Origin of the sequence: Atopomonas hussainii (assembly GCF_900109735.1) — a bacterium.
Taxonomy (GTDB): Bacteria; Pseudomonadota; Gammaproteobacteria; order Pseudomonadales; family Pseudomonadaceae; genus Atopomonas; species Atopomonas hussainii.
This window is the reverse complement of the sequence record NZ_FOAS01000009.1, coordinates 1-56,472: the sequence shown is the minus strand read 5'-3', so window position 1 is coordinate 56,472 and position 56,472 is coordinate 1. Positions and strand designations below refer to the sequence as shown.

54 protein-coding genes (1 of these 54 only partly in view) are annotated in these 56,472 nt (G+C 60.3%); 29 read left to right on the top strand and 25 right to left on the bottom strand.

Translation table 11 applies throughout. The features are described 5' to 3' along the window. The 3 genes from BMX80_RS10080 to BMX80_RS10070 form a co-directional block, all read left to right on the top strand. A protein-coding gene (locus BMX80_RS10080; protein ID WP_074867910.1) for an FG-GAP-like repeat-containing protein crosses the window boundary here: on the top strand, positions 1-714 show its 3' end. 6,090 nt of this gene lie to the left of the window's left edge; 714 of the gene's 6,804 nt are visible here — the last part of the coding sequence; the start codon falls outside the window, past its left edge; its stop codon occupies positions 712-714. A 483-nt stretch (positions 715-1,197) separates the two neighbouring features. After that, positions 1,198-1,524 (top strand): hypothetical protein, encoded by a 327-nt coding sequence (locus BMX80_RS10075; protein ID WP_074867907.1) that lies wholly within the window; start codon positions 1,198-1,200, stop codon positions 1,522-1,524. A gap of 128 nt (positions 1,525-1,652) precedes the next feature. Beyond that, a complete protein-coding gene (locus BMX80_RS10070; RefSeq protein ID WP_074867904.1) occupies positions 1,653-1,964 on the top strand; it encodes a hypothetical protein in 312 nt (103 codons plus the stop codon). A 9-nt stretch (positions 1,965-1,973) separates the two neighbouring features. Here the strand turns inward: BMX80_RS10070 and BMX80_RS10065 are convergent, their stop codons facing one another. Continuing rightward, positions 1,974-2,810 (bottom strand): alpha/beta hydrolase family protein, encoded by an 837-nt coding sequence (locus BMX80_RS10065; RefSeq protein WP_074867901.1) that lies wholly within the window; start codon positions 2,808-2,810, stop codon positions 1,974-1,976. Between the two features lie 122 nt (positions 2,811-2,932). Between BMX80_RS10065 and BMX80_RS10060 the strand changes: the two genes are divergently transcribed. Next, entirely contained in the window at positions 2,933-3,925 is a 993-nt protein-coding gene (locus tag BMX80_RS10060; protein WP_074867900.1) for a GlxA family transcriptional regulator, read from the top strand. Here the strand turns inward: BMX80_RS10060 and BMX80_RS10055 are convergent. Next, entirely contained in the window at positions 3,899-4,801 is a 903-nt protein-coding gene (locus BMX80_RS10055) for a LysR family transcriptional regulator (protein ID WP_074867896.1), read from the bottom strand. The two genes, BMX80_RS10060 and BMX80_RS10055, sit on opposite strands and share 27 nt — an antisense overlap. A gap of 101 nt (positions 4,802-4,902) precedes the next feature. Between BMX80_RS10055 and BMX80_RS10050 the strand changes: the two genes are divergently transcribed. Continuing rightward, positions 4,903-5,415, top strand: a complete 513-nt coding sequence (locus BMX80_RS10050) for a lactoylglutathione lyase family protein (protein WP_074867892.1) — start codon at positions 4,903-4,905, stop codon at positions 5,413-5,415. Positions 5,416-5,488: 73 nt separating this feature from the next. Next, positions 5,489-5,965 carry a hypothetical protein gene (locus BMX80_RS10045; RefSeq protein WP_074867889.1) on the top strand — a complete coding sequence of 159 codons (477 nt, stop codon included), beginning with the start codon at positions 5,489-5,491 and terminating at the stop codon, positions 5,963-5,965. Between the two features lie 21 nt (positions 5,966-5,986). Here the strand turns inward: BMX80_RS10045 and BMX80_RS10040 are convergent, their stop codons facing one another. Continuing rightward, entirely contained in the window at positions 5,987-7,276 is a 1,290-nt protein-coding gene (locus tag BMX80_RS10040; protein ID WP_175474900.1) for a DsbA family protein, read from the bottom strand. A gap of 161 nt (positions 7,277-7,437) precedes the next feature. Between BMX80_RS10040 and BMX80_RS10035 the strand changes: the two genes are divergently transcribed. Together BMX80_RS10035 and bamE are read left to right on the top strand one after the other, a co-directional pair. After that, positions 7,438-8,046 (top strand): DUF924 family protein, encoded by a 609-nt coding sequence (locus tag BMX80_RS10035; RefSeq protein ID WP_074867886.1) that lies wholly within the window; start codon positions 7,438-7,440, stop codon positions 8,044-8,046. 13 nt (positions 8,047-8,059) lie between these two features. Further along, positions 8,060-8,314: an outer membrane protein assembly factor BamE domain-containing protein gene (gene bamE, locus BMX80_RS10030; RefSeq protein ID WP_071872194.1), complete on the top strand. Its 255-nt coding sequence runs from the start codon at positions 8,060-8,062 to the stop codon at positions 8,312-8,314. Between the two features lie 14 nt (positions 8,315-8,328). On the opposite strand, the gene BMX80_RS10025 is transcribed toward bamE, so the two are convergent. Next, a complete protein-coding gene (locus BMX80_RS10025; protein ID WP_074867883.1) occupies positions 8,329-9,066 on the bottom strand; it encodes a substrate-binding periplasmic protein in 738 nt (245 codons plus the stop codon). Between the two features lie 39 nt (positions 9,067-9,105). Continuing rightward, positions 9,106-9,546, bottom strand: a complete 441-nt coding sequence (locus BMX80_RS10020) for a hypothetical protein (protein WP_074867880.1) — start codon at positions 9,544-9,546, stop codon at positions 9,106-9,108. A gap of 100 nt (positions 9,547-9,646) precedes the next feature. On the opposite strand from BMX80_RS10020, the gene pip reads away from it, so the two are divergent. Beyond that, a complete protein-coding gene (gene pip, locus BMX80_RS10015; RefSeq protein WP_074867875.1) occupies positions 9,647-10,618 on the top strand; it encodes a prolyl aminopeptidase in 972 nt (323 codons plus the stop codon). Further along, positions 10,615-11,052 carry a D-aminoacyl-tRNA deacylase gene (dtd, locus tag BMX80_RS10010; RefSeq protein ID WP_074867872.1) on the top strand — a complete coding sequence of 146 codons (438 nt, stop codon included), beginning with the start codon at positions 10,615-10,617 and terminating at the stop codon, positions 11,050-11,052. Before pip ends, dtd begins: the two co-directional genes overlap by 4 nt. Positions 11,053-11,079: 27 nt before the next feature. Here dtd and BMX80_RS10005 read toward each other — a convergent pair whose 3' ends face one another. Then, positions 11,080-11,523 carry a hypothetical protein gene (locus BMX80_RS10005; RefSeq protein WP_139214086.1) on the bottom strand — a complete coding sequence of 148 codons (444 nt, stop codon included), beginning with the start codon at positions 11,521-11,523 and terminating at the stop codon, positions 11,080-11,082. Between the two features lie 122 nt (positions 11,524-11,645). Between BMX80_RS10005 and BMX80_RS10000 the strand changes: the two genes are divergently transcribed. Then, complete coding sequence (locus BMX80_RS10000) at positions 11,646-12,062, top strand: hypothetical protein (protein WP_074867866.1); 417 nt, start codon at positions 11,646-11,648, stop codon at positions 12,060-12,062. Here BMX80_RS10000 and BMX80_RS09995 read toward each other — a convergent pair. After that, a complete protein-coding gene (locus BMX80_RS09995; RefSeq protein WP_083394297.1) occupies positions 12,028-13,803 on the bottom strand; it encodes a sensor domain-containing diguanylate cyclase in 1,776 nt (591 codons plus the stop codon). The two genes, BMX80_RS10000 and BMX80_RS09995, sit on opposite strands and share 35 nt — an antisense overlap. A gap of 189 nt (positions 13,804-13,992) precedes the next feature. Between BMX80_RS09995 and BMX80_RS09990 the strand changes: the two genes are divergently transcribed. After that, positions 13,993-14,487 carry a disulfide bond formation protein B gene (locus tag BMX80_RS09990; RefSeq protein WP_074867860.1) on the top strand — a complete coding sequence of 165 codons (495 nt, stop codon included), beginning with the start codon at positions 13,993-13,995 and terminating at the stop codon, positions 14,485-14,487. 167 nt (positions 14,488-14,654) lie between these two features. Continuing rightward, the gene (locus BMX80_RS09985) at positions 14,655-15,122 is read left to right on the top strand and encodes an Rsd/AlgQ family anti-sigma factor (RefSeq protein WP_074867857.1); all 468 of its coding nucleotides are present in this window, start codon (positions 14,655-14,657) and stop codon (positions 15,120-15,122) included. A gap of 71 nt (positions 15,123-15,193) precedes the next feature. On the opposite strand, the gene BMX80_RS09980 is transcribed toward BMX80_RS09985, so the two are convergent. Continuing rightward, entirely contained in the window at positions 15,194-15,841 is a 648-nt protein-coding gene (locus BMX80_RS09980; protein ID WP_074868203.1) for an FKBP-type peptidyl-prolyl cis-trans isomerase, read from the bottom strand. 113 nt (positions 15,842-15,954) lie between these two features. On the opposite strand from BMX80_RS09980, the gene BMX80_RS17850 reads away from it, so the two are divergent. Further along, positions 15,955-16,719: an AlgP family protein gene (locus tag BMX80_RS17850; protein ID WP_175474899.1), complete on the top strand. Its 765-nt coding sequence runs from the start codon at positions 15,955-15,957 to the stop codon at positions 16,717-16,719. 55 nt (positions 16,720-16,774) lie between these two features. Here the strand turns inward: BMX80_RS17850 and BMX80_RS09970 are convergent, their stop codons facing one another. Both BMX80_RS09970 and BMX80_RS09965 read right to left on the bottom strand, forming a co-directional pair. Further along, positions 16,775-18,688, bottom strand: a complete 1,914-nt coding sequence (locus BMX80_RS09970) for an N-acyl-D-amino-acid deacylase family protein (RefSeq protein WP_074867854.1) — start codon at positions 18,686-18,688, stop codon at positions 16,775-16,777. Positions 18,689-18,813: 125 nt separating this feature from the next. Then, the gene (locus BMX80_RS09965) at positions 18,814-19,473 is read right to left on the bottom strand and encodes a TetR/AcrR family transcriptional regulator (protein ID WP_074867852.1); all 660 of its coding nucleotides are present in this window, start codon (positions 19,471-19,473) and stop codon (positions 18,814-18,816) included. Between the two features lie 112 nt (positions 19,474-19,585). Here BMX80_RS09965 and BMX80_RS09960 point away from each other — a divergent pair, with 112 nt between their 5' ends. Continuing rightward, the gene (locus BMX80_RS09960) at positions 19,586-20,491 is read left to right on the top strand and encodes an alpha/beta fold hydrolase (RefSeq protein WP_235821633.1); all 906 of its coding nucleotides are present in this window, start codon (positions 19,586-19,588) and stop codon (positions 20,489-20,491) included. On the opposite strand, the gene BMX80_RS09955 is transcribed toward BMX80_RS09960, so the two are convergent. After that, positions 20,462-20,893: a TIGR02444 family protein gene (locus BMX80_RS09955; protein ID WP_074867849.1), complete on the bottom strand. Its 432-nt coding sequence runs from the start codon at positions 20,891-20,893 to the stop codon at positions 20,462-20,464. The two genes, BMX80_RS09960 and BMX80_RS09955, sit on opposite strands and share 30 nt — an antisense overlap. 36 nt (positions 20,894-20,929) lie before the next feature. On the opposite strand from BMX80_RS09955, the gene BMX80_RS09950 reads away from it, so the two are divergent. Further along, entirely contained in the window at positions 20,930-22,837 is a 1,908-nt protein-coding gene (locus BMX80_RS09950) for an ATP-binding cassette domain-containing protein (RefSeq protein WP_074867846.1), read from the top strand. A 97-nt stretch (positions 22,838-22,934) separates the two neighbouring features. On the opposite strand, the gene BMX80_RS09945 is transcribed toward BMX80_RS09950, so the two are convergent. Then, on the bottom strand, positions 22,935-24,713 hold the full coding sequence (locus BMX80_RS09945) for an acyl-CoA dehydrogenase C-terminal domain-containing protein (RefSeq protein ID WP_074867844.1): 1,779 nt from the start codon (positions 24,711-24,713) through the stop codon (positions 22,935-22,937). 295 nt (positions 24,714-25,008) lie between these two features. On the opposite strand from BMX80_RS09945, the gene BMX80_RS09940 reads away from it, so the two are divergent. The 3 genes from BMX80_RS09940 (at position 25,009) to BMX80_RS09930 (ending at position 27,134) form a co-directional block, all read left to right on the top strand. Beyond that, on the top strand, positions 25,009-25,551 hold the full coding sequence (locus BMX80_RS09940; protein ID WP_074867841.1) for an isochorismatase family protein: 543 nt from the start codon (positions 25,009-25,011) through the stop codon (positions 25,549-25,551). Positions 25,552-25,686: 135 nt separating this feature from the next. After that, complete coding sequence (locus tag BMX80_RS09935; protein ID WP_071872177.1) at positions 25,687-26,439, top strand: TerC family protein; 753 nt, start codon at positions 25,687-25,689, stop codon at positions 26,437-26,439. A gap of 65 nt (positions 26,440-26,504) precedes the next feature. Continuing rightward, positions 26,505-27,134 (top strand): LysE family transporter, encoded by a 630-nt coding sequence (locus BMX80_RS09930; RefSeq protein WP_074867838.1) that lies wholly within the window; start codon positions 26,505-26,507, stop codon positions 27,132-27,134. 21 nt (positions 27,135-27,155) lie between these two features. Here the strand turns inward: BMX80_RS09930 and BMX80_RS09925 are convergent, their stop codons facing one another. The 5 genes from BMX80_RS09925 to BMX80_RS09905 all read right to left on the bottom strand — a co-directional run bounded on the left by BMX80_RS09925 (position 27,156) and on the right by BMX80_RS09905 (position 33,250). Continuing rightward, positions 27,156-29,309 carry a putative bifunctional diguanylate cyclase/phosphodiesterase gene (locus BMX80_RS09925; protein WP_074867835.1) on the bottom strand — a complete coding sequence of 718 codons (2,154 nt, stop codon included), beginning with the start codon at positions 29,307-29,309 and terminating at the stop codon, positions 27,156-27,158. 132 nt (positions 29,310-29,441) lie between these two features. After that, entirely contained in the window at positions 29,442-31,214 is a 1,773-nt protein-coding gene (locus BMX80_RS09920) for a sensor domain-containing diguanylate cyclase (protein WP_074867832.1), read from the bottom strand. A gap of 18 nt (positions 31,215-31,232) precedes the next feature. Continuing rightward, positions 31,233-31,703, bottom strand: a complete 471-nt coding sequence (locus BMX80_RS09915) for a thioesterase family protein (protein ID WP_071872173.1) — start codon at positions 31,701-31,703, stop codon at positions 31,233-31,235. 23 nt (positions 31,704-31,726) lie between these two features. Beyond that, positions 31,727-32,380 carry an isoprenoid biosynthesis glyoxalase ElbB gene (gene elbB, locus BMX80_RS09910; RefSeq protein WP_074867829.1) on the bottom strand — a complete coding sequence of 218 codons (654 nt, stop codon included), beginning with the start codon at positions 32,378-32,380 and terminating at the stop codon, positions 31,727-31,729. 3 nt (positions 32,381-32,383) lie between these two features. Continuing rightward, on the bottom strand, positions 32,384-33,250 hold the full coding sequence (locus BMX80_RS09905; protein ID WP_074867827.1) for a dienelactone hydrolase family protein: 867 nt from the start codon (positions 33,248-33,250) through the stop codon (positions 32,384-32,386). Positions 33,251-33,379: 129 nt separating this feature from the next. Here BMX80_RS09905 and BMX80_RS09900 point away from each other — a divergent pair, with 129 nt between their 5' ends. Next, positions 33,380-34,618: a sterol desaturase family protein gene (locus tag BMX80_RS09900; RefSeq protein ID WP_074867825.1), complete on the top strand. Its 1,239-nt coding sequence runs from the start codon at positions 33,380-33,382 to the stop codon at positions 34,616-34,618. On the opposite strand, the gene BMX80_RS09895 is transcribed toward BMX80_RS09900, so the two are convergent. Genes BMX80_RS09895 through BMX80_RS09875 form a run of 5 tightly spaced genes read right to left on the bottom strand, consistent with a single transcriptional unit; the run spans position 34,615 to position 39,333 of the window. Then, positions 34,615-35,085, bottom strand: a complete 471-nt coding sequence (locus tag BMX80_RS09895) for a MerR family transcriptional regulator (protein WP_175474898.1) — start codon at positions 35,083-35,085, stop codon at positions 34,615-34,617. The genes BMX80_RS09900 and BMX80_RS09895 overlap by 4 nt on opposite strands. Further along, positions 35,075-35,491 carry a group I truncated hemoglobin gene (locus tag BMX80_RS09890; RefSeq protein WP_074867823.1) on the bottom strand — a complete coding sequence of 139 codons (417 nt, stop codon included), beginning with the start codon at positions 35,489-35,491 and terminating at the stop codon, positions 35,075-35,077. Before BMX80_RS09890 ends, BMX80_RS09895 begins: the two co-directional genes overlap by 11 nt. 2 nt (positions 35,492-35,493) lie before the next feature. After that, positions 35,494-36,348 carry a DUF3034 family protein gene (locus tag BMX80_RS09885; protein ID WP_074867820.1) on the bottom strand — a complete coding sequence of 285 codons (855 nt, stop codon included), beginning with the start codon at positions 36,346-36,348 and terminating at the stop codon, positions 35,494-35,496. 11 nt (positions 36,349-36,359) lie between these two features. Next, positions 36,360-38,696 carry a putative bifunctional diguanylate cyclase/phosphodiesterase gene (locus BMX80_RS09880; RefSeq protein ID WP_074867816.1) on the bottom strand — a complete coding sequence of 779 codons (2,337 nt, stop codon included), beginning with the start codon at positions 38,694-38,696 and terminating at the stop codon, positions 36,360-36,362. Further along, a complete protein-coding gene (locus BMX80_RS09875) occupies positions 38,686-39,333 on the bottom strand; it encodes a methylamine utilization protein (RefSeq protein ID WP_074867813.1) in 648 nt (215 codons plus the stop codon). The genes BMX80_RS09880 and BMX80_RS09875 overlap by 11 nt, the downstream gene beginning before the upstream one ends. Positions 39,334-39,476: 143 nt before the next feature. Here BMX80_RS09875 and BMX80_RS09870 point away from each other — a divergent pair, with 143 nt between their 5' ends. From BMX80_RS09870 to BMX80_RS09830, 9 genes are all read left to right on the top strand, one after another. Continuing rightward, entirely contained in the window at positions 39,477-40,709 is a 1,233-nt protein-coding gene (locus tag BMX80_RS09870; protein ID WP_074867810.1) for an NADH:flavin oxidoreductase/NADH oxidase family protein, read from the top strand. 102 nt (positions 40,710-40,811) lie between these two features. Further along, on the top strand, positions 40,812-41,690 hold the full coding sequence (locus tag BMX80_RS09865; RefSeq protein WP_074867807.1) for a carbohydrate kinase family protein: 879 nt from the start codon (positions 40,812-40,814) through the stop codon (positions 41,688-41,690). A 206-nt stretch (positions 41,691-41,896) separates the two neighbouring features. Further along, entirely contained in the window at positions 41,897-43,198 is a 1,302-nt protein-coding gene (locus BMX80_RS09860; RefSeq protein ID WP_074867805.1) for an OmpP1/FadL family transporter, read from the top strand. 17 nt (positions 43,199-43,215) lie between these two features. Then, entirely contained in the window at positions 43,216-46,011 is a 2,796-nt protein-coding gene (locus BMX80_RS09855; protein WP_074867802.1) for a DUF1254 domain-containing protein, read from the top strand. Positions 46,012-46,025: 14 nt separating this feature from the next. Beyond that, entirely contained in the window at positions 46,026-47,654 is a 1,629-nt protein-coding gene (locus BMX80_RS09850) for a hypothetical protein (RefSeq protein ID WP_074867800.1), read from the top strand. A 136-nt stretch (positions 47,655-47,790) separates the two neighbouring features. Further along, positions 47,791-48,381 carry a transcriptional regulator BetI gene (gene betI, locus BMX80_RS09845; RefSeq protein WP_074867797.1) on the top strand — a complete coding sequence of 197 codons (591 nt, stop codon included), beginning with the start codon at positions 47,791-47,793 and terminating at the stop codon, positions 48,379-48,381. Continuing rightward, positions 48,381-49,856: a betaine-aldehyde dehydrogenase gene (betB, locus tag BMX80_RS09840; RefSeq protein ID WP_074867795.1), complete on the top strand. Its 1,476-nt coding sequence runs from the start codon at positions 48,381-48,383 to the stop codon at positions 49,854-49,856. Before betI ends, betB begins: the two co-directional genes overlap by 1 nt. A gap of 9 nt (positions 49,857-49,865) precedes the next feature. Next, positions 49,866-51,527, top strand: coding sequence for a choline dehydrogenase (locus tag BMX80_RS09835; protein ID WP_074867792.1), 1,662 nt, complete (start codon positions 49,866-49,868; stop codon positions 51,525-51,527). 132 nt (positions 51,528-51,659) lie between these two features. Continuing rightward, on the top strand, positions 51,660-52,601 hold the full coding sequence (locus tag BMX80_RS09830; protein WP_074867789.1) for a choline ABC transporter substrate-binding protein: 942 nt from the start codon (positions 51,660-51,662) through the stop codon (positions 52,599-52,601). Here the strand turns inward: BMX80_RS09830 and aguA are convergent. The 3 genes from aguA to BMX80_RS09815 form a co-directional block, all read right to left on the bottom strand. Next, positions 52,579-53,787: an agmatine deiminase gene (aguA, locus tag BMX80_RS09825; protein ID WP_083394294.1), complete on the bottom strand. Its 1,209-nt coding sequence runs from the start codon at positions 53,785-53,787 to the stop codon at positions 52,579-52,581. The genes BMX80_RS09830 and aguA overlap by 23 nt on opposite strands. Positions 53,788-53,852: 65 nt before the next feature. Continuing rightward, positions 53,853-54,734 (bottom strand): N-carbamoylputrescine amidase, encoded by an 882-nt coding sequence (gene aguB / locus BMX80_RS09820; protein WP_074867786.1) that lies wholly within the window; start codon positions 54,732-54,734, stop codon positions 53,853-53,855. 929 nt (positions 54,735-55,663) lie between these two features. Next, positions 55,664-56,116 (bottom strand): hypothetical protein, encoded by a 453-nt coding sequence (locus tag BMX80_RS09815; protein WP_139214080.1) that lies wholly within the window; start codon positions 56,114-56,116, stop codon positions 55,664-55,666. Positions 56,117-56,472: the final 356 nt, after the last annotated feature.

Genomic DNA, 56,472 nt, shown 5'->3' with positions numbered 1-56,472 from the left:
AATATACCGTTTACTGACATTCCTTTAGGCTATGAACTGAATGATTTGCCCGAAAAAAACCTCATGCAAAAGCCAAACTTCTTATTAAATGGACTTTCAGGGCAACAGCTACCAGCACATAGAGACTATGGTCTGACAGACCTAGAGGCACTGCACAACATTGAAAGATACATGGATCTCAAGAGCTATTACTCGACCGGAAAAAACTTTGACGCCAAAGGAGTTGCATTAAGAGGCGCAGCAGTAGCGGGCGGCACTGGACAGATTGCACTAGGAATACAGACTTGCGCTGGAGTTATAACCTGCTCCATTGGAGGCGCAATCACTTTGAAAGGCCTTGACAATGTTATAGCAGCCTTCAGAGGAAAAGATACTTATGCTCAAAAAGGACTAGAGCAAGGGCTCACTTGGATGTCCGCCCAAAACATGGGCCAGCTTACTACTGAGGAGATCAAGAGATATTCTATTTTGACCAATGCGGCGCTAGACCTTTCAACCTCAGCGTACGGGGTTAGCAGAATGGTCCCGCTAAAGTCAGATATCTCCATAAGCAGTAGGCATTACTTTCAGGAGCCGAATATAAGGCGATCGCTCTTTGTAAGAGATCCCATGCTTTTTGAAAGAGCATGGAGACAAACTTCTTCTGGCTTATTAGTGACGGAGGGCATATTGTCAACCACGACAGTCATTGATGCTTATGGGAGAGCTAGGTAAGTGGAGGCATTAGCAATTTTGTTGCTTGGGTTTTTATTTGCGCGAATTTTGAATATAGTTAGAAAAAATGTGCGGAATGATTTTGGTTTTTTCATCCATTTCTCTTTAGCTATATTTTTTGGCGTTTTTTTATACTTACTTTCCGATAGCGACTGGGCTGGCAATAAGAACATCAATTGGATTGCCTTTTGGATTGCCATTTGTTACTTATCCGCCTCATATGGCCGCTCAAATTAGCCATGTAGGGCATGGTCATTTGACCTGCGCGGATTTTGTTCTCGCAACGCAGGGCGTGATTGATGGGGTGCACAACGTGACTATTGCGGGGGGCGCACCCCCTGCTCGGCGGGTTACGCCTTTGGCTAACCCGCCCTACAGATTCTGTAATGCGGTGATCATTAGCCTGCGAGGGGCATTGGAGCCGCGCAAAACTAAACAGCTGGCCCCTTAAGGGCGAGCCAAACTATCTACAAAGGAATGACAATGCGAAATTCATGGCGTGTTTTAACCTTAGCGGCGTTATTGGTTTCTGCCTGGGCGCAGGCTGACGAAACCACCAAGCCCCAAGAAATTACCCGTATTCAATACAGTGCAGCCAACAAAACGCTTTACTTTGCTTCAACCACTGGCTGGGGGGCGCCAAGCTGCCCGAATGCCACGTATGCCTATGCCCATGAGGCCAGCACCCCGGGCTTAGCTACCCTGACAAGTTTAGGTATGCAAGCCAAGGCAAGCGGCAGCATGGTGACATTTACTGGCACCTGCGATAACGCCGAACACATGAAAATTGATTACATCATTATTAATTAATGATCTTGCAGCAAGGGCACGCTCGCACGCATCAATGGTGTTTGCGGGCCACTTACACTAGGCAGCATGTTGAGTGAGGCAAGCTCGCAACACGTGCAATATTATTCTGATATTTATGAGGGGCAATTATGCGCTTTAACTCTTATTTAGCCTCACTGTTGCTAGTGGCGCCTTTGTACGGCATGGCGGCAGAAACGCAATACAAAACAATTGAAGCCATCCAATACGACACATCGGGCACGCTATATATCCGCAATGAATCGGGCTGGGGAGCAGCCGGTTGCGCTAATGCAATTTATGCCTACCTGCCCGCCAATACTAATGTGCAGTCGTTAGCCATGCAGGCCTTGGCCACCAAAGCCAAAGTAGCTTTTCGTGGCAGCTGCCTGAATGCCGAATATTTTTTAATTAATTACATTATGGTGAAAGCCCCCGAATAACCGGGAGGCTTACCACGCCAACACCCGCCTTTCACGCAAATGCTCACCCAAAAAGTTCAGCACCCGCGCGGCGTATTCTTCCGGCTCTGCCGCGTAGGCATGGGTGTGTTCGGCATTCGGCACCTGCCAGAACTGCACGGCGGTGCTGGCGCTTAGGGCTTGGTGCAGCAGTTGGCCGTCGCGTACCGGGGTGAACTGATCGGCTTCGCCGTAAATCATCAGCACTGGCGGTTGGCCGACCAAGCGGCTGGCGGCGTGCACTGGGCGCATGCGGCGTTCCCCGGCGGGGTAAACCAGTTTGGAGAGCTGAATGCCCAGCTTAGGCACCGGGTAGCGCGACCAGAAGTGCAGCAGGGTCGGGAAGGCAGCCTCCAGCACAACGGCTTGGAACGGGTGCCCCGGCTCGGCCAGTGCGCAAGTGGTCATCGCCGCGCCCATCGAGGCGCCGACCACGGCAATCGGCAAATCGGGGTAACGCGCTTGCAGAGCTTGCCCGGCAGCGAGCACGTCCAGCGGGTAGTCCATGGTGGTCGAGGTGCTTTCGCCAAAGCCGTTCAAGTCAAACAGCATCACGTGGTAGCCCGCTTGACGCAGTAACTCGGCGTGGCCGTATTTCAGCCAAAAACCTTTGGCCGCCACGCCCATGGGGTGGGCCATCAGCACCGCGCCTTTGGCCGGCTCGGGGCTGCTGCTTTCGGCCACCAGCGCCGACAAGGTAGCGCCAGAGCGGCTGGCCACGGCCAAGCGTTGCCACTGGCTTTGCTCCACCCCCTCGGGCCAGCGCCAAGGCTTCATAAAGCGACCAAAGAACGGTTTTTTAAACGCACGGTAGAAGGCCAATTTCATGCTGTGTGGCTCCTTAAACATCAGTAGCCGCTAGCTTGGGCGATTGACCTTGGCGCCTCTACGGCGAAAAATGACTTGTTACATGCGATTTTTACGCATGCCTTTTCACCGCAGGTGCCCTTATGAAGATGGCCATTTTGATGAGTGATGGCTGCGCGTCGATCAGCGTATCCGCCGCGCTAGAGGCCTTTAACATGGCCAATGCGCTGTATTGCCACAGCCGCCAGCTGGATGAGCCCTTGTTCGAGTTGTTCACCGCCAGCCCCGATGGCAACGCTGTGCCCTGCACCGGCGGCCTGCAACTGGTGCCGCAATACAGCTTGGCCGATTTGCCGCCAGCGGACTTAGTCATGGTGCCGGGCTATATGTTCAACGTGCTGCGCGTGCTGCCCACGTTGGACAACCTATATGACTGGCTGCGCCGCGTGCACGCGCAAGGCAGCGCCTTGGCCAGCTTGTGCACCGGCGCGTTTATCAATGCCGAGGCGGGCTTGCTGGATGGACGCCAAGCCACCACGCACTGGGCCTTTGCTGGGCAGTTTGCGCGGCGCTACCCCAAGGTGCAGCTGCATGCCGAGCGCACCCTCACCGAAGATGGCCATGTGTATTGCTCCGGCGGGGCGAACAGCGGCGGCGACTTGTTGCTGCACCTGATCCGCAAATACGGCTCGCCGCAGTTAGCTGCCGACTGCGGCAAGCACCTGCTGATCGACGGCACCCAGCAGACCCAGTTGCCCTACGCCAGCGCCAGCTTTAAAAAGCAGCACGGCGATGGCGATATTCTTAATGTGCAGCTGTGGCTAGAGCGCCACCTGCACGAGAGCATCGTGATCGAACAGCTCGCCGAGCAGTTCAATATCGGCCAGCGGCACCTTATCCGCCGCTTTAAAGACGCCACCGGGCACACGCCGATTCATTACCTGCAAAACCTACGCTTGGAGCGTGCGCGCCTGCTGCTGGAAAGCAGCGACAGCGCCTTTGACCAGATCACCCTGCAAGTGGGCTATGACGACCACAACTCGTTCCGCCGCCTGTTTAAGCAGCGCGTGGGCCTCACGCCCAGCGAATACCGCAAGAAATTCCAGTGCTTAATGCCCCTCGGCGCGCTGCAATAAGCGCTGAATAATCGCCAACACCTCGCTAAAGCGCGCCGGCAGCTCGCGGCCGCGTCGCTTGAGCAAATACAAGGGCTCGCTCACTGGCTGAGGCGCGGGCCAAACCTGCAATTGCTCGCGCTCGGCAAAGGCCTGCACCGCACTGTGCGGCAACACGGTAAAGCCCAAGCCTTGCGCCACGGGCAGCAAGATCTGCTGCAACTGGTTGATATAGCCGCGCTCGGGCACATCTTTCGGCGCCAAGTTACGCAGCGCTTGGGCGCCGCACTGGGCCAGATACAGGGCTAAGTAGTGTTCCGCGTCAGGGTGTCGAATCAGGCCCAAGCTGAGCAAGTCGGCAGCGATATCGCCGGTAAGTTCGGCACCCGCCGGCAGGATCAAACTCAGCGGCTCGCAGCCCACGGCGCTGCAATCCAGCTCGGGGCTCTCGGCGGCTTGGGTGACTAAACCGAGATCGATGTTGCCCGCAAGCACCGCGCGGGTAATCGCCGCCTTGGGCGCTACTTCCAGCTGCATCACCAAGCTAGGATATTTGGCCTGCAAGGCCAGCAGCGCCGGGTACAAGGTCAGCGCCAGCGCGCCGGAACAGGCCAAGCGGCACACGCCAGCGGTGGGGTCATCGCGGCTTAATTGCTCCAGCAAGTGCGCTTCATCGGCAGCCTGCTGCAGCGCGTACTGATACACCAAGCGGCCTTGCTCGGTGAGGCTAAAACGTTTGCCCTCACGCTTGAGCAGCGCATGCCCGCAGGTCTCTTCGAGCTTTTTCACCTGCTGGGTCACGCCCGGCTGGGTCATGTGCAGACGCTCGGCGGTTTGGGTGAAATGGCCGGTGTCGACCAAGGTTTTAAAGGTGTACAGCCACTGGGGGTTAAGCATGCCCACAACCAACAAATAATTATCAAAAAGATAATAAATGATAATTTTTTATTAGCCAGACACCTCTCTAAGCTAGGCCTCGTTAATCACCGGAGGCCCTTATGAGCACCTACCCACGCAGTTTTTCCCATATCGGTATTTCCGTACCGGACCTTGAAGCCGCAGTGAAGTTTTACACCGAAGTGCTCGGCTGGTACCTGATCATGCCGCCCACCGAGATCACTGAAGACGACTCCGCCATCGGCGAAATGTGCACCGACGTGTTCGGCGCAGGCTGGGAGCGCTTCCGCATCGCGCACCTGTCCACTGGCGACCGCATCGGCGTTGAGCTGTTCGAATTCAAGAACCAAGAAAACCCCGAAGATAACTTCGAGTACTGGAAAACCGGCATCTTCCACTTCTGCGTTCAAGACCCGAACGTCGAAGAACTAGCAGAGAAAATCGTCGCTGCCGGCGGCAAAAAGCGCATGAAGGCGCCGCGCTACTACTACCCCGGCGAGAAGCCCTACCGGATGATTTATATGGAAGATCCGTTCGGCAATATTTTGGAAATTTACAGCCACAGTTATGAGCTGCATTACGCCAGCGGTGCTTACAACGCGGCGCACAGCTAAACAGCACGCGCCGCTTGGCCTTGGCTGGGTTAGTTGCGGATAATGCACCGTCACCGCCTCAAGGATGAGCCTAATGTTGTTGCGTTGTTTGCTGTTGTGCGTGCTGGGAGCAGGCAGTTCTGCCAGCCTAGCCGCTTCCGTCACCCAAGCCATGGCCGAGGCGTTGCTTAAACAAGAGCAGCGCTACAGCGAAGCGCGCGATATTAATCAGCTGCTCACCTTGTACTCGCCCAGTTTTATGGCGTTTGGCGAGCCCGGCGAAGTGGTGAATTTTCAAGGGATACGCGCCATGGCCACGTGGGCGTTTATGAACTGCAAGGCGGTGCTCTTGCGGCCTACGCTGGAGTCTTTTACCCCGGCCAGCGACGATGTTCACGCGCACATACGCATCAAGGTGCTCAGCAAATGCTTAGTCGAGATCGCTGACATCCGCCGAGTGCTTATCCAAGAGGCTTCTTGGGAATACTTTCTCGAGCCCTACCAAAATGGTGCGCGCTACCTTCGCGCCCATCTGCTGGAATATAACGAAAAGGTCGTGGGCGCCTTCTGAGCAGCTGACCGCCGCCGCAACCTAATAAGGCTTAAGCCGCCAACGCTTACGCAGCGCCTGCTCCAAAATACCCAGCCGGTCTTGGCCCCAGAAGCGTAAATCGCCGTAGCGAAAGCTCGGCACGCCCCATAGGCCGGCGTCATTCAGGGCAGTGAGGTTGTCTTGCGCCCAGCTGCGCCAGTCGTTGTTACCCAGCAGCGGCTGGGCTTCGGTCCAGTTGAGGCCAGCGCGTTCGACCATCTTTTTTAAGTCGCGGGGTTGGTCGGCGTGCAGGCCTTGGCTGTTCACGCCGTGGCTAACGCTGAGCAAATAAGCCAAGCCTTTGCCCTGCCCTTCGGCCCAGGCGTACAGCTGGTAGCAAGCCTCTACCCCGGCACCCAGTGGATCGGCCACTTTGCCGTAGGCGATGCCGAGCTTGCGCGCCTCGCGTTTGGTGTCGTGGAAGATGTACCACTTCTTGCTCGCTGGCACCGGCAGGCCGCGCATCAGCATGGGCAGTACCGGGCGCACTTTGAGCGGCAAGTGATAGTGCTCGGCCAACTGCACGGCGCGCAGTAAGCCTAAGTGCGAATAGGGGCTGCGGATGGAGAAGAACACTTCAAGCTCAGTGTCTTCCGGCGCTTGCTCGGGCGCCGGCAGGGTACAGAAGTCGCGCCAGGTGCGCTCAAACTGCGGCGCGGTTTGGCACAGTGCGCGCCCTTCACGCAGCAAACGGTGCTCTAGGTGATCGAGGCGGTCCAGTCCCCAATACCACTGCCCGGCGTAATACAGCATGGCGCTGGCGTAATGCTTGTGGCGTTTGCGGCGCGCCTCATTGGCCGCTAACGAGGCCTGCCAATCGGCCAGTTGCCACACCCGCGTGGCGGCGGCGCCTTGCCAGGCACGGCGGAATAACTCAGCCACGTGCGCCACGCTGTCGGCCTGCTGTTCGGCCAACAGCAAGTCGCGGGTGTAGCCTGCGCGCCGCGCGGTGCTCCAGCTGGGCAAATCCTGCGGCCAGCTGAGTTGATAGAGACGCGCCAAGTGCTCGGCATCGTGGCAAGCATTGGGGTACCACTGTGCAGGGGCGGGATAATGCTCGGCCTCGCGATTGAGCACCGTGTAAATCCGCCACTTAACCGCAAAGCGTGCCTGCAAGCGCGGCAACACTTGCGCGAGCAGATAGCTGTAGGGGTCATCAATCGCCAGATACACCTCGACGGTGGCCGGCTGACGCAACAGATGCTGTTTGAGATCGGCCCATTGCTCGCGCGATTGGCTCAACCATGGGCTAGCCAAACCGGCGGCAAGGTAGGGCATTAAGGCTTTCATCGCGTCCTCCGCCACGCTCCGCGAGGTTGACGCTCGGTACGCAACAGGGTGTGCGTGGCCGAACGCCATAGCGCTGGCGTGCTTTATGGTTTTCTCGCGCCGGTGGGCAAGCCGGCGGGTTTTCTTTACCCTGCAGCTAACCGATCACGGAGGCAAGCCTAATGTGGCAACCCCGCGCGCTGCTGGAGTGGTGGTTTGGCCCACCCGGCAGCCTAAAAGCGCAAATCGATGCCCGCCACGGCCTATGGTTTGGCAAGCGCGATGCGCAGGATGATGACGCCCGCCAACGCTTTGGCCACGACGTTGCACGCGCCTTAGCCGGTGAGTTGGATGCGCACGTGAGCAGCGCCGAGCACTGGCTGGCCTTGCTGCTATTGCTCGACCAACTGCCGCGCATGCTGTTTCGTGACAGCGGCCAAGCCTTTAGCGGCGATGCCTTGGCGCAGCGCTGGGTAGCCCACGGCTTAGCGCAAGGCTGGCAAGAGTCGCTTAACCCGCTACAGCGGGTGTTTGTCTATTTAGTGCTGGAGCATCACGAGCACTTGCCCAGCCAAACGCAGGCGGTGCAGGTGTTTAACGATTTGCTGCACGAGGTTGAGCGCTGCGAACCCGCTGCCGCGCCAGACTTTGCGAATTTTTTGCACTACGCCGAGCTCCATCGCGATGTGATTGCCCGCTTTGGCCGCTATCCGCACCGCAATGCGCTGCTCGGCCGACCGTCCACCCCGGAAGAGCTGGCCTTTTTGCGCCAGCCCGGTTCATCGTTCTGATTAAGGAGTTTCTATGCGCTCATCCCTGCTGGCCTTCGGCGGCCTTGCTGCCCTCACCTTACTCACCGCCTGTAGCAAGGTGAATCAAGCCAACTACGACCAACTCAAAGTCGGCATGAGCAAAGCCGAGGTGCAACAACTGCTGGGTGATGGCCAGTGCGAAGGTGCCATGGGCGCAACCAGCTGCACGTGGGGCGACGACAAGCGCGGCATTAGCGTGCAGTTTGTTGCCGATAAAGTGCTGCTGTTTTCTGGGCACGGCCTGTAAGCAACGTCACCCCGCTAAGGTAGCGTGCTGGGCATGCCCCATTTGCGTTTGAGCTGCGCCACCTGCGCCGCATGTTCGATCAGGTATTGGTCAAACTCGGCAATCACATCCGGGCGCTGAATGCTCGACAAACGATAATGCCCCTGCAGATACGGCAAATGCTGATCAAGATGCAGGGGCTGTTTGAGCAGTTTGGCGTCGTGCCGTAACTGGTAATTAATGCTCAGCGCATTAAAGAAAATCCCGTCGACGCGGCCCTTCGCCAGCAAGCGGTAGAGCTGCTCCAAGCTGCTGGCACGGACTAAGGTGTAGCGCTCTGCGGCGTAGAGAAAGTCGACCGAACTAAAGCCGCGAATCACCCCCACCCGAAAAGGTTTGCCCGGCGTGTGCTGATGGGCCTCTGGCGACAAACGCATGATCCCATCCAGATACGCCAAAACCGGCGCACTGTAAGCAATCTGCAATTGCGTGCGCTGCTGCTCTTCCCAGAGTGGCGAGTCGGGAAACTTTAAATCGATGCGCCCGGCAAAAAACTCTTGGTACAAACGTGCCACCGGCCAAGGCCTGATCTGCAACTCATGCCCGCTGCGCTGGGCAAAATCACGCAGCAAATCATTGGCAAAGCCTTGGTACTCACCGCGCGCATCAAGGCGATAGACCGGCGCCATGTTGAGTGCCTCGACCCCGACCAACAAGGTGTCGGCATTGGCCCACAGCGGCCAACACAGTAAGCCCACTAAGCAACGCCGCATGCTCGCCCCTCGCTGGTGATATTGAGAGTTTAGCTGCTGTTACTCCCACGTCAGGCGTGCCAACTGCCAACGGTCGCCTTCACGCCACCATTCCAAGCGCACCGCATAACTGCTCGCGGCGTTAGGCAACAGTTGCGCGGCGCCGGCGAGGGTGACTTGCGCGGTGGTTTCGCCACGCTCGGCACTCAGCACGCGATTTTGCACGCCCAAAGGCAACACATGCACGTTGTTGTGGCGCAAGAACAGCAGCGTCATGGTGCGTTTGGCCCAGTCGCGGTCGTACTCACTGCCTTGCGCGTGAAACTGCGCATGCAGCTGATCCATCACCTTGCTGGTGCGTTTGTTGTCGAGGTTATCCGCCAGCAGGCGCGCCTCTTCTTCTAATTGGGCCAGCGGATCGGGTTTGCTACAGCCCGTCATGCTTAATGCCAGCACACTCAAGCACAGCACCACCCAGCGACGTAAAGCTACCTTGTGCATACAAATGCCTTTCTTTCATTGCTCACGACAGTATGATCGCAGGATAGCCCGCCGCGGCGAGCAGCCGCTCGCCATTGTGCATTTGTCGCAGGAGCGCCCCATGCAAGCTCTCTACCCAGAGATTAAACCCTACGCCCGCCATACCCTTGCGGTGGAAGCCCCGCACGAGCTGTATGTGGATGAAAGCGGCATGCCCGAAGGCCTGCCGGTGGTGTTTATTCATGGCGGCCCGGGCGGTGGTTGCGATGCCTTAAGCCGACGCTTTTTCGACCCCACGCTGTACCGCATCGTCACCTTCGACCAGCGCGGCTGCGGCCGTTCTACCCCGCACGCCAGCCTAGAGAACAACACCACCGCGCACTTAGTCGCGGACATGGAGAAAATCCGCGAGCACTTAGGCATCGAGCAGTGGGTGTTGTTTGGCGGCAGCTGGGGCTCCACCTTGGCGCTGGCCTATGCGCAAGCGCACCCCGAGCGCGTGCTGGGCTTAGTGCTGCGCGGCATCTTTTTGTGCCGTCCGCAAGATTTGCAGTGGTTCTATCAAGAAGGCGCCAGCCATGTGTTCCCCGATTATTGGGAGGACTACATCGCGCCGATTCCCGCCGCCGAGCGTGGCGAGCTGATCCCCGCCTTCTACAAACGCTTAACCGGCGACGATCAAATTGCCCAGATGCACGCGGCCAAAGCCTGGTCGGTGTGGGAAGGCCGTACCGCCACCCTGCGCCCTAACCCGAATGTGGTCGAGCGCTTTGGCGACCCGCGCCGCGCCTTGGCCATGGCGCGTATCGAGTGCCACTACTTTATGCACCAGATCTTCCTCGAAGAAGGCCAGCTGCTGCGCGATATGCACAAGATCTCGCACCTGCCGGGGGTGATCGTGCATGGCCGTTACGACATGGTCTGCCCGCTGGATAACGCGTGGGACTTGCACAAGCGCTGGCCCAACAGCGAGCTGGTGATCGTGCGCGATGCCGGCCACGCTGCCGGTGAGCCGGGGATTGCCGATGCGCTGGTGCGCGCCACCAACCAAATGGCCCGCCGCCTGCTCGACCTGCCGCAGAACGTCGAATGAAGGGACTGATTCAACGGGTACGCCACGCCCGCGTAGAAGTGGCAGGCGAGATTGTCGGCGCCATCGACCAAGGCTTACTGGTATTAGTCGGGGTGGAAAAGCACGACGACCACGCCAGCGCCGACAAGCTACTGCACAAACTGCTCAACTACCGCGTGTTTAGCGATGCCGACGGCAAGATGAACCTGTCGCTAACCGACATCCAAGGCGGGCTGTTGCTGGTGTCGCAGTTCACCTTGGCTGCCGACACGCAAAAAGGCCTGCGTCCGAGTTTCTCTAGCGCCGCGCCACCGGCACAGGGCGAAGCGCTCTACGACTACCTGCGCGAACAGGCCCAAGCACGCCACCCACAGGTCGCCTGCGGGCGCTTTGGCGCCGACATGCAAGTGCATTTACTCAATGACGGGCCGGTGACGTTTTTGCTGGAAAGCTAACCCGCCAGCAAACCAGCGACGCTCACATTAACGAACCTGCTGCACCCCTTCGCCATACAGGCTCAGGCGGCCATTCACCCAGTTAAGGGCCGGGCGAAAATCGCCGGCGAAATTACAGCAACTGGTGCCCCAGCTCTGTGGGTCTTCTAAGCGCTGCAGCAGCAAACGCAAGCGTGGATCGGTATGGCGACTAAACAGATACGCCGTAGCGCAGTGCCGCACACAAAAGGTTTCGCTATACAGAGCGGTCGCCACGCTAAACACCTCGGGGGCCACTAAGCTTACTTGGCGAAAATCGACTATTTCAGCCCACGGTGCTACGTCCAGCGCTTGCACTCGTTGGTGATAATCGGCAAAGAAGTCACGCAAGCCTTGTGTCGTCATCGTGCCCCAATAACGGGCAAACAACACACGGCCAGCTACAGAGACATCAAAGCCAGCGTCGTAATCAAACAGGCTTTCTCTTTTCATAATTAAAAAATTAGCCCAAGCCACAGACAGCAGCAAACCAGCCACCGCACCATTGGTCTGCTAGGCGCCTGCGCCGCGCTGCCGGTATGCTGGGCGCAAAATAAAAACGCGGGAGACTCACGATGCGGCTGTTATTTCCTTGGCGTGTTTGGCTGTGGCTGGGCGGGGCTGCCAATATCGGCGGCGTGCTGCTGTTTAGCCAAGGCCTGCAAAGCGAGACATTAGGCGCTGTACAGCCGGGGGTGCTGAGTGTCTGGGGCTTGCTGGCGATCATGCTGTGGGGCATGGCGTATCTGGCCGCCAGTGTCAGCGCCACGCCTAATCGCACCTTGCTGGGCGTGTTCGCGCTGGAAAAGCTCTTGTATGTCGGCGCGTGGCTTAGCCTCGTCATCAGCCTGCCGGACTGGCTGGGGCTGTGGGCCAGCGACCCGCTGGCGACGCTGTTTCTGGCAATTTACGGCCTCAACGATCTGTTGTTTGCCGTGGTGTTTGCGCTGCTGGCCATCAAGGCGCAACCGCCGCTGACGCCGCACCCATAACCCGATTGCGCCCCGCCGCTTTGGCCGCATACAAGTGCTGGTCGGCGGCGGCAATCACCGCGCTAGGTTCACCACCGGCCACGCAGACATAACCAATGCTCACCGTCACCGGCAGGCGCTGGCCGTCGACACAAAAGGCCAATTGCTCGACCGCTTGCCGCGTCGCCTGCAACAGCGCTTGCGCGCCGCTGTCTGGGGTGGCCGGCAAAATCATCGCGAACTCTTCTCCGCCATAGCGTGCCAGTACGTCTTCCGGGCGGCGCAGCTGTTCGGCCAAACACTGCGCCACGCTGCGCAGACAATCATCGCCCACCAGATGCCCGTGGTTATCGTTAAAGGGCTTGAAGTGGTCGATATCGATCAGCGCTAAGGTCAGCGTGCTGTTCTCCCGCGCGGCGCGCTGCAGCTCGCGGCTTAGGGTGTCATCAAAAAAGCGCCGGTTGAATTGCCCGGTGAGCGGGTCGCGGATGGCCTTTTCATTCAACGCTTGATGCGCCTGCTGCAGCTCACGCAAGGCTTGGTTAAGGCGCTGGGTTTTACGCGCCACTTCAGCTTGCAGATGCTCATTGGCCTGACTTTTTACCTGCAGCAGTTCTTCGGCCATCTCGGCGCGCTGGCGGCGTAAATCACTCAGGCGCAAGCCCAGCAAAAACGACAGCAACAGGGCTTCGGTGGACAGGCCAAACAGCTGCGCGTAACTGGTCAGTTGATTGATCGGCAGTACGCCCATCAAGGCCAAGTTGAACAACAAGGTGCCGGCAATCAGCAGCGCCCAACTGGCGCCGTACAGCCACAGGTAACGGTGATGCTCGGTACGCACCTGATAAAACGCCACCAGCGGCATCAGCGTGCCAACGCTGGCCAAGGGCAGCGCCAGCCACATCACCCACGGCCCCAGCGGGGTTAGCAAAGCGGCAATAAACACCGCGAACAAGGCCATCAGCGCGCGATAAAAACGCCACAAGCGCGGCGCCAAACGCGGCACACTCAGCAGCACGGCCGAGAAGACATTCACCAACAGAAAGCTCAGCCCGGCACTTAAGATAAACCCGCTACTGGAGCTCAACGGCCCCAACCACGGCTCGTGCAAGCCAAAGCGAATCGCCTCGAAGGTGTAGGCCGCCAGCTGAAACAGCACATACCAAAGGTACAAGGTGACTTGCGTGCTGACCCACAAAAACAAGTTGTACAACACCACCGCCACACCAATGCCAAAAAACAGCCCTAGCCATGCGTGCTGAGTAGCGCGACTGTCTTGCAAGGCCTGTTCGGTGAGCAAGCGCAGCGGCAAGACGGCAATCTGTGGATAGTGCACACGCAGCAGCAAAACGCCTTGGCCGGTTTCTGCCGGCAAGGCAAACACCGGGTAGCGCCAGCCAGATTCAAGGCTGAGCGCCGTGACGTGGCCTGAACTGGCCTGCCAAAAGGCCGCAATGTCGCCCATCTGCGGCCACTCGCTGACCACACGCCATGGCCGCGAGGCATCGAGCTGCAGGGGAATCCGCAGCCACAGGGCTTGGGTTTGATTAACCAGACTGATCGAGGGTTTAGTCCACGCCTGCCAGGCTGCCTCATCGAGCGCGTCGAGGCCGGCTTGCGGCGCTAACCATTGATGCTGCAATTGCGCCGGCAGGTGCCATTCACTCGGACCGTGACGCAAATCGAGGACGAACGACTGCGCTTGCGCACTTAACGCAAGGCACAGCAATAACGCGTTGATTATTATTTTTATGCTCGGCATGTACGACGTGTCTCATGTCCGCTGCAAAGCAGATTAGCAGACTCACCCGCGCAGCCGCCCAACCTTGGTAGGGTGACGGCCAACGGTACTCGTCTGGTCAAGCGCACCAATCGTCCCTATGCTGGCGGCCAAGTCTTGTCAGGTGCGGCTCGATTGCCTAACGTTCGCGCCTTGTCTCAAGGAGCTACCATGCCGCTGTTCGCCCCTCGCCCGCTGTTTCTGCTGATGTTCCTCGCCTGCTTGGCCATTGTTGGCGGCGCGCTGTACATGGAACATGTGCTCGGTCAAGAACCCTGCCCGCTGTGCATTATTCAACGCATCGAAGTGATCGCCATGGGCTTGGTTTGCCTGCTGGCCGCAGTGCATAACCCCGCAGGTGTCGGTCGCCGCGTGTATGCCGGCCTCGCACTGTTTATCGCTGCCGCAGGGGTAGCCACCGCCGGGCGCCAGGTCTACCTCACCACGCTGCCCGCCGACCAAGTGCCGGCGTGCTTGCCGCCTTTGGATTACATGCTTGAAGCCTTCCCGCTGTGGGAAATCCTCAGCAAGATGCTCAGCGGCACCGCCGACTGCGCCAAAGTCGACTGGACACTGCTGGGTTTGAGCATTCCAGAATTAAGCTTGTTGGCCTTCTGCGGTCTGGCCTTAGTTGCCCTCATGCAACTGCTGCGCCGCGTCGCTTGAGCACAATCAAACAGGCGTATGAAAAATGCCCGTAGCCCTGGTTGCTGGCGGCTGGCCACTGGCATACCCTGATCTTCCGGCCATGACAACGCCATTTCCCGGAACTTCTCCGAAGTTTCCTCACCCGCCAAGGCACTGGCCACAATAACAACACCGGGGAGGTGCTTATGTTAGAGAGTTGTCGTAATGCCCAAGAACGCTGGGGCGGCGTTCACCAACTGATCGACCGCTGGCTTAACGAGCGCCATCAGTTGATTGAGGCGTATTCGGTGCTCACTGATCAGACCCACGATCAGGAAAAAGTCACCCCACTGCAGTTCTGCCAAATTCTGCTCGACTACGTGTCGGCTGGGCACTTTGAGGTGTATGAGCAACTGATCCAAGAAGCCGAGTCGTTTAACGACACCCGCGCCTTGGAGCTGGCCAAGCAGATTTATCCGCGCATTGAGTCGATCACTAACCAAGCGCTGAAATTTAACGACAGCATCGATAACGGCGACCTGCGCGAGCACGGTTTAAGCACCGCGCTGGCGATTTTGGGCCAGCAGCTGCACGAACGTTTTGAGCTAGAAGACTGCCTGATCGAAGTGCTGCACAACGCGCACCGCGAACAAGCCATGGCCGCGCAAGCCTAAGAGCTAACACCGGACTATCCGGCACAACGCCTCAAGCCCTTACGGTGCTTGAGGCGTTTTGTTTTGCGCCGCTACTGGGCACTTTCCAGCAGCAGATCGAACACTAAGGGCGCATAGGGCGGAATCACATCGCCAGCGCCCTCGGCGCCATACGCCGCCGCTGACGGCACGAGAATTTCCCAGTGCGAGCCTTCCGGCATCGCGGCCAGCGCCGTGCGCCAGCCGGGGATCAGCGAATTCAAGCTAAAACGCACCGCTTCGGCGCTTTCATCAAACACACTGCCATCGGCAAGCAAGCCCTTGTAACGCACGCTCACCGTGGCATCGGCCTTGGGCTTAGCGCCGCGACCTTGGCTGAGCTCACGCACCACCACACCGCCATCGAGCACTTTGGCGTTGGGGTATTTGGCTTTGTATTCAGCAATAAACGCCGCTTCCTTACGCTTTAAGCGTTCGCTGGCGGCGCTGCTATCGCCTTGTGCGGCCTCTTGCTCGGCGAGCAAGCGTTCGATGGTGGCAGGCTCAAGCGCCAGCGGTGCGCCTTGATAGGCGGCACGCAAACCGGCGGCCAAGTCATCCAACGCCAAGCCCGGCACTTCATCGCGCAAGCGCTCGCCCAGCTTAACCCCTAGGCTGTAAGCCAACGGGTCTTGCGGCGTTTCAGCCGCCACCGGCAGGCTAAAACTGAATAACAGGGCGCAGGCAACAGGCACACGCATGATCATCCCCTTGATCTATGGCAATGGCCTTGATGCTAACCGAAATAGACACTGGTCGCCGCCGCTGTGCGTGCCTATAGTGGGCCCAGACCCAGCCGCCAGGAGGCCCTGTCATGTCAAAGAAAAAGCTTCGCGTCACCACCCCGCTGCACCTGCTCTCTGACTTGTCCACCAGTTTGATTTCGCACCTTGCGCACGCCTGCACCGCCGCGCAAAAAGAAGCCGAAAGCCTGCTGGTGACGCTGGAAAAGCAGCGCACGAAAGCGCAAGAAAAACGCGCCAAAGCGCATGCCAAGCTGGAAGAAGCCCTCGCCGCCGGCAAGAGCAAAGCGCGCAGCAAGGCGGAAGAAAAACTCAAAGACATCGACGGCCTGCTCGCCAACCTGCAAGAGCGTCTGCAAGACACCCGTAATTACCTCAACCAACTGCAAGGTGACACACAAAAAACCCTGCAGCTGGCCGAAGGCATTGCTGCCGTGGGCGACCAAGCCAAAGCGGAAATTGAAGCGGCGCAGGCAGCCCCTAAAGCAGCGCCGGCAAAACCCGCCGCCAAGGTAGCCGCGGTAAAACCGCTACCGGCGAAAAAGCCTGCGGCAGCTAAGCCCTCTGCGGCAAAAAAGCCAGCCGCCAAGAAGCCAGCTGCCAAGCCCGCTGCGAAGAAACCCGCGGCTAAACCAGCAGCCGCCAAGCCAGCCACCCCGGCTGCGGCAGCAAAACCCGCTGCGGCGAAAAAGCCGGCGGCGCGTAAACCGGCAGCGAAGAAACCAGCCGCTGCCAAGCCAAGCACTGCTGCAACCACAGCCGCTAAAACCGCCGAGGCTAAGCCCGCCGCCCCCGCTGCTGCAGCTAGCCCGGCGCCAGCCGCTAAGCCCGAGTAATACCCACCGCGAGGCGTTGTAACGTCGACGCCTCGCGGTTTCTTACCGGCAAACGTTACGCCACCTGGCGGGCATCCGACGCCAGCGCAGCAGCGTTGGCATGCTGTGGATACAGCAGCGTACCTAGCTTCTGTTGGCCCCAGGCGGCGCTAAACGCATCGTTCTGCCACGCGATCTGCCCGCCCACCATCACCAACGGCACCACACCGTCGGAGCGGTTAACCAGCTGATCGTGCTGGAACGCCTCACGATACACGCGCTGCACATTGGCTTCGCCGTCATAACGGGCCAGCGCTTGCGGGTCGAGCAGAATCAGATCCGCCCGCGCGCCGATATCTAATGTGCCGCCTTCCACACCCAGCACTTCGGCGGCATCGCGGGTCAGGCGTTTGACCATATAGGCCACATCCGCCTCGCCGCCTTCGGCCGCCAGTTTCAGCGCGCGCAAGTTGCAGTCGTAGAAGGCCATGTTGGTCAGGTGTGCGCCGCTGTCGTTAAAGCCCGGCAGCAGCAGAGGGTCCATCAGCAGTTCGCGCACGGTGTGCAAATCCCGATTGGCAGAAACCGTGTACCAGCTCAGCTCTGTGTCGAAGCTGCGCAGCATTTGCAGAACAAAATCGGCCTCATCGCCAACCCAGAAGAACTCCTCACGGCACAGGCGCGCTTCTTCCTCATCCTGCGCCGCTGCCTCACCGGTCTTCACTGCCGTCACCCGGGCAAACACCTCAGCAAAAGTTAGCTTTTGCCACGGCGCATAGGGGCAGACGTCGATGGTCATGTCGGCCAGCTCGCGGTTGAAGGCGTAATCCTCCAAGCGCCATTTACGCTTGATAGCCGCCACGCTAAAGCCCTGCTTACCCTTGAGCCACATGGCGCGGAAGGCGCGGATAAATTCCGGGTTGGCGAGTATCTGCTGGCGGGCGGTGCGATCTTCAAGATCGGTTTCGTTTAAGCGGCGCAGCTCGGGGATTTCCTCGGCCAGCGGCGTCATCGCGCCATCGGCCCAGGTTTTAAAGGGCGCGGCGAGCGCTTGCAGGTAGAAGCGCCCATCCAGCCAGCGTGAGTTCAGCACCCGCGCCATTAAGCGACCGAGGCGGATAATTTTGCGGTTGTTGTGCACATCCAGCGCCGCGACCACAGTGGTTTTCAGCGGTTTGCCGTGCAGTCGGCCACTGGTGAGCAGAAAGGTTTTTAGCGTGCCGAGCACGCTGTCTTTCGGCGGCGTGGCCTGCCACAGCGCGCCTTGCTCGCGCACCACATCAGTCAGCGCTTTGATCTCGGCATAGCGGGCAAACTGAGTGGGGATGGTCTTAGCGCAGTTGGGCTGATTGGCCAAGTAATGAAACGGCAGCGCATCGGTGGAAAACCCGGCATAGCCCATGGCGAGGCCGTCTTTAAGCAGCTGCTGCATTTGGCTGACTTCTGCCGCGCTGGGGTCGCGACTGATGCTGGAGTTAAAGCCCATCACCTCGACGCGCAGCATCGAGTGCGGGTATAGCGCCACCACATTGGGGCCCAAATTGAGCCGGTCTAAGTGCTGCAAGTACTCACGCGGCGTGTGCCAATCCACTTTATCGGCACACTGACGCAGCACCGCTTTGGGAATGTTTTCGACCCGCGCGTAACAATCGACAATCGGATCGGCACCGTCTTTACGCTGATTGCCAAACGCCAAGCCCAGCGAGCAGTTGGCGATCACCACTGTGGTGGTGCCGTGGCGCAGCGATTCGGGCAGGCCGGGCGCTACCTCCAACTCCAAGTCATAGTGGGTGTGAATGTCATACAAGCCGGGCATAGCCCACTGCCCGCTGGCATCAATCACTTGCTTGGCGTGCTCGGCAGACAGCCCGGCGCCACGCGCGACGATGAACCCATCGGCGATGGCGATATCTTCCACGCGCGGCGGCTCGCCGGGGTTAAACACAGTAGCGTTTTGGATCAGGGTGTCGAATTGCTCGGGGTTACGCATGATGAGGCCTCGGGTTTTATGGTGTTATCGCGACGGCTTTCTGCGTTCGGAATGAAATGGCTGCACAGCTCAATCACTGCGTTGCGCGGTGCTCACAACCTCGCCTACCAGACGGTATGTCTCGGTTACTGCGCTCCGGGCGCCTTGTGCTTGAGCTGTTCGCCTATTTCATCGCTACTTTTTAAAGTTTCAAAATAGGCACTGAGCATCTGCGCGCCGGTCTCGACGACCTCGGCCTTGCTCAGCGCCTGTGGGTGAAACACATGGCGATGCACGATGCCTTCGGCCATGGCGAATAAACAAAACGCCACCGCCTCGGGGTTTGCGCAACCAAAGGCATGCACCAGCTGACGGGCGCGCTCGAGCAGAATCGCCTCACCTTTGTGCATTTCTTCATTCAGCGCGGCATCCACGCTGCGGCGGTATTCGAGCACTTCGTGCAGGCGGCTATCGCGGGCGTGAAAGTCGTAAATCCAGCTCAATACCTGCTGAAAAAACGCTGCGATATCCACGTGCCCGCTGCGCTGATCCACCTGTTCTATACCCGGCAGGCGCACGTTGGCGTGCACCTCGGCAAAGCGCTCGCGGGCCACCAGCAAGAGCATTTCGTCTTTGTTGTTGAAGTACTGATAGAAGGTGCCCGTGGCCACCCCGGCGCGCTCGGCAATCGACTTAGCCGTGGTGGCGTCGAAGCCTTTATCGACGAATTCCAACAACGCGGCGTCGAGCAAATCGCGGCGCTTTTTCAGCGCGCGGGTTTGCGTGGGTAAGGCTTTTAAGCTCACTAAAGGCACCAGTGATAAGGCAAGAGTTGCTCAAATATCAGCCAAACTTGAACTTGACGTCAAGTTTGGCTCGCCGCAGGATGGCGACAAACAAAAACACGGAGTTCGTCCGGTGAGTACAGCCCCTGAGATTGCCTTACCCCCAGCGCTGGCCGATTGGCAACAGCGCGGGCGCTTTACCCAGTTGCTCGGTCACGAGATGTTTTTCATCGACGAAGGCAGCGCCGAGCAGCCGGTGATTCTGCTGATTCACGGCTTTCCTACTTCCAGTTTCGACTGGCAGCCGATCTGGGCCACCCTGCGCCAGCAGTATCGTGTGGTCGCGCTGGATATGCTCGGCTTTGGTTTCTCCGACAAACCCAATCGCCGCCAGTACAGCATCCATCAGCAGGCAGATTTTTTTGAGGCACTGATAAACCAGCTACAACTCAGTGAGTTCGACGTGCTGGCCCACGACTACGGCGACACCGTGGCGCAAGAGCTACTCGCCCGCCAGCTGGATGGCACAGGCGCAGGAAACTGGCGCTCCTGCTGCTTTCTAAACGGCGGCCTATTCCCCGAGACGCACCAGGCGCTGCTCACGCAAAAGCTGCTGCTCAGCCCACTGGGGCCGCTGGTCAATCGCCTGTTTGGCCGCGAAAAATTCGACAGCACCTTTAGCAAAGTGTTTGGCGCGGCGACCAAGCCCACCAGCACTCAGCTGGACGAATTTTGGGCACTGATTAACTACAAAGACGGCAAGCACCTGTTCCACAACCTGATCACCTACATGAACGACCGCAAGCAGCACCGCGAGCGTTGGGTGCAGGCCTTGCAGCAGTCGCCGGTGCCGCTGGCGCTGATCAATGGCTCGGTCGATCCGGTGTCTGGCGCGCACATGGTGGCGCGTTATCAAGCACTGAATTGCCGACTGGATTACCTCAAAGAACTACCGCAGATCGGCCACTACCCGCAGGTGGAAGACCCGCAAGGCGTGAGTGCAGCCTATCTAGAGTTTCTCGCGCAGCAGCGCGACTAAGGCGCTCGATGCACCCAGCGCACTGAGCCACGGCGCTGGAGCCGTGGTTGGCGGCCAGTCGCTGGTGAGCGCCGCCAGTTGCTCTAGTAGCAGCCGCTCGCTGGCCAGCTCTAAGGCTTTGAGTTGTTCGCGCAGGCCGTTCTGCTCGGCTGTTTGCGCTGCCCACGTTTTGCTCTGCACACGCAGGCTGCGCAGCGGTGCTTGCCACTGGCTTTGCCACGCGGCGGCGTGTTGCTGCAGTAGCGCTAAGCGCTCGGGCTGCAAGGCCACCTGCCGCTGCTCAAGGTAGGCGCAGCAGAGCAGTAGGCACACGTCGCCGCCGCTCTCTTGCCAAGCTAAACAGGCCTCTTCAATGCCCGCTTGGGCGTACAAGTGCGTGGCGAATGCCCACAGATCACGCATAATTCACCCCCTTTTTGTGTTTGACCGCGCCAGCCCATGATCCGACTCGACTCGCTGACCCTGCAACGCGGCGCCCTGCGCCTGCTGGAGGACGCCAATTTAACCCTACACCCCGGCCAGAAAGCCGGTTTAGTGGGGGCCAACGGCGCGGGCAAATCAACCCTGTTTGCCTTGCTGCGTGGCGAGCTGGGCGCCGATTCCGGCAGCTGCGAGCTACCGGCCAGCTGGCGCATTGCGCACATGCTGCAAGAAGTCGAAGCACTGGATCGCCTCGCCGTGGACTACGTGCTCGACGGCGACCGTCACCTGCGCAGCATTCAGCAGCAGCTAGAGCAAGCCGAGGCCAACCACGATAACGCCGCCTTGGCGCGCCTGCACGCCGAGTTTGAACACGCCGACGGCTACACCGCCGACAGCCGCGCACGCCGCTTGCTGGCAGGCCTGGGTTTTAGCGAAGCAGAAATGCAGCGCCCGGTGGCGAGTTTCTCCGGTGGCTGGCGGATGCGTTTGAACTTGGCGCAAACCCTGATGTGCCCGTCAGATTTGCTGCTGCTCGACGAACCCACCAACCACCTCGACCTCGATGCCATCCTCTGGCTCGAAGACTGGCTCAAGCGCTATCCCGGCACCTTGCTGCTGATCTCCCACGACCGCGACTTTTTAGATGCGGTGGTCGATCACATCATCCATATCGAGCGGCAGACCTTAACCCTCTACCGCGGCGGCTACTCGGCCTTCGAGCGCACCCGTGGCGAGCGTTTGGCGCAGCAGCAGGTGATGTTCGAGAAGCAGCAAGCGCAGCGCGCGCACTTAGAAAAGTACATCGCCCGCTTCCGCGCTCAAGCCACCAAAGCACGGCAGGCGCAGAGCCGCATCAAGATGCTGGAGCGCTTGGAAGACCTCGCCCCAGCGCATGCCGACTCGCCGTTTGAGTTCAGCTTCCGCGAGGCGCTGAAGGTGTCCAGCACCTTGCTTGACCTGCAAGAAGCCAACCTCGGCCACGGCGACACGACCATTTTGCAGCAGGTGAAATTGCAGCTCGCCCCCGGCGATCGCTACGGCTTACTCGGCCCGAATGGCGCGGGAAAATCGACGCTGATCAAAACCCTCGCCGGCAGCCTGCCGCTGTTAAGCGGCACGCGGCAAAGCGGCGAGCACTTGGCGATTGGCTATTTTGCCCAGCACCAGTTGGACAGCCTCGACCCTAAAGCCAGCGCCCTGCTGCACCTGCAACGCATCGCCCCGGATGAACGCGAGCAAACTCTGCGCGACTTCTTAGGCGGCTTCGATTTCCGTGGTGAGCGGGTGGAAACCCCCGTCGCGCCGTTCTCCGGCGGCGAGAAAGCCCGTTTGGCGCTGGCCTTGATTGCTTGGCAACGGCCAAACCTGCTGCTACTCGACGAACCGACCAACCACCTCGACCTAGAAATGCGCCACGCGCTGACCATGGCCCTGCAAGCCTTTGAGGGCGCGGTGCTGGTGGTGTCGCACGACCGCCATCTGCTGAAAAGCTGCACCGACCAATTCCTCCTAGTCGCCGAAGGCCGCGTGCAGCCCTTTGATGGCGACCTCGACGACTACAGCCGCTGGCTGGCCGATTACCGCAGCGCACAGCTGGCACCCGCCGGCCTCAGCAGCGAAGCGCCGAAGGTCGACCGCAAAGCGCAACGGCAAGCCGCCGCCGCGCTACGCCAGCAACTCGCGCCGCACAAAAAAGCCTGCGACAAGCTGGAGCAACAGCTGGAAAAAGCCCAAGCCAAGCTCAGCGACGTGGAAGAGCAACTCGGCGATGCCGGCGTTTACGAGGCGGCGCGCAAAGACGAGCTGAAAACCCTGCTCAACCAACAGGCCGAACTAAAAAGCCAAGTGGCTGAATTAGAAGAAAGCTGGATGCTCGCGCTGGAAGAACTCGAAGCGCTGGAAGCGCAGCTGCAAGGCGAATAAAAAAACCGGCAGCTTAAAGGGGGGAGCGGCTGCCGGCGTGCGCAGAGGGCTTATCAAGTCAGCTCGATGCCGCGAGCTGACTCAAAACGCATTGCGTTTAGACAGCAAACTCCTCCTCACTGAAGGCCATCAAGGTGTCCTTGCCTGCTTTCACCTCGGCCAGCAAGCCATCAGTTTCGGTCAGTACGCGGGCCATAAAGAAGTCGGCTGATTTCACTTTGGCGTTGTAGAAGGTGGTTTCACTGCTGCCCGCCGCCAGGGCGTTTTGCGCCACTAAGGCCATGCGCGACCACAGCCACGCCAGCGTGGTGAGGGCAAACAAGCGCAGGTAGGGCACCGATGCCGCACCGGCTTGCTCGGGGTCTTTCATGCCTTCGCTGGCCAGCCACATCGTGGCTTCTTGCAGCTGCTTGAGCGCTTTGCCCACCGCTGCGGTGTGCGGCGCATCGGCGTTAGCTTTTAACCAGCCTTCGAGCATCACAAAGAAACTGCGCACCGCTCGGCCGCCACCCAAGGCCAATTTACGACCGACCAAATCGAGCGCCTGAATGCCGTTGGTGCCTTCATAGATGCGCGTGATACGGCAGTCGCGCACCAGCTGCTCAATGCCCCAATCTTCGGTAAAGCCCGAGCCACCTAGCACTTGTAAGCCTTCGTTGGCGCAGGTGAAGCCTTCGTCGGTTAAGAAGGCCTTGACCACTGGGGTGAGCAGCTGCACCAGATCATCAGCTTGCTGACGTACCGCCGGGTCTTCGTGATCGTGCGCCACATCCAAGTGCAGGCCGGTGAAATAGGCCAGCGCTCGGCAGCCTTCGATGACCACCTTCTGGCGCAGCAACATGCGGCGCACATCGGGGTGCACGATGATCGGGTCGGCCGGCTTGTCCGCCGCCTTCGGGCCAGACAGCGAGCGGCTTTGCAGGCGCTCTTTGGCAAAGCCGAGGCTCACCTGATACGCCGTTTCGGCAATGCCCAAACCTTGCATGCCAACCATCAAGCGCGCCGAGTTCATCATGGTGAACATGCACTTGAGGCCTTTGTTGGCTTCGCCAATTAGCCAACCTTTGGCGCCTTCAAAGTTCATCACGCAGGTCGCCGAGCCCTTGATGCCCATCTTGTGCTCAAGGCCGCCGCAGAAGGCCGGGTTGCGACTGCCGTCATCGAGGAACTTAGGCACTAAAAACAGCGAGATACCTTTCACGCTGTCCGGCGCGTCGGGCAGCTTGGCCAGTACTAAGTGCACGATGTTATCCACCAGATCATGCTCGCCGCCGGTGATCCAAATCTTGGTACCGCTGATGGCGTAGCTGCCATCGGCCTGCGGCACGGCGCGGGTGCGAATTAGGCCAAGGTCGGTGCCGCACTGAGGCTCGGTGAGGCACATAGTGCCGGTCCACTCGCCACTAATCAGCTTGGGCAGGTAACGCTCTTGCTGCTCGCGAGTGCCGTGCGCGGTCAGTGCGTTAATGGCGCCGTGGGTGAGGCCGGGGTACATGCCCAGCGATAGGTTGGCCGAGCAGGCCATCTCTTCCACCATCATGTTAAGCACGTGTGGCAGGCCTTGGCCGCCGAACTCCGGCTCGCAGGCCAGCGCCGTCCAGCCGCCTTCGGCAAACTGCTGGTAAGCGGCTTTAAAGCCTTCGGGGGTTTTCACGCTGTGGCTAGCCGGGTCGTACTGGCAGCCTTGTTTGTCGCCCGGGCCGTTGACCGGCGCCAGCACGTTTTCCGCCAATTTGGCGGCTTCTTCCAAAATGGCGCCACCGAGGTCATTACTGAACTCGCGCTGCGTGGGCAGCGACTGCAAGGTGGCATAAGCATCGAGCAGCTCGTCGAAGACAAACTGCATATCACGTAAGGGGGCGCGGTAAGCAGGCATGACGTTAATCACCCAGAAAACTAAACAAGAGGGCTTTTTTGTATAGCTACTTGTACAATATTGCAAGCTTTGTACAAGAAATATCTCATCCATTAACACAAAGCGGACACCTAGCGCCGTCACCTAAGCCCCTGCGTACCAGCACTGCACAAAAAATCTTGTACAAGCTACAGACAGCCAACGCCCCATCTTGATCAGGCCAGAAAATATCCAACTAGACGGCCATAAAGCACTGCGCTAAACAGTCAAAAGCCGCGTGTTATGCGGCTTAATCAGCCCGCTCAAGGAGATGAGCATGCAATCAGCACTACTCGTAATCGATGTACAAAACGGTATTTTTGCTCACAACCCACCGCCCTATGCCGACGAGACTCTGGACAACATTAACCAGCTCATCGGCAACGCCCGCGACAGCTCAACACCGATTGTTTTTATCCAGCACGAAATTCCCGGTGTTTTGCTGCCTGACACCGATCCATGGCAACTCGCCGCAAAATTGAATCTCAGTCACGAGGATCAGCGCTTACGCAAGCAAACCGCAGACTCCTTTCAAAACACCACGCTGAAACAGCGCTTAGATGAATACGGCGTGCAACACCTAATCATTTGCGGGTATGCCAGCGACTTTTGCATCGACCGCACAGCCTTTGCCGCGGCCAGCCAAGGCTATCGTGTGAGCCTAATCAGTGACGCGCACACCACGCATAGCAAGCCGCATGCTGAGGCCGCTACCTTGATTGCCCACCACAACTTCACTCTATCTAAACATCCACTGATCGAAGCCTTAACCACCCAGGACCATCTGCAGCAAAGCAAGCAACCGGCTATCACGTGCTAGCCCCTACGCAGCGACCCGCTCAATAGCGTCGCGGATATGCTCGCGCTGAGTTTTCGCAATCTCAGTAGCGAGCACCTTCTACGCCCCCTAGAATAAGCGCCGGCAATTTCGCCGCCCCCTGCAAGGATTTGTGACATGGAATGGCTGACCAGCCCAGAAATCTGGGTTGCCTTTCTGACATTGACTGCTCTGGAAATCGTTCTGGGCATCGACAACATCATCTTTATTTCCATTCTGGTAAGCCGCCTGCCCAAGGCGATGCAACCCAAGGCGCGCTTCTTTGGCTTGGCGTTAGCTATGGGCACACGGATCTTGCTGCTGCTGTCGATCACCTGGGTGATGCGCCTGACCGACGACCTGTTCACCGTGTTTGAGCACGGCATCTCTGGCCGCGACCTGATTCTGTTCTTCGGCGGCTTGTTCTTGCTGTTCAAGAGCACCATGGAGATCTACCACGGCCTGGAAGGCGAAGAAGAAAGCCAAGAAGCGGATACCGGCAAAGCGGCGCGCGGCTTTATGGGCATCATCATCCAGATCGCCATCATCGATATCGTCTTCTCGCTGGATTCGGTGATTACTGCGGTGGGCTTGGTGTCGCACGTGCCGATCATGGTGGCGGCGATCATCATTTCGGTGATTGTGATGATGCTGTCAGCCGGCACCATCAGTGAGTTCATCGACAAGCACCCGTCGCTGAAAATTCTCGCCCTGTCGTTCTTGATCTGCGTCGGCACCCTGCTGATTGCCGAGGCCTTCGGTGTGCATGTGCCCAAGGGCTACGTGTACTTCGCCATGGCGTTCTCGCTGGCGGTGGAAGCACTCAATATCCGCATGCGTGGCAAGAAAGCCGCCAAAGCCGCGGTGGAGTTACGCAAAAATACCCCGTAACTGTATCGGTGTATCAAGCACAAACCCCAGCTAGTCTGGGGTTTGTCTTTTTGGGAGTAGCCGTGATGGCGCTGTCGGTGTGGTTAACCTTTTTTGCCGCCTGTTGGTTGCTGAGCCTGTCGCCCGGTGCCGGTGCGGTGGCCTCGATGAGCAGCGGCGTGCGCTACGGCTTTGTGCGCGGCTATTGGACGGCGATTGGCTTGCAGGTGGCGTTAGCCCTGCAAACCCTAGTGGTAGCGCTGGGCTTAGGCGCCATTCTGGCCGCCTCGGAGCTGGCGTTTAACCTGATCAAGTGGTTTGGCGTGGCTTACTTGCTGTGGCTGGGCATCAGCCAATGGCGCGCCGAGCCTGCGCCTTTGGTCAGCGATGACGGCGCGCGCCCGATTGGCCGCCCCTTAAGCCTGCTGCTGCGCGGCTTTTTGATTAACGCCAGCAACCCTAAGTCGATCATTTTTATTCTGGCCGTGTTGCCGCCGTTTATTGACCCCAGCCAGCCGCTGGCTCAGCAATACCTGATTCTGGCGGCGACTATGATTGGCGTCGATTTGCTGGTGATGGCCGGCTACACCGCGCTGGCTGCCAAGGTGCTGCGCCTGCTACGCAGCCCGCACCAGCAAAAGTTACTCAACCGGGTGTTTGGCGGCTGCTTTGTGCTGGCTGCCGGTTTGCTCACCACCGTGCAGCAAGAAGCCTAATCAGCCATTACCAACGCCCAATCAGCTGGCTTGCTGGTTGGGCGGCAATACATCCACCGGGCGATACAGGCTCAGCCATTCGCGCAACTCGCTCATCGGTAACGGCCGACTAAACCAAAAGCCTTGCAGTAAGTCGCACTGCTGCTCGCGCAGTAAGGCCACGTGCTTGAGCGACTCCACCCCTTCGGCCACCACGCGCAATTGCAGCTTGTGCGCCATGGCAATAATCGCCCCGGTCAGCTCTTGGTCTTGGCGGCTGATGTCTAATTCACGAATAAACGAACGGTCGATCTTTAATGCGTTGACCGGCAGTTTGCGTAAATACGCCAGCGACGAATAACCCGTACCGAAATCATCAATCGATACCTTCACCCCCAACTCGCGGATTTTTTGCAGGCTCTCTGCCGCCTGTAGCACATTGCCCATCAGCGCATTTTCGGTGATTTCTAGGGTGAGGTAAGTGGCCGGCAAGCCCGAGCTGCGCAGCGCCAGCTCGACGCGCATGGGCAGCTCTGGGTCGGACAAATTCAGCGCCGAGCAATTCACCCCCACGCGAATCTTGCGGCCATGCTCGTGCAGTTCGCGCACCTCACGGGCTGCGCGCTGCATCACCCAAGCGTCTAACTCACCAATCATGCCGCATTGTTCGGCCAAGCCGACAAAGCGCTCGGGGTTGATCATGCCAAACACGGCATGCGGCCAGCGTACCAGCGCCTCTAGCGCCTCTACCTCGCCGCTATCGCCGCGCACGATAGGCTGGAAGTAGACCTGCAACTCGTTTTGGTCGATGGCTTGGCGCAGGTCTTGCTCCAGACGCAAGTCCATCTGTGCTTCGCCGGCCAGCTCTAGGCTGAAACGCTGGCTGCGGTTGCGCCCGTTCTTTTTGCACCAGCCCAACGCAATCCCCGCATCGCGCAGCAGCTCGGCGCTGTTGCGACCATCGTCGGGGTAATAGGTGTAGCCAATACTGGCGCTCAGTTGCAGGGCGGTATCGCTAAGCTGCAGCGGCGGCTCCAGCTGCTCGCGTAGGCGCTGGGGGATATCTTGCAAGTTGGCCACGTCGCCATCGCTAATCACTGCGCAAAACTCATCGGCCGCGTAACGACCCAAAATAGCCCCGCCGGGTAACGCCCCGCGCAAACGCAGCGCCACTTGCACGAGCAGCTCGTCACCTTGGGCGTGCCCTAGGCTGTCGTTAATGCGTTTGAACTGATCCAGATCGAGCCAGAGGATCAGCGCATTGTGTGCTTCACCCAGGGCGGCCAAGCGCATTTCTAAGCGCTCGCGAAACGCGCGGCTGTTGTACAGGCCGGTTAGCGGGTCGTAATCGCTGGCTTGTTGCAAACGCATGGCCGTCTGACTGAGCGCATTGCGCTGCAAATACAACGAGCGCTGCACCCAGCCTCCGGAAATCAGCCCGATCAGCATGATCAGCATCGCCACAACGCCCACCACTAAGCCCATCTCGGTATCAGCCGCCGGGCCACGCTGCACATAGGCTTGCACATCGATATTGAGGATCAGGCGCATGCCGTGCATGCCAACGAAGTGCACCGCTGCCACCCCTAGCGCCATCACTAAGCTGGTGGCCAACTTGAGCGACAAATACACCCCGGTGGAGGCGTTATCGTGCAAATGCTGCACGAGGTAAAACCCCAAATACGCCGTGCCCATAGCCAACGGCAGCACCAGCAACACATAGCCGGGGTTGTACAGCTGCACGGCGACCATGCGCATCGACAGCATGCCCAGATAATGCATGAGCACGATACCCAGTCCCGACACCACCGCCGCCTGCCATAAAGCCCAACGCGGCCGCGCATGCTGCAGCAGGTGCAGCGCCCAAGCACTGGCGGCAATCACGATCAGTAACGACAGCACAGTTAAACCGACGTCGTAGTCGCGCTGAATAGGCGCCCGCAGCGCCAGCAGACTGATGAAATGCAGCGCCCAAACCCCACCGCCCATGCAGAAGGCCGACGATAACCAGCCAACGCGCAACGCCAGCGCGCTAACCCCAGTGCGCGCCATGACCGTGAGTTGTTCCATCAAACTTTGCGTGACAAAGGCGGCAGCCACGGCAATGCACAGGGCCACCATGACCAGAAACACATCATGCTGATAGGGGATCACCAACATGCCAGCCGGCAGATCAATACCTAACAAAACGCGCATGCGTTGGCCTCGCAACGATAAGCTGTTTTCAGCTTAGCCAACCCCGCGCAAGACACCGCCGAAAGCCTTAAAAAATCGACCAAGGGCCTATGCCCTGTGGGCTGCAAAGCTGTGCCACGCCCCGCAAACCGATCAGGCGTCAGCCTTGACCACGCAGTTTCGCCCTTGCTGTTTGGCCTGATACAAGGCCTGATCGGCGGCTTTTAGCCACGCCTCGGCGCTTTGCTGCGCGAGGCCCTCAGCTAAGCCTAAGCTGATCGTCACCTCCCCCAGGGGGCTTTGCGGATGGGTGATGGCACGTTGCTGCAAGGCAAGGCGAATATGCTCGGCGGCTTTGCCCGCCGCGTTGCTGTCGCCCTCCAGCAGCAGGGCAAACTCTTCGCCGCCATAACGAAACGCTTGCTCGCTATCGCGACGGGTGTTGTCGCTAAGCAGCTGGCCTAGTTCACGTAAACAGTCATCCCCAGCCTGATGGCCAAGGCTGTCGTTAAAGCGCTTGAAGTAATCCACATCAAGCATCACCAAAGTGCACGGCGCGCCCGCCTGCAAGCCGTCTATGGCGCGTGCGATGGCTTGATCAAAAGCGCGCCGGTTATGCAGCCCGGTTAAGCCATCGAGCAACGACTGCTCCTTAAGGGCCTGCTCCACCGCCATGCGCTGGCTGGCATCGCGGCAGCTGTAGAGCACAAACCGCTCGCGGTGGAACAGCACACCACGGGCACTCACATCCACTGTGCGCAAGCTGCCATTGGTGTGCGCCAACTGGGCACGAAACTCGTGGGTTTTGCCGGGGGTAAAATCGGCCTGCCAACGCTCAGGTTCGGGGGTCAAGGCGCTGGGCCGCTCTTTAAGCAAGCGCTGAATCGCCGCTTCATTGGCGTGGCCGGTGAGCTCTAGTAAGCGCGGGCTGGCGTAGAGCACTTGCCGCCCCTCAGGTTTCATCACCAGCAAGGCGTCCGCCGCTTGCCCGGTTAGCGCCAGCAACTCTTGCACCAACAACTTGCTCTGGCGCACCGCTTGCTCGGCCTGCAAGCGGCGATAGTTATAGAACAGCGCCAGCATTAACAACGCGGTGTTCAGCAGGCTGGCCAGCAACACCCACTGCGGCCAATCGGTAAAACCTGCGCTGACAAGGGCTTCGCTGGGCTCCAACCAAATGTCATAGCGGGTATCGCGCAGATACAGCGGGCTGTGTGTGGCCACGCCTTGGCTGTTGCCCAAGCGCCGCTCGGGGTCGTTGTCAAAAATCACCTGTTCGCCTTGCTGCAGGCGAATCACATAGCCTTGCTCGATCATCGGGATCAAGGCTCTGGCCATCAGTTCGCCGACGAAAAAGCCGCCATATAACCAACCGATAAACGCACCTTGCGGGTCATACAAGGGCACCAGATGGCCCTGACCTAAACGGTTGTGCCGCGTCAGATGCGGTGGCGTCATGGCATCGCGCCGCTGCTCGCGGGCCTGCTCAGCTAGGCCACTAAAACGCCGCAGCACCTGTTGATAGTGGGCTTGCTCTAGCGGTAGATCACCGGCGCGAGTGAACACGTGGCGTAGGCGGTATTGGCGGTCGATCAGCACCAACACATGCCAGCTGGAAAAGTCCTCCAGCTGCACGTGCGACTCATGCTGCCAGCTGTGTGTATCGAACTGTTCAAGGCTTTCGATGCGTCGGCCAAAGCGGGCGAAGCTGCGCAGTTGTTCTTCTAGGTCTTCCTGAACACGCTCGACCAGCAGAGTGGCGGCGCTGCGCTGCTGCTCGGCAACCACTTGGTGCTCTTTGCTGCTGAGTAACTGCCAGAGCAACCACGAAAACCACACGCCCAGCAGGCCCACCAAGGCAATCAGCCCCAGCACCAGCTTGGCGTGCCGCAACAGCCAATGTGTTAAGCCTGTGTTGTGCGCCACACACTCCCCCTGCGGGGGTCAGCCACACAGGTAAGTGCCCGTCCCCACTGCAATCAAGTCGCCTTCAAGGGCATGCAATTCGCAGCGGATCACCGCCACTTTGTTGCCGCTACGCAGCGGCGTGGCACGGGCAATAAACGCGGTGCCACGGCCGGGGCGCAGGTAGTCGACACGCAAGTCGATGGTGCCGAGTTTAGACAACCGCGCCATGCGCTCGCTGTTACTCAGATGCTGGCTTTTCAGCGTAGCACCGACCAGCGCCATCAAGCCGCCGGCCACATCCAGTATGGTCGCGGTAACGCCGCCGTGCAGAATGCCGTGGAGGAAATTACCCACCAGCTCCGGGCGCATCGGCAGGCGCATTTCCACCGCCTCTTCACTGATGCTCAGCAGCTCAATGCCCAGCAGCTTGTTGAACGGAATCTGCTCGATAAACCCGGCAATGGCTTGTTTAACGTGCGGCTCTAATTGCGCTGTGGTGTCTGTCATGGGCTGTCCTTAAGCAGAGAAGTTCACGCCAGTGCCAACACGCGGTCGACCAATTTGTTGATGCCTTGGCTGGCCTCAAGAATCGAACCGGCGAGCATGTAGGCGGGCGTGGTAACCAGCTTGCACTGCGCGTCTTCGACGATATCGCTAACCACGCAGGCTTGGTGCTGGGCACCACTGGCCTCGACGGCTGCGGCAGTGTCGGCATCGTTGCCGATGGTGCACACCACGCCCGCGCCAAACACCTTGGCCGCCAACGCGGGGGCAATGCACTCCAGCCCTACCGGCTTGCCCGCTGCGGCAAAGGCTTTTAACGCCGCCAGTACATCGGCCTGCACGCGGCACTCGGCGCCTTTAAAGGCAAAGTCAGAGAGGTTTTTCGCCACGCCAAAGCCGCCGGGCAGAATCAGCGCATCGAAGGCCGTTACATCCAGTTCGCGCACGTCTTTAATGGCGCCACGGCAGATACGCGCGGCTTCGACCAGCACGTTGCGCGTCTCGCTCATCTCCTCGCCAGTGATGTGGTTAACCACATGATGCTGGGCCATATCCGGGGCAAAGCACTGGTACTGCGCGCCTTGCTGCTCTAGGCGCAGCAGGGTGAGCACCACTTCGTTGATTTCGGCGCCATCAAACACGCCACAGCCGGACAAAATTACCGCTACTTGCTTGCTCATCGGTCACTCCTTATGGGTGGGCGAGGCGCTAACCAGCTCATGCTGGCTCAGGTGCTGCGCCAAGAAGGCCTCGGCCTGCGCTTCGGCGGCGCGGGCAAACGCTGGTACTTCGCTGTTCAAGCCGCTGGGCTGGTCAAACACATGCTGCGCACCGGCAAACTGGCGAATATCCAGCGGCTGGCTGGCGAAGTTGGCCGCCGCGCTTAAGCACTCCTGCGGGCTGACCACCGTATCGGCGCTGGCCAAGAACATCAGCACTGGGATATCCAGCGCAATGCCACTTTGCGCATGCTGCGCGGGGAAGCCGCAGAACGGGTAATAGGTGATCACGCCCTGCACCCCGGCCAGTGCCTCTGCCGCTGGCGCGGTGTAGCCGTGGCCTTCGTGGCCCACTTGGCTGAGGGCGTCATAAATGGTCCAGCCGCCGTGGGAATAACCCAACAGCGCCAAGGCTTGTTGGTCGACCAACGGGTAGTTATCCAACAGCGCCAGCGCGGCAAACACATCCTGCGCACGCTCACTGCCCCACAGCACTTTGCCGTCGCACACCGGGTATTCCTTGTTGCTCAGGGGAATGCCACGGGCTTTAAGGCTGTCGACAAACACGAGGTGGTAGCCCTTAGGTTGCAGCCAGTTAGTCACGTGCTCAACGTACTGCGCGGTTTGCCCCGAGCAGCCATGAAACACCAGCACGGTAGGGCCGACATGGTCGCTGGCCGGCACGAAGGTCAGCGCCTCTTTTAGCCGCTCAACGCTTTGCGCCTGCTGCGACGGGGTGGGGAACAACGCCGCACGGTACGGCCAAAAACCCACCAGCGAGGCGGTGACCGCCACCAGCACCACGGCCACTAGCCAACGTAAACCTTTCATAGTGTTCCTTGTCGTTATTGGTGATTTGCCCTGGCATGCACGGCGCCTAGGCTTTTTATCGATGAGGTTAGGATGAAGTGGCCCCATGCTAGCCGAGCAGCGGGTTTCGCCCAAGCCACGAGGCATACCATGAATCTGATTTTATTCGCCGTACCGTTTTTTCTGCTGTTGATTGCCCTCGAGCTGATCGCCGACTGGCGCAGCGGCAAACGCACCTACCGCTTAAGCGACACCATTAATAGCCTGAGTGCCGGGGTGCTCTCCCGCGCTGTGGGCATTCTCACTAAGTTCGCCACGGTGGGTATTTATCTGCTCAGCCTCGACTATCTGGCCGTGTGGCAGTTATCGGCCGATAGCCTGTGGGTCTGGCTGCTGGCGTTTGTGGCCTATGACTTCTGTTATTACTGGAACCACCGCCTGGGCCATGAGATGAACGTGCTGTGGGCCGCGCACTCGGTGCACCACCAGAGCGAGGACTACAACTTAGGCACCGCGCTGCGGCAAACCAGCACCGGCTGGCTGTTCAGCTGGCTCTTCTACCTGCCGATGGCCGTGCTGGGCATTCCCGGCGAAGTGTTTATCACCGTGGCGGCGCTGAATTTGCTCTATCAGTTTTGGGTGCACACCCAGCACATCGGCAAGCTAGGTTGGTATGAGTGGTTCTTCGTTACCCCGTCTAACCACCGCGTGCACCATGCGCAAAACCCGCTGTATATCGATCGTAACTATGGCGGCGTGTTCATTATTTGGGACCGCCTGTTCGGCACCTTCCATGAAGAACAGGACAGCGAGCCGGTGATCTTCGGCGTGACTAAGCCGCTGGCCAGCTGGAACCCGCTGTGGGCCAACGCGCAGTTCTACGTGCAACTGTGGCACGACGCCGTGCGCGCCGAGCGCTGGCAAGACAAACTCACCATCTGGTTTCGCCGCACCGGCTGGCGCCCCGCCGATGTCGCCGCGCGCTACCCGATGGCCACGCCGGATTTAAGCCAGTTCCGTAAGTTCGATATCGCCTTAAGTCGCTCGCAGCAGGTGTATGCCGCATGCCAGTTTGCCGTGACTGTGCTCGGCACTGTGGGGCTGATGGCGGCGGGCGAGCAACTGGGCCTTGGCGCGGCACTGCTGCTCTCGGCGTGGGTGGCCTTTACCCTGTATGCCACCGGCGTCTGGCTGGAAGACCGCCCCCATGCCCGCCTGTTCGAAGGTCTACGCCTGCTGGCCAGCACAGCCACGGTGCTGTGGCTGTTAGCCAGCGGCCTGCTCAGCGGCGCGGCCTTCTGGCTGGGGCTGAGCGCCGCGTACGTGGCCCTCAGCGTGTGGGGCATGGGGCACAGCAAACGCCTGCCCGATCAGGCGGCGTCGGCTTAACGCGCGCTCGCTTTACGCTGCGCAGTAGGCGGCTCGGCGGCGGTTTCGCCGTCGAGCAAGCGCGCCAACGGCAGGCAGCTACTTAGCTGCCACTGCGCCTGTAATTTACCCAGCATGCAGGTCAGGCCACTGTGCTGCGCCGCCAGCGTGGCCTGCATCTGCTCAATTTCACCTAAGCGGGCCTGTAAGCCGGCCAGAATCTGCTCATGATCCAACGGCTCGCCGGGGCGCCCTAAGATGCTGTGCACTTGCTCAAGGCTAAAACCCAAGCGCTGCGCCAAGCGAATTAAACCCACCCGCTCGACCGCCTCGGGCGGGTATTGCCGATAGCCATTGCCGGCGCGCGCCGCTTTGCCGAGCAGGCCGTGTTTTTCATAAAAACGCAGCGCCGAGGTACTTACCCCGGTGGCAGCGGCCAGCTCACCAATGCGCAAGGCCGCGCCGCCTGCTGGGTTGTTAGCGTTCAATGATCTCTCCACGCATGGGCGCTAAGTGCGCCAGCAGCTGATTTTGCGCACGCACCGACACGCCTTGTTGATCCATCGCCGCTTGCAGCAGCTCGACCAGCGCATTGAAGTCGCTGCGGCTAATGTGCAAGCCAGTGTGGCTTTCTTCCATGCTGTCGCCGCTGTAGATGCAAGGGCCACCGCTCAGTTCACACAGCTGCTCAACCAGTTTGTCGCGCACCCGGACGATATCCACCTCAACAAAGTGCTGCTTTATCCGCGCATCGGCGGCGGCGCGCAGCAGCATGTCTTCGACGATACGGGTAATCCCCGTCTGCCCGCCAAGCTGCTGATAGAGACTGTCCGGGGCCGGCGTGGCGCAACCGACCAGCAGCACCAGCAGCCCGCTAAATAACCAAGCTCGCATGGTTAAAAACTCCCTTGCAGCGACAGGTAAACGCCGTCTTGATGGTCGTAGGTGGCGATCTCACCGAGCCGCGCATAGGCCAGCACCAGCGAGACATGTTTGCTGGGGAAATAGCCGATAAACACATCCTGCCAGTCGCTTTCACCGGCAAAACTCAGGTTGTCGGGCTTTTCGCGGTATTCCACGCCCACCGCCCAACGTGGATTAAGCAGCACCGCCAAGCTGGCTTCGCCGAGCCATTGGTGTTGATCGCGACGGTCGCCGCCAAAGCCCAGCAGGCCTAGCTCGTTGGCGCGGCTATAACGCGCGGTGACATTGCCCAACAGGTTGTAGCCAAACGCGGCGCCGAGCCACAAACGGCTGGCGGCCAGATAGCCTTCGGTGTCTGTGTCGCGCTGCGCGCCGACCAGCTTAGGCACACGGAAGTCGCGCTGACGTTTGTGCTGCACGCCCAGCGCCACTTGCGGCAAGCGGTCGTAGATCAGATCGCCAAACAGGCGCACTTTAAGGCCGAAGATATCTTGGCTGACGCTGTTATCCGGCAGGTTGAGGTCACGCGCCAAACTGCCCAAGTCTAAGTGCTGACGGGCATAGCTAAGCTCCAGCCGATTGCCATAAGCCAGCGCCACGCCGCCGGCATCCAAGCGGTAGTCGCCGGTCTCGACACGGGTGGCAAAGGCGCTGCCGCCCCACTCATCTTGCTCGCCATAGCCGGTGAGCACCGCCCACGGCACGATACCGCCGCCGGCCGCCCCTTCGAGCATGCTGGCACCGCCGGTGGCCAATAAACGCCCCTGCTCGGCGTTCGCGCCGAGGGCACAACACAGGCCACAGGCCAAGAGCGTTATTCGTCGCATGTTTACCTCCGTTAACCTTGCAGAACCTGCGCCGCGTCGCTGGCCAGCCAAGCTTGCAGCGCGCTGGCCGGCACGGGCCGGCTGATGTAATAGCCCTGCGCTACGTCACAGCCCCAGTCGCGCAGCAGCTCCAAGACCAAGGCGCTTTCGATGCCTTCGGCAACCACCTTCAGGCCTAGGCGATGGCTCATCTCGATGGTCGAACGGACGATCACCGCGTCATCGCCTTCCGGGCCCAGTTGGCGGATAAAGGTTTGGTCGATTTTCAACTCCTGCACCGGCAACTGGCGCAGCTGCGCCAGCGATGAATAGCCGGTGCCAAAGTCATCCACCGACAAACCCACGCCCAGCTCGCGCAGCGCCTGCAACACCGCTAGGGCGTGTTGTTGATCTTGCATCACCGCGCTTTCGGTGATTTCCAGCACCAACTGCTGCGCTGCCAGCTGATGACGACTGAGCGCCTGTTCGACCACCTGACAGACATCGAAGGCGGCCAGATCGGCAGCCGAAACATTCACCGACACTTGCATGACCAGCCCCTGCGCGTGCCACTGAGCTATTTGCGCCACGGCGGCCTCGATCACCCAGCGGGTCAGCGCGGCAATGCTGCCGGTACGTTCGGCCAAGGGAATAAACTCCCCCGGCGACACCCAACCCAGCTCGGCATGCTGCCAACGCAGCAGGGCCTCGGCTTGGCGAATCTGTCCATCGCGCAGATTCAGCTTGGGCTGGTAATGCAGCTGCAATTCGCCACGCTCGGCGGCTTGGCGTAAGTCGCGCACCAGAATGATCTGCCGCTGCCGCGCGGCGTCTTTAGCCTGCTCATAGACTTGCACCGGTTCGTGGTGCATTTGCGCCTCATGCAGGGCGGCCAGTGCGCAGTGCAGCAAGGCTTCGCTGCTGTGCGCGTCTTGCGGGTAGCTGGCCACGCCGATATGCACCTGCAAGCCCAGCGCCTCGCCCTGCCAGTCGCGCAGTTGGCTAAGGCGCTGCTGGCATTGGTCGGCCAAGGTGATCAGCTCGGCGGCGCTGGCTTCTTCAAGCAACACGGCGAAACGGTCATCCAACAGACGCGCCACGCTCAAGCCCGGCCGGCGCAGCTCGAGTAATTGCTGCGCCAAGGCCTGCGCCAGCTGTTGCTCGGCATCGCCGCTACGGGCACTGAGCCATTCGGAAAAGTTCGCCACGCCAATCAACAACACCCCTAAGGGCCGCTCGGCGGCGATGGCGCTGTTGATGCGCTCTTCCAGCAAGGTGCGGTTGGGCAGGCCACTGTGCGGTTCGTGCAGGGCATTGTGCGCCAACTGGCGTTCGCGCTCGGCGATGCCGTGCTGCATCTGCCCCAGTGCAGCGCCCAGCGCGGCCAGCTCTGGCACGCGCAGGCGCTCGATCGGCGCCTGATAATCGCCCTGACCAATGCGTTGCGCACTGCGCGCTAAGCGCTCCAGCGGCCTAGCCACGGTGCGCGCCAGCAACAAGGCCAACAACAGCGACGCGCCGAAGGCCAAGCCGGCGATGCTCAACAGGCGTTCGCGCAGCCCCAGCAGCGCGGCAGACACGGCATTTAACGGCCGATGCAAAAAGGCACTGATCTGGTAATCCGCCGCTTCACTGAGCGGCACCGCCAAGCTCAAATAATGCTCGCCGGCCAACGCCAAAGGCTGCCAATGGCGACTGTCGCTATCCAGTTGGCGCAGCAGCTCCAACTGCTGCGCGGGGGCATTCAGCAAGGTACTCAACCAGCGCGGTTTGCTGTTGTCCGTCTGCACCAGCAAGGTCACCTCTAGGTGGGTAAGCTGGCGTAGTTCGTCGGCCAGTGCTCGGTCGATCTCGAAACCCATGATCAACACCGCCACCGGCAACGGCGCGCGCACCGTGGCGGCGGCCAGCAAGTGCGGCACGCCATCGACCGGTACCACCAGCAGATGCTGCGGGTTTTGCAGCTGGGTTAGCAGCGCTTGGGCATAGGCAAAGGGCTGCCCTTCGGCAAACGCCGCGCTGGTGCTGGCCTTGATCTGCCCGTGGAGATCGAGCAGCAGCACTTCGCTGGCCTCGGCGCGATCACCATGATTACGCAGTGCCGAACGCAGGGTCGGCACATCCGCCGAGGCCACCGCATCGCGAAAACCAAAGTCGCTGCTGAGGATACGCACTTCGTCCTGCAACTGCTGGCTGCGCAGCGCCAGCAAGCGCTCGAAAACCCGCGCACCGATATTCAACTGCTCCTGCGCGTGACGCTCCAGCGCCTGCTGTGCGGCCTGCTGCAGGGCACCGGCCAAGCTGCCGATGACCAGCAGCAAGAGCAACATCACCCCCAGGCTGACCCGGGCAAAAAAACTAATCCGCATGCTGCTGCAAAGTACGCTGGAAGGCTTCGGCAAACGGGTTGCTCGGCGCAGCGGCCGGAGCGGCGGCCGAGATGCGCACCGCTAACGGCAGCGCCGGAGTGTTGGCCGATAGCGCCGCACGGCCTTGCCAAGGTTGCGGCTGCGGCCAATCGGGGTGCCAGAGGGTGAGCGGGTAATCGCCGGCGAGCAAAGCAAAGCGTGCGATGCCTTGTGCATCGGTCACCGCCAGCCATGGGTCGGCACTGACATAGATGTAGCCGACCATCCAATCGTGAATATTGCAGCCCAACACCACCAAGCCGGGGCTGTCGAACTGCACCGGCTGGCTGGGCGTGCCGTGGTAAAGACGCAGCTCAAAGCGCTTGGGCTCCGAAAAGGAATACACGTGATGGCGGATATCGTCGCGATTAGGAAACGCCACCGCCGTGCCAGTGCTGACCGCCAACACCCGCGGCACAAACTGCTTGCCCACCTGATCCATCACCGCCGTGCTGGCCGGCGTGCCGGGGGCCTGAATGCTTACCACCGCATCGGCCAGCGGTTGGCCTTGGCCATCCACCACTTGCACGCGTACCTCGGCCTGCGCCGTCAGCGCCGCCATCACACCAGCGGCTAACCACCCCAATTGTCGAAACATACTGCACCTCTTCCTGCCGAACGGTTAACGGCAGGGCCTGCGATTTCCTGAGCTTAGGCACTGCAAAGCAGCATTGCCATGTGGGCTTGACCTTAAACAGCACTTCAAGCTTAGCCTGTGCTCACCGCGACAAGGAGACCAGCATGCCGCACGCCCTGTTTACCCCGCTCACCCTGCCCAACGGCAGCCAATTACCCAACCGCATCGGCAAAGCCGCGATGGAGGAAAACCTCGCTGCGCCCGGCCAACAGCCCGGCGCCACCTTGATTGAACTGTATCGCCGCTGGGCGCAGGGCGGCAGCGGTTTGCTGCTGACCGGCAACGTGATGATCGACGGCCGCGCCATGACCGGCCCCGGCGGCGTGGTGTTAGAGCAAGGCAGCGCGCTGGAGGCCTTTCGCGCGTGGGCACAGGCCGGGCAAAGCGGCGGCGGGCAGATCTGGATGCAGCTCAATCACCCCGGCCGGCAAACCTACGCCAGCTTAGGCGGCCTGCGCTGGGCGCCCTCGGCCGTCGCGCTGGACTTAGGCAAGCACTCGAAACTCTTCGCCGCACCCACGCCGATGACTCATTTCGACATCGCCGAACTGGTGCAACGCTTCGCCAGCAGCGCGCAACTGGCCGAGCAAGCCGGTTTTAATGGCGTGCAGATTCACGCCGCGCACGGCTATTTGCTCTCGCAGTTTCTTTCGCCACTGAGCAACCAGCGCGATGACGACTACGGCGGCAGCCTCGCCAACCGCGCCCGCGTGTTGATCGAGGTGGTCCGTGCCGTGCGCGCCGCCGTTAGCCCCGGTTTTGCCGTGGCGGTGAAGCTCAACTCGGCGGACTTCCAGCGCGGCGGCTTTACTGCCGACGATGCGCGCGAGGTGGTCGAGCTGCTTAACCAAGAAAACATCGATCTCTTGGAACTGTCCGGCGGCAGCTACGAAAGCCCCGCCATGCAAGGCCGCACCGCCGATGGCCGCACCTTGGCACGCGAGGCGTACTTCCTAGAATTTGCCGCCGAACTGGCTAAAGTCGCGCGCATGCCACTGATGACCACCGGCGGCGTGCGCCGCCTGCCGATTGCCGAGCAAGTCATCGACAGTGGCGTGGCCGTGGTCGGCATGGCCACCGCTTTGGCGGTCGAGCCCGACCTGCCCAAGCGCTGGCAAGCCGGTGAAGCACGCATCGGCGAGCTGCCGGCCGTCAGCTGGGGCGACAAGACCCTCGCCGCCGTCGCCACCATGGCGTTGGTGCGCCGCCAACTACGCCGTCTTGGCGCAGGCAAGGCGAGTAAGCCCGAAGCCTCACCCGTACTGTCGCTGCTGCTCGATCGCCTGCGCCTGTCGCGCCTGACCAAGCGCTACCAGCAGTACCTCGCGCAGCGCTGAGTCAGCCAACACCTGCGCCCCCGCCCTGCGCCCACCCAAGGCGCAGGTGCTGGCGGGGTAAGCTCGCTACGCTGCCTGCTGATGCAATCATGGAGACGCAGCATGCAGCCTTTATGTGTGATCGGCGGCACCACCTGGGACACCCTTATCCACCTGCCCGAACTGCCGGCGCCCAGCGCGCAAACCCTATGGGCCACACGCAGCTATCAGGCCCTCGGCAGCACAGGCGCGGGCAAAGCGCTGAACCTCAAGGCGCTGGGCTGTAACGTGAGCCTGCACAGCGTGATTGGCGCCGACCCAGCCGGCGACGCCATCCATGCCGCGCTTGCTGAACACGGCCTTGCCGAGCACCTCTGCCGCAGCAGTGCCGCCACCGAGCAACACACCAACCTGATGGACAGCCACGGCCGGCGCCTGTCGATTTTCACCCAACCGCCAGCAGCCAGCGGGCTCGACCTGAGCGCTACCGCGCAGCACTTGGCGTGCTGCCATGTGGCGATCATCAATATCTTCGATTACGCCCGCCCCTGCCTTGCGCAAGCCCGCGCGCTCGGCACGCCGATCTGGACCGACCTGCACGACTACGACCTCGGCAACCCCTACCACCAAGCCTTTATCGACGCCGCACAGGTGATCTTTCTCGCCAGCGACAACCTACCCGACTACCGCGCCTTTATGCAGCAGTGCATCGCCGAGGGTAAGCAGCTGGTGGTTTGCACCCACGCCGAGCGCGGCGCCAGTCTGCTCGCCGCCGACGGCACTTGGCTGGAACAAGCCGCCCTGCCCATCAGCCAACTACGCGACAGCAACGGCGCTGGCGATGCCTTTTTTAGTGGTTTCGTCTACGCCCATCTCAACCGCTATCCGCTGGCCGACTGCCTGCGTTTGGCGGCTGCCGCAGGCGCCTTGTGTGTAGAGAGCGACCGCCTGTGCAACCCCGCGCTAAACGCCCCAGCGCTATTGGCCCGGGCTACGGTTTAGCCCGCCAAGCTCAGGTTTTGCTCCAACAGACGGCGAAAAGCTGACGCAAAGAAGAAATGAACCGTTATTCATAGTTTTTTTGACGATCACCGTCTATCGCCGCACAATGCACCGCAGGCGACATGCAGCTATGCATTTGCGACATCGCCATGGGTGCGCAACCTCACCTTTTTCTTTTCATCATTCATAACTAGAACGCAACCATCATGAGCACATTCTCCCCGGCCCTGCGGCTGGCCTCTGGCGCCTGCCTGCTGGCTGCGCTGGCGCCGCTTTCGGCGTTAGCCTCTGGCCTAATCCTGTATGAAATCGGTACCGACAACACGGGCCTAGCCAATGCTGGCGCGGCGGCGCGTGCCCAAGGCCCGTCTACCCTGGCCAGCAATATCGCCGGCATGAGTTATCTCGATGGTACGCAGATTACCGCGGGCGCCCAGCTGATTACCGGACAGGTCAATTTCGATACCGATAGCAGCAACAATCTCTCCGGTGGTGGCGGTCACAACGCCATGCCGCTGTCGCCCGGCGCCAGCTTGTTTATCACCCATGCGCTGAACGAACAGTGGCATGTTGGCTTTGCCAACTACGGCGACTTTGGCTTAGGCATCGATTACTCCGATGACTGGGCGGGCCGCTACTACCTGCAGAACGGCACGTTACTGGGCCTAACCCTGATGCCCAGCCTGTCGTTCAAGGCCAATGAGCAGTGGTCATTTGGCCTCGGCTTGCGCGCTTTGTACGGCCTCAGCGAAAGCGAACTGGCGCTGGACAACAACCCGCTGGGTATAGGCACGCACCCCGACGGCAGCCTTGAGTACAAGGCCGACGATTGGGGCTTTGGCGTTAACCTCGGTGTGCTCTATCAAGCCACCCCAGCGACTCGCGTGGGACTGGCGTATACCAGTGCGATCGACCTGAGCTTTAGCGACAAGCTCGATCCCAAAGGCTTAAGCGCCGTGGAGCAAAACCTGTGGAACGCTGGTGGCCTCACCAACGCCAAAACCACGCTGGATATGCAGGTGCCGCAAACCCTGACCGTCAGCCTGTTCCACCAGCTCGACAGCGCCTGGGCGCTACTGGCCAGCGCCAACTGGCAAGACTGGTCGCGCTTTGGCGAGATCGGCCTCGACCTCGACGCCCGCAATCCCACCAGCACCACGCTGGATGCCAATTACCGCGACTCGTGGCACGTCTCGCTCGGCACTCAATATCAGCACAGCCAAAAGCTGCGCTGGAACCTGGGCGCCGCCTACGACAGCTCGCCGGTAGGCGATCAGTACCGCACCGTCACCAACCCCATGGGCGAAGCGTGGCGCTTGGGCACAGGTATCGACTATGCGTTGGAGCAAGACCTGAGCCTCAACCTCAGCTATGAGTTCATCTGGATGGGCGATATGGCGGTGCAGCAGAGCAAAGCGCTGCCGATCAGCGACCCCAAACAAGTCAGCGGCAGTTACGAAAACGCCTGGATGCAAGCCATCAGCAGCAGCCTGACCTGGCGCTATTAAGCAAGGAGAGCCCTATCATGCACAGCATTCGCCCCCTCGGTTTGGCCTGCGCGCTGCTGGCCACCACCACCGCTCACGCCGCCAGCGCGCCAGATTTACCGCAGCTTGCCGAACAGGTGAGCATCTACGGTTTCCCGCTGGTGATGAACTACAAGGTGTTCCACGACACCTTTTTAGACAGCAGCGCCGCCGGCTACAAAGGCCCGCTCAACCAGATTCACCACACCGCGCGTACCTACACGCCGGACGACACCACAGTACAAACCCCCAACAGCGACACCCCCTACTCGCTGCTCGGCACCGACTTGCGCAGCGAGCCGCAGGTGCTCTGCCATGCCGACGTGCCGCAGGACCGCTACTTCAGCGTGCAACTGGTCGATATGTACACGCATAACTACGGCTATATCGGCTCGCGCACCACCGGCAATCAGGCTGGCTGCTTCCTGCTGACCGATAGCCAGTGGCAAGGCAGCACGCCCGACGGCATCAAGCAGGTGCTGCGTAGCGAAACCGCTTTCAACATGGTGATCTTCCGCACTCAGCTGAAATCGCCCGAAGACCTGCCCGCCGTGCAGCAAGTGCAGGCCGGCTACAGTATTCAGCCGCTATCGGCCTACCTGAAACAGCCCGCCGCGCCGGCTGCCGCGCCGATCAGCTGGCCGGCTGCCGATAAGAGCATCTTCACCACCGGCATGCCGGCGCTGCTGAGTTTCCTGCAGCCATTCATGCCGCTGGAACTGGCCTCGCCGGCGGAAAAAAAACTGCGCGAACAGATGCATCTTTTGGGCATCGGCAACCCCGCCGCACTCAAAGACAAAGCCGTGCAGGCCGCTTGGGCCAGCGGTCTGAAGAGCGCAATGGGCGCGATCAACCGCGCCGTGGCGGAGCTGGGCAGCGTGCATAACGGCTGGCAGATTGGCACGGCGGCCGGCTCGCGAGCCTTCTTCAACGACAACTGGCTGCTGCGCGCCGCCGGTTCACGAGCCGGTATTTATGGCAACGACGCCGCCGAAGCCACCTACCCGTTCACCAAACAAGACCTGCATGGGCGCGTGCTAGATGGCAGCAAACATGCCTACAGCCTGACCTTTGCCCCCGGCCAGTTACCGCCGGCCAAGGCCTTCTGGTCGATCACGGTGTACGACGCCAACACGCAGTTTCTGGTCAACAACCCGATCAAGCGCTACCTGATCAACAGCACCATGCTCGATCAACTCAAGCGCAATGCCGATGGCTCGCTGACCCTGTTCCTGCAGCAGCACAGCCCAGGCAAGGCCCACGAAAGCAACTGGCTGCCGGCGCCCAACGGGCCGATCTTCTTGGTCATGCGCATTTACTGGCCGCAAAGCGAATCACCCAGCGTACTGCCCGTGGGGCAAGGCGACTGGCAACCGCCGAAGATCGAAGCCATCAGCCAGCTGAGCGCCAAGGGTGCCAAGCGCCCCGGCGACAAGAGTATGGAAAGCGTGATCCGCACTGACGAGCGTTACGGCCATGACGGTCTGTTCCACGGCCCGCGCGGCGTTGGCTACTGGCGCGACCTGGCTTACCCGGCGCCGATCCAGAACCCCAACCTGTGGCCGGACACGCAGTCCACCTACTTTCTTTCTACCCTGCGCATGCCCGCCGGCAGCCAGCTGATCTTCGATGGCGAGTACCCCTACGCGCGCTATTTCAAGCTGGCGCTGTACCGCTGGCAAGACAACACCTTTGTTTCCACCGGCGAAGCCTTGGCCGGGCCAGACATCGTCGCCAACCACGGCTCGGTGAACCCCTTCGTGGTGGGCGCGCCGCGCTTAGACCCGCAGCGCCAGTTCCGCCTTACCGTGCTCGCCGCCGATGCACCGAAAGACCCCGCCCAGCGCCAACGCAATACCCTGTACGCCGGCGCGCAGGGCGACAAAATCCAGATGGTAATGCGTATCTACCTGCCCGATAACGGCAAAGATGGCGCCGGCTTCGGCAGCGCGCATGCCCCCGAGCCGGGCTTTGGCCTGCCGCGTTACCACGGCCTGCTGGCCGATGGCACGCGTCTGAATGCCGAGCAGGTGGTGGCGCAGTTCAGCCTGCCGATGAGCGGCGCACTGGAACAACCCGTCACCGCCGAGCAATGGCAGGGGCTGGTCAATAACCCGAATAACGACCCAGCGCTCGACCCCGCCACTGCTCCGGCACGCAAAGAGCCCCGCTGGGAAAAGTACTGGTCGTTCAAATACTCCATCGTCGGCGCCTTCATGAGCCCTAAGGCCCGCCAAGCGCTGCCCTACGCCAGTGCCATGGACGGCGGTGGCGACCCCAGCACGCAGTACATGCTGCTGCACCTGTCGCGCCAGTTCGGCCCGGTGTATGTGATGCGCGGCAAGATGCCGACCTTCCCCGACACCTTCTTTGGCGAAACCGGCCAGGGCCTGAGCACCCGTCCCGCCGGGCAAACCCAGTACTGGTCGCTGGTTAGCTGTGAATCAGCACCCTCCGGCCAATGCGTGGACGGCCTGACCGACATGCAGGTGCCGCTCGACGCCCAGCGCAACTACACCATAGTGCTCAGCCGCGCCGCCGACCGGCCGAAAAACGCCACGCTAGAGAACGGCATCGCCTGGCTGGAATGGAGCCCGCGCGGCGAAGGCCTGCACGGCAAAGGCAACCGGGAAGACTTCGCCATGCTGATGCTGCGCTTTATGGCCAACGACCCCAGCTGGCAGCAAAGCCCCGAGCACATCAGCAAGCCCGGCGATGAAGAGCGCGTGATGGGTGACTACTACCCGCGCGGCGAATACATGACCACCGAAGCTTTCGAAGCCCTGTCATTCTGAGTAAGGAACACCGCATGCCCCTCAAACGCACCCTCAAATGGCTCGGCCTGCTGTTGCTCGTCGCCCTAGGCCTGATCATCTACAAACTGTTCGCCCCGGCGATCGGCCTGTTTACCGCCGGCCAAATCAACAAGATTGGCCTGAGCCCCAATGAGCTGGCCGCCAACGGCCCGCTGCCAGGTGAAGTCAGCCTCTATCAGCAAGAACTGGCCTGTTCGCAACAGCTGCCCACCCCGGGTTACTACCCCACCCTCAACGGTGCGGAAATTGCCGATGCACAGCGCAGCGGCGTATTCCCCTGCGCCCGCTTCACCGGTAGCCACGAGGGTAACAATCAGGTCTACGCCTGGCAGAGCGTCGACAGCTATCCGGGCATTTCCTACATCAACAACCGCAAGCCCGGTGAGCTGTATATCGTCGGCGGCGAATACCCAACTCTGAAAGACCTCGTACCGGCAGGCCCCTACATCGCCAAGGCCGATGCCACCACCGGCAAGGAAATCTGGCGCACCTATGTGGATAACCCCAATGCCTCGGGCCGCTGGATTGGCAACGCCAACCTGAACATTCTGGAAAACGGCAATATCCCGTTCTCGTGGTCGAACCAGATCGTGCTGCTTGATGGCGACAGCGGTGAAATCCTCAAGCACAACACCCTGCCCAGCGGCCCGGCCGCAGCGGAAGACGTCAACTTCAAGCACCTAACCATCGCCCCGGACGGCACCCTGATCCTTAAGGACCAGACCCGCCCTGCCGGCTGCCAAGGCCAAGGCACCATGGCGATTCTCAAGTGCGTCGATCAGGGCCTGATGCCGAAAAGCTCGGTCGTGGTGGCCGTCGACCCAGACAGCCTGGAAATTCTTGACCAGCTGGCCCTGCCGGAGCCGGCCGTGTCGCCGCACAACATTGTCGAGTTCGAGGGCAGAATCACTATCTATATCGGCATGGCCACCCGCGTAGGTCGCGCCTTCTGGGACCCGGCCAGCAAGAAGCTCAGCCTCGACGAGAGCTGGCAAGCCTTCCCCATGCAGGAAGGTCAGGGTGCAGCCACCGCGCCGACCATCGTTGGCGACTGGGTGGGTTTCCAGCTCAACGGCATCGGCAGCAGTGTGAAGGCCTCCAGCGTGGTGCTGATCAACCAGCATGACGCCAGCAAAATGGTCACCCACTTCCCGTTTGGCGAGCTAGAAGAAGGCCAGTGGAGCTGGGCGCCGCCGAAAATGGGCGGCGATGCGGAAAACCACATGGTCTACTCCGCCGACGTAGGCATCGGCAAAGTGGCCGGCATCAAGTTCGACCCGCAAACCGGCGCCATGCAGAACGCCTTCATCGTCAACAACAGCACCTCGACCTTCCAGCCGGTGATCGGCCCGAAAGACCAGCGTGTACTGCTGCTGACCCACATGAAGCTGAATGCCCCCAACGAGCCAATAAAGATGGCCGTGTTCACCAGCAACTACACCGAACAGCTGAAATGGCATGACGCCGCCACCGGCGAAGTGCTGGCCGAGTCCGACTTCTTTGCCCCGCTGACCATCAACTCGCTGACCCCGCCGGGCTTCGGCGGCCGCGTGTACTTCCCCAGTGCCGTGGGCGAATACTTCAAAGTGCTGCAAGTGCTGCCCAAGCGCAGCGAACCCTAAGCACAACACTCCAACAGGGCGCCGCAAGGCGCCCTGTTGCTTTACCGCCCCCCCTCCGCACCCAGCCACTGATTTGCCCCGCTGGCAAATTTGCTTTACCCTTTTTGTTAATTGATCGTTCAATTAAAAAGAATTTATGCCCAAAGTCGGAATGCAGCCACTGCGCCGTCGCCAATTGATTGATGCCACCTTGGCCTCGATTGATCAGCACGGTTTGCACAACACCACCATCGTCACCATCAGCCGTTTGGCCGGGGTGTCGAGCGGGATCATCAGCCACTACTTCGGCGGCAAAAATGGCCTGCTCGAAGCCAGCATGCGCCATCTGCTTAAAGAGTTGGGCGACACCTATAAGGCGCGTTTAGCCAAGGTGTCCACGGACGATGCCGAAGGCCGCGTGATGGCGGTGCTGGAGGCCAACTTTGATCGGGTGCAGACCAGCCCCGCGGCGTGCAAAACCTGGCTGGCCTTCTGGGCCGAAGCCATGCACCAGCCAGAGCTGGCGCGCCTGCAGAAGGTCAATGCGCAGCGCCTACTAAGCAATCTGCGTGCGGCGCTTAAGCAACTGCTGCCCGCCGCGCGTGCGCAGTTGGTGGCGCAAGGCCTCGCCGCGCTGATCGACGGTGTGTGGCTGCGCGGCGCGCTGGAAGGCGGCATCGACACGCAACAGGCCAAAGCGCTATGCCGCGACTACTTGGCGCAACAACTGAAATACAAGGATTCCTGATGTCTCACCCCACTCAGCCCACCCTGCCACTGGCCCATAGCTGGGTTGGCGGGCACTACCACGCCGTTGGCGGCGAGCGTTTTATCACCGTGAACCCGGCCACCGGCGCAGCGCTGGCCGAGGTCGAGCAGGCTGACGAAGCGTGCGTAGAAGCCGCCATCGCCAGCGCCGAGCAAGGCTTTGCCGTGTGGTCAGCCATGCCCGCCGTGGAACGTGCGCGCATTCTGCTGCGCGCCGTGGCGCTATTACGCGAACACAACGACGAGCTGGCCCGCCTTGAAGTGCAAGACACCGGCAAGCCTTGGCAAGAAGCCAGCAGCGTGGATATCGCCACCGGCGCCGACAGCATCGAGTTTTTCGCCGGTTTAGCCGCCAGCATTCATGGCGAGCAACAAGACTTAGGCGGCGACTTCTTCTACACCCGCCGCGAGCCGCTGGGCGTGGTGGCGGGGATTGGCGCATGGAACTACCCGCTGCAAATCGCCTGTTGGAAAGCCGCGCCGGCACTGGCCTGCGGCAATGCCATGGTGTTTAAACCCTCGGAAGAAACCCCACTCACCGCGCTCAAGCTGGCAGAAATTTTTCAGCAAGCGGGTCTGCCGGATGGCGTGTTTAACGTGGTGCAGGGCGATCACCGCGTCGGCGAGCTGCTCACCCACCATCCGCGCATCGCCAAAGTGTCGTTCACTGGCGAAGTGGGCACCGGCAAAAAGGTTATGGCCGCCGCGGCCAGCAGCCTGAAAGAAGTCACCATGGAACTAGGCGGCAAGTCGCCGCTAATCATCTTCGCCGACAGCGACTTGGACGAAGCGGTCGGCGCGGCGCTGGTGGCCAACTTCTACACCCAAGGCGAAGTCTGCACCCACGGCACCCGCGTGTTCGTTGAGGACAGCATCCACGATGTGTTTGTCGCCAAGCTCAAGGCGCGCTTAGCCAATATCCACCTTGGTGACCCGCAAGACCCGCGCACCAACTTAGGCGCGCTAATCAGCGCCAAGCACCGCGACAAGGTGCTGGAGTACATCGAAAGCGGCGTGAGCGAAGGCGCCACCTTGCTAGCCGGCGGCCAAGCCGCGCAACCGGCCGGTTGTGAGCAAGGCTACTTTGTTGAGCCGACCGTGTTTGTCGATTGCCACGACGACATGCGCATCGTCCGCGAAGAAATCTTCGGCCCAGTGATGAGCGTGCTGCGCTTTAGCGATGAGGCCGAGGTCATCCGCCGCGCCAATGCCACCCACTACGGTCTTGCCGCTGGGGTGTACAGCAACGACCTGCGCCGCGCGCATCGGGTGATCCACCAGCTGCAAGCCGGCATTTGCTGGATCAACAGCTACGGCGCTTCGCCCGCCGAGATGCCCGTCGGCGGCTACAAGCAGTCCGGACTTGGCCGCGAAAACGGCGTGGAAACCCTGCGCCATTACACCCAGATCAAAAGCGTGTACGTCGGCATGACGCCGCTGCAATCACCGTTTTAAGGGCCTGTTATGCAAGATAACCGTTACGACTACCTGATCGTCGGCACCGGCTCGGCCGGCTGCGTGCTGGCTAATCGCCTATCCGCCGATCCTAGCCACCGCGTGCTGGTGCTTGAGGCCGGCAAGCGCGACAACACGTGGAAAATCCACATGCCGGCGGCGCTGACCTACAACCTCGCCGACAGCAAGTACAACTGGTACTACCACACCGAAGCGCAAGAACACATGAACGGCCGCACCCTGTATTGGCCGCGCGGCAAAGTGTGGGGCGGCGGCAGCGCACTGAATGCCATGGTGTATATCCGTGGCCACGCGCTGGACTACGACCGCTGGGCCAGCGAAGGCGCCAGCGGCTGGAGCTACGCCGAGGTGCTGCCCTACTTTAAGCGCGCCGAAAGCCGCGAAGTAGGCGGCGACGCTTGGCGCGGCAGCGCAGGCCCGCTGAACGTGCACACCGGCGACGAGCCCAACCCGCTGTTCCAAGCCTTCTTGGATGCCACCGCAGAGGCTGGCTACCCCGTCACCGACGACATGAACGGCCGCCAGCAAGAAGGCTTCGGCAAGATGGACATGACCATCCGCCAAGGCAAGCGCTGGAGCACCGCGCAAGCCTACCTGCGCCCAGTGCTGCACCGCAGCAATCTGCACGCCGAAACCGGCGCACTGGCCACGCGGATTTTGTTCGACGGCGAGCGCGCCGTGGGCGTGGAATACCGCCAGAACGGCCAACTCAAGCGCGCCTACGCCGAGCGCGAGGTGATTCTGGCTGGCGGTGCGATCAACAGCCCGCAACTGCTGATGCTCTCCGGCATAGGCGACGAAGCGCAGCTCAAACAGCACGGCATTAGCGTGCAGAAGCACCTGCCGGGCGTGGGCCAGAACCTGCAAGACCATCTGGAGCTGTACGTACAGCAAGCCTGCAAACAGCCAGTCACGCTGTATCGCTACACCCGCTTGCCGGGACAGCCGATTGCTGGCGCCAAGTGGTTTATCAATAACGACTGGGGCCCGTGCCGCACCGCGCACTTAGAAGTGGGCGGGTTTATCCGCACGGAAGCCGGGGTGAAGCACCCCGACTTGCAGTACCACTTCTTGCCGTCACAGGTGATCGATCACGGCCGTAAAGACCCGGAATGCCACGCCTATCAAGCCCACGTCGGCCCGATGCGGCAAGAAAGCCGTGGTCAGCTGACCTTGCGCTCGGCCAACCCTGAAGAGCACCCGCGCATCGAGCCGAATTACTTGGCCACCGACCGCGACCGCTGGGAGATGCGCCAGAGCGTAAAGCTGACCCGCGAGATCTTCGCCCAGAAAGCGTTCGATTCGTTCCGTGGCGAAGAGCTGCGCCCGGGTGTGGATGTGCAGTCCGACAGCGCCATCGACGCTTTTGTGCGCCAATACGCCGACAGCGCCTATCACCCCAGCTGCACCTGCAAGATGGGCAGCGCCGACGACCCGCTGGCCGTGGTCGATAACCAAGCCCGCGTGTTTGGCGTCGGCAACCTGCGCGTGGTGGATGCCTCGATCATGCCCAGCATCGTTAGCGGCAACCTCAACGCGCCGACCATCATGCTGGCGGAGAAATGCGCCGACCATATCCTCGGCCAGCAACTGCCAGCCGAACACGCCGAAGTGTGGGTGCACCCGCACTGGGAGACCGCTCAACGTTAACCCATTCATCCGGCGCGCCGCGCATGGCGTGCCCGCTGCCTATCGGCCTGCGGCTAGTGCACACGACTCAGCGTGCGCAGTGATGCTGTAGCCCAATAGCCAGCGCTCTAGTAAAAAACCCTAGGAGCTTGCATGAACCTGCCCCAAACCCTTCTCACCGCCGCCCTCACCTTGGGCCTAACATCCGGCGCCATGGCCGCCGAGCCTGAGCAGTGCCAGAAGGTACGCTTCTCGGATGTTGGCTGGACCGACATCACCGCCACCACCGCGATGGCCAGCGAAATCCTCGATAACTTGGGCTATCAGCCGCAAACCCAGCTGCTGTCGGTGCCAGTGACCTTCCGCGGCATGCACGATGGCGACTTGGATGTATTCCTCGGCAACTGGATGCCGAGCATGGAAAACGACATCCGCCCGTATCTGGACAAGCAAAGCCTCGACGTGCACGCCACTAACCTGACCGGTGCCAAATACACCCTCGCCGTGCCGGCCTATGTGTATGACGCCGGGGTGAAAACCTTTGCCGACTTGGCCAAGCACGCCGAGCAGTTCGACAGCAGCATCTACGGCATCGAGCCGGGCAACGATGGCAACCGCCTGATCAGCGACATGATCAAGGCCAATGCCTTTGGCTTGGAAGATTTCCGCCTGGTGGAATCCAGCGAAGCGGGCATGTTGGCGCAGACCAAACGCGCGATTCGCCGTAACGACTGGATCGTGTTCCTCGGCTGGGCGCCGCACCCGATGAACCAGTACTTCGACATGCGCTACTTAGACGGCGGCGACGACTGGTTCGGCCCCAACTTCGGCGGCGCCGAAGTGCATACCGTGGTGCGCAAAGGCTACGCCGCCGAGTGCCCGAACGTGGGCAAACTGCTGAGCAACCTGCAGTTCACCGTGGCGCAAGAGAACGCTTGGATGGCCGCCATTCTGGATGAAGACCTCGACCCGCGCGAAGCCGCCAAGCAGTGGCTAAAAGCCAACCCGCAAACGCTGGAAGCGTGGCTGAATAACGTCACCACCTTCGACGGCCAGCCGGCACTGCCTACGGTTAAAGGCAAATTGGCGCTGTAAAACCCCAAGGCAAAAAAACGCCGCCCCCTGCTGCGAACAGGGGGCGGCGTTTTGCTGTGTAGCCGGTAAAACTTAGCGCTGGGCGCTGGGCGCTGGGCTGCTGCTGGGTGATGCAGTGGATATTGCCGCCGCCTAAAAGAATCTCGCGGCCCGGCACCATCACTACCTCATGCTCGGGGAAGATCTGCTTGAGGGTGGCCTCGGCCTCGGCGTCTTTCGCATCGTCAAACTTAGGCGCGATGATGCCGCCGTTGACGATCAGAAAGTTCACGTACGAACCGGCCAAACGAATCGACGGATCGCGCGGCTGACTGCCCGCTACCCAATCCACCCCAGCGCACTCTTCGGCCGTGGCATACAGCGGGCCGGGGATGGCGATTTTGTGCACGGTCAGCGAACGGCCTTTGGCGTCGCGGGCGTTTTCCAGCACGCGCAGGGCGGCTTGGCAGCGCGGGTAGTTGGGGTCGTTCGCATCGTCGGTCCAAGCGAGCAGCACTTCGCCGGGGCGCACGTAGCAGCAGAAGTTATCCACATGGCCGTCGGTTTCGTCGTTATACAGGCCGTCCGGCAGCCAGATCACCGTATCGACAGCCAAGTGCTCGGCCAGCAGCGCTTCGATCTGCTCGCGGGTCAGATGCGGGTTGCGGTTGGCGTTGAGCAGGCATTCCTCGGTGGTGATCAGGGTGCCTTCGCCGTCGACGTGAATCGAGCCGCCTTCCAGCACAAAGCCTTCGGTGCGGTAACGCTGGCAGCCTTCGATCTGCAAGATCTTTTGCGCTACTTGGTCGTCGCGCAGCCAGGGGAAATACAAGCCGCCATTGAGGCCGCCCCAGGCGTTAAAGGCCCAGTCCACGCCGCGCACGGCGCCTTGATCGTTGATCACGAAGGTGGGGCCGGTGTCGCGCACCCAGGCATCGTCGGTGCTGATTTCCACCACGCGAATGTTGCTGTACTCGGCCAGCCGCGCCACGGCGTTTTCATACTGCGCCGCGCTGGCGCACACGGTCACCGGCTCAAAACGGGCAATCGCCGCCGCCACGGCAGTAAACGCCGCCTGCGCCGGTTTGCCGCCTAAGCGCCAGTTGTCGGGCCGCTCGGGCCAAGCCATCCAAGTTTGCTGGTGGGCTTCCCACTCGGCGGGCATGCGAAAGCCATCGGCGCGCGGGGTGCTGGTTAGCGTGGTCATAGGGTTACCGCCATCAGAATCAACAAAAACGGCGCAGGCTCAGGCTGCGCCGCGTACGGCCGGGCTTATTCGGAAGCCATCTCGCCATCTAAGGTGCCGATCGGCCAATACAGGTTCGGCCGACGATCGCGGAACACGCCCCACGCGGTGCGGACTTTCTCCAGCTCGGTCAAATCGAAGCTGTGTACCAAAATGCCTTCTTCGGTTTGGTTCAGCTCCTGCACTTTTTCGCCAAACTGGTTGGCGATAAACGAGCTGCCGTAGAAGGTGATGTCGTAGCCGTCTTGCTCTTCTTTGCCGATGCGGTTGCTGGCGATCAGCGGCATCAGGTTGGCCCCGGCGTGGCCTTGCTGCACGCGCTGCCAATGCTCACGCGAGGTGATGCTGGCATCGTGCGGCTCGCTGCCGATGGCGGTGGGGTAGAAGAGGATCTCCGCGCCCAACAGCGCCATGCTGCGCGCGCACTCAGGGAACCACTGGTCCCAGCAGATGCCCACGCCGATTTTCGCGTAGGCGGTGTCCCACACCATAAAACCGGTGTCGCCGGGGTTGAAGTAGTACTTTTCGTGGTAGCCGGGGCCATCGGGGATATGGCTCTTGCGGTACACGCCCAAGTTGCTGCCGTCGGCATCGATGATCGCAATGCTGTTAAAACGCGCACGTCCGGCACGCTCGAAGAAGCTGATCGGCAGCACTACTTTTAGCTCGGCGGCGACTTTCTGGAAATGCAGAATCGCTGGGTTTTCCTCCACTGGGGTGGCTAGCTGGGTGTAGTCGGCGTTGGGCTTTTGGCAGAAGTAGGGGGTTTCGAACAGCTCCTGAATCAGGATGATCTGCGCGCCCTTGGCGGCGGCAGTGCGCACCAGCTTCTCGGCGTTGGCAATATTGGCCTGTGAATCCCAAGAACACGCCATCTGAGTGGCGGCGACGGTAACCATGCGTGACATAGAGCACCTCGAAAGTCGGTGAGTGGGCGTCATCTGACACTAGCAGATGCAGCGTTTGGGCACTTTATAACCGATAAATATCGGCTTTGGTAGCATATTGTTTTTGCAATTCTGTTTTTATTCGGCACAAAAGCCGATAAAGATCGGCAATGGTGGCGGGATTTGTAGGCTTGTAGGCCGGGTTAGCCGCAGGCGTAACCCGGATGGCAGGGCGCAGGCCTGCTGGGGCGAGCAATAAACCACCTCCGGCAGCCCGTGCCCCGCCCAACAGGTTGGTTTACGCACGGTGCCAAGCTGGCTGCTGAGCGTGTCGAACCCTCTTGTTTCGCCCCTCCCGGGCGAGTCACTTTTGCCAGTCGCGGCAAAAGTAACCCAAAACGCTTGCCCCACTATCCGGCTCGGCTTCGCCGAGTCCCTTCGCTCCGGCAGGCTTACGTGGGGCCACGGCGAAGGGCTATCCCTAGCCCATCGCCGCTTGCGCCGCATCCCTGCGGCTTACCCCACTACAGCCAGCCTACACTCAGCCGAATAAAAGGGGCGATTGGTGCAAGCCGCACGCTAGGTGATGGCTTCGCCAAAAAGCTTTTGCAGTTCAAATGCCAAACTTGCAAACCGCCAAACCATCGACCTGCACCAATGCCCCCTCCAGCAGGCCGAGTGGAAGACTGCTGGAAGAGGTTAAGCGGCAGGGATGCCGCGCAAAGCCCGATGGGCCATGGATGGCCCTTCGGGCTGGGCCTCTGGAAGCAGTCTGGAGCGAGGGAACTCGGCGCAGCCGAGCCAATGTTGGGGGCCTGTTTCTTGTGCTTACTATTCTTTCGCAAAGAATAGTAAGTCGCCGGGAGGCGAAATAAGTACTTTTCGTTGTACTCCAATAGTCAGCTTAAGCATTGAGATGCCCCGAGCAACTACGAAAAAATAAAGCCGCTCTATTTTACCTGTTTGAGCCTAGAGGCTCTATGTTCGTGACGAAAAACCTCTATGGCAGTCTCAAGCTCATAGAAAGCGTCTGGATACATGGCGAGTTCAAAATCGCCCAAACAAAGCCAGCTCTCAATCTTTAAAGTTTGTTTTTTGCTTTTCAAAATAACCGCATATGTTCCATTCTGATTGATTTTCGTCTCTGCAGCGTATAGATCATGCCAACATATTTTGCTTGTATTATAGGGCGGCAGAAGTATTCTCGGGATTTCGATTCCACTTTCTGAAATAACGATGCTCTTGTTTCTCGGTGAGGCAGCCAGCCATGCGCCTACGACGACACTTGATAGAAAAGAGAATACTTGAGCATCCGTGGACTGTGAGAAAGACTCGCCGATATAGCCATGCGTGCCTAGTACGAATATCAACAAAAAACCTATAAACAGCAAAACATGACTCATGGGAATTTTGTATTTTATCTCCGCCTTAGCCAACACTAAACACCCACCTCTAAACATAAAAAAACATCAATCCTTACTTTGTTCAATATTATTTAGCAAGTAAAAACAATTCACCCCAAGACAAAAACAATCATTATTTAATAAAATGCAGATAGTTCACCAAAATTGCAAACTTTTCCGAGGGCACGTTATTCGCCATAATTGTGGCCCGCCCCGACCAACTCGATTATTCCCGCAGTACCTTCATCATGAGTGTCGATGAGCTAGGGAAACGCTGATTTATTAAGCCTCACACCAGCACCAGTGCCGATTCGCAGCGCAAAATCAGAAAACCAGCTCGATTCCCCGCATGACTA

Coding starts and splice junctions, on each gene's coding strand:
- BMX80_RS10075 (WP_074867907.1), top strand. CDS start 1,198: ATGCGAAATTCATGGCGTGTTTTAACCTTAGCGGCGTTATTGGTTTCT.
- BMX80_RS10070 (WP_074867904.1), top strand. CDS start 1,653: ATGCGCTTTAACTCTTATTTAGCCTCACTGTTGCTAGTGGCGCCTTTG.
- BMX80_RS10065 (WP_074867901.1), bottom strand. CDS start 2,810: ATGAAATTGGCCTTCTACCGTGCGTTTAAAAAACCGTTCTTTGGTCGC.
- BMX80_RS10060 (WP_074867900.1), top strand. CDS start 2,933: ATGAAGATGGCCATTTTGATGAGTGATGGCTGCGCGTCGATCAGCGTA.
- BMX80_RS10055 (WP_074867896.1), bottom strand. CDS start 4,801: ATGCTTAACCCCCAGTGGCTGTACACCTTTAAAACCTTGGTCGACACC.
- BMX80_RS10050 (WP_074867892.1), top strand. CDS start 4,903: ATGAGCACCTACCCACGCAGTTTTTCCCATATCGGTATTTCCGTACCG.
- BMX80_RS10045 (WP_074867889.1), top strand. CDS start 5,489: ATGTTGTTGCGTTGTTTGCTGTTGTGCGTGCTGGGAGCAGGCAGTTCT.
- BMX80_RS10040 (WP_175474900.1), bottom strand. CDS start 7,276: ATGAAAGCCTTAATGCCCTACCTTGCCGCCGGTTTGGCTAGCCCATGG.
- BMX80_RS10035 (WP_074867886.1), top strand. CDS start 7,438: ATGTGGCAACCCCGCGCGCTGCTGGAGTGGTGGTTTGGCCCACCCGGC.
- bamE (WP_071872194.1), top strand. CDS start 8,060: ATGCGCTCATCCCTGCTGGCCTTCGGCGGCCTTGCTGCCCTCACCTTA.
- BMX80_RS10025 (WP_074867883.1), bottom strand. CDS start 9,066: ATGCGGCGTTGCTTAGTGGGCTTACTGTGTTGGCCGCTGTGGGCCAAT.
- BMX80_RS10020 (WP_074867880.1), bottom strand. CDS start 9,546: ATGCACAAGGTAGCTTTACGTCGCTGGGTGGTGCTGTGCTTGAGTGTG.
- pip (WP_074867875.1), top strand. CDS start 9,647: ATGCAAGCTCTCTACCCAGAGATTAAACCCTACGCCCGCCATACCCTT.
- dtd (WP_074867872.1), top strand. CDS start 10,615: ATGAAGGGACTGATTCAACGGGTACGCCACGCCCGCGTAGAAGTGGCA.
- BMX80_RS10005 (WP_139214086.1), bottom strand. CDS start 11,523: ATGAAAAGAGAAAGCCTGTTTGATTACGACGCTGGCTTTGATGTCTCT.
- BMX80_RS10000 (WP_074867866.1), top strand. CDS start 11,646: ATGCGGCTGTTATTTCCTTGGCGTGTTTGGCTGTGGCTGGGCGGGGCT.
- BMX80_RS09995 (WP_083394297.1), bottom strand. CDS start 13,803: ATGCCGAGCATAAAAATAATAATCAACGCGTTATTGCTGTGCCTTGCG.
- BMX80_RS09990 (WP_074867860.1), top strand. CDS start 13,993: ATGCCGCTGTTCGCCCCTCGCCCGCTGTTTCTGCTGATGTTCCTCGCC.
- BMX80_RS09985 (WP_074867857.1), top strand. CDS start 14,655: ATGTTAGAGAGTTGTCGTAATGCCCAAGAACGCTGGGGCGGCGTTCAC.
- BMX80_RS09980 (WP_074868203.1), bottom strand. CDS start 15,841: ATGCGTGTGCCTGTTGCCTGCGCCCTGTTATTCAGTTTTAGCCTGCCG.
- BMX80_RS17850 (WP_175474899.1), top strand. CDS start 15,955: ATGTCAAAGAAAAAGCTTCGCGTCACCACCCCGCTGCACCTGCTCTCT.
- BMX80_RS09970 (WP_074867854.1), bottom strand. CDS start 18,688: ATGCGTAACCCCGAGCAATTCGACACCCTGATCCAAAACGCTACTGTG.
- BMX80_RS09955 (WP_074867849.1), bottom strand. CDS start 20,893: ATGCGTGATCTGTGGGCATTCGCCACGCACTTGTACGCCCAAGCGGGC.
- BMX80_RS09950 (WP_074867846.1), top strand. CDS start 20,930: ATGATCCGACTCGACTCGCTGACCCTGCAACGCGGCGCCCTGCGCCTG.
- BMX80_RS09945 (WP_074867844.1), bottom strand. CDS start 24,713: ATGCCTGCTTACCGCGCCCCCTTACGTGATATGCAGTTTGTCTTCGAC.
- BMX80_RS09940 (WP_074867841.1), top strand. CDS start 25,009: ATGCAATCAGCACTACTCGTAATCGATGTACAAAACGGTATTTTTGCT.
- BMX80_RS09935 (WP_071872177.1), top strand. CDS start 25,687: ATGGAATGGCTGACCAGCCCAGAAATCTGGGTTGCCTTTCTGACATTG.
- BMX80_RS09930 (WP_074867838.1), top strand. CDS start 26,505: ATGGCGCTGTCGGTGTGGTTAACCTTTTTTGCCGCCTGTTGGTTGCTG.
- BMX80_RS09925 (WP_074867835.1), bottom strand. CDS start 29,309: ATGCGCGTTTTGTTAGGTATTGATCTGCCGGCTGGCATGTTGGTGATC.
- BMX80_RS09915 (WP_071872173.1), bottom strand. CDS start 31,703: ATGACAGACACCACAGCGCAATTAGAGCCGCACGTTAAACAAGCCATT.
- elbB (WP_074867829.1), bottom strand. CDS start 32,380: ATGAGCAAGCAAGTAGCGGTAATTTTGTCCGGCTGTGGCGTGTTTGAT.
- BMX80_RS09905 (WP_074867827.1), bottom strand. CDS start 33,250: ATGAAAGGTTTACGTTGGCTAGTGGCCGTGGTGCTGGTGGCGGTCACC.
- BMX80_RS09900 (WP_074867825.1), top strand. CDS start 33,380: ATGAATCTGATTTTATTCGCCGTACCGTTTTTTCTGCTGTTGATTGCC.
- BMX80_RS09890 (WP_074867823.1), bottom strand. CDS start 35,491: ATGCGAGCTTGGTTATTTAGCGGGCTGCTGGTGCTGCTGGTCGGTTGC.
- BMX80_RS09885 (WP_074867820.1), bottom strand. CDS start 36,348: ATGCGACGAATAACGCTCTTGGCCTGTGGCCTGTGTTGTGCCCTCGGC.
- BMX80_RS09880 (WP_074867816.1), bottom strand. CDS start 38,696: ATGCGGATTAGTTTTTTTGCCCGGGTCAGCCTGGGGGTGATGTTGCTC.
- BMX80_RS09875 (WP_074867813.1), bottom strand. CDS start 39,333: ATGTTTCGACAATTGGGGTGGTTAGCCGCTGGTGTGATGGCGGCGCTG.
- BMX80_RS09870 (WP_074867810.1), top strand. CDS start 39,477: ATGCCGCACGCCCTGTTTACCCCGCTCACCCTGCCCAACGGCAGCCAA.
- BMX80_RS09865 (WP_074867807.1), top strand. CDS start 40,812: ATGCAGCCTTTATGTGTGATCGGCGGCACCACCTGGGACACCCTTATC.
- BMX80_RS09860 (WP_074867805.1), top strand. CDS start 41,897: ATGAGCACATTCTCCCCGGCCCTGCGGCTGGCCTCTGGCGCCTGCCTG.
- BMX80_RS09855 (WP_074867802.1), top strand. CDS start 43,216: ATGCACAGCATTCGCCCCCTCGGTTTGGCCTGCGCGCTGCTGGCCACC.
- BMX80_RS09850 (WP_074867800.1), top strand. CDS start 46,026: ATGCCCCTCAAACGCACCCTCAAATGGCTCGGCCTGCTGTTGCTCGTC.
- betI (WP_074867797.1), top strand. CDS start 47,791: ATGCCCAAAGTCGGAATGCAGCCACTGCGCCGTCGCCAATTGATTGAT.
- betB (WP_074867795.1), top strand. CDS start 48,381: ATGTCTCACCCCACTCAGCCCACCCTGCCACTGGCCCATAGCTGGGTT.
- BMX80_RS09835 (WP_074867792.1), top strand. CDS start 49,866: ATGCAAGATAACCGTTACGACTACCTGATCGTCGGCACCGGCTCGGCC.
- BMX80_RS09830 (WP_074867789.1), top strand. CDS start 51,660: ATGAACCTGCCCCAAACCCTTCTCACCGCCGCCCTCACCTTGGGCCTA.
- aguA (WP_083394294.1), bottom strand. CDS start 53,787: ATGACCACGCTAACCAGCACCCCGCGCGCCGATGGCTTTCGCATGCCC.
- aguB (WP_074867786.1), bottom strand. CDS start 54,734: ATGTCACGCATGGTTACCGTCGCCGCCACTCAGATGGCGTGTTCTTGG.
- BMX80_RS09815 (WP_139214080.1), bottom strand. CDS start 56,116: ATGAGTCATGTTTTGCTGTTTATAGGTTTTTTGTTGATATTCGTACTA.